Consider the following 57,671-nt stretch of genomic DNA (forward strand, 5'->3'; position numbering starts at 1 on the left):
GATCCCCCCCCTGGTTCTGGACGAGTGCGATCGCGCACGAGCGTGCCGCGCCGCCGGTCTCGTCGAGCCGGATCTCCAACTCGGGGCCGGTCGCCGGCGTCAGCGTCACCACCGCCTGCGCGTCGTCGAACGTCACGCCCTTGTAGATGAACGCGAAGATCAACAGCCGCTTGAAGCTGCTCTTGTGGTCGAGGTTGATGAACAGGTTCTCGCCGGCGGTGTTCGCGCCGGTGCGGTCGTCGCCGTCCAGGAACACGTACGGCGGCTTGTCCGGCGAACCGAACATGTTGCCGAGTGCCTGCACGATGCCCTTGGAGCCGTCGTTCAGCTCCCACAGGCAGCACAGGTCGAGGTCGGTCGGCCCCATCAACCGCTTGAGCATGCCCCGCCCGGGAGCGGCCTGCACCCAGTTGAGGTTCACCCGCATCCGACTGCCGGTGATGCCCTCCTTGCTGAGCGACACCATCGGCGAGGCCTTGGTCAGCGTCACCTTGCTCAACCGCACGGGTGGCCTGCTCGGCGCGCTCGCCGGCGGCGGGGCGGCCGGCGGCCGCGCCGGCTCGGGCTTGCGGACGTTCAGCCGAGGCGCCGGCGGCGGCGTCGTCGACACCGGCGGGGGCGGCGTGGGCGCCTGCACCCGAGGAGGCGCCGGCGCCGGCGGAGGCGGGGCTGTCACCGTGATGCCGAAGTCGGTGGCGAGCCCCTCCAGTCCCGTCGAGTAGCCCTGTCCGATCGCCCGGAACTTCCAGGCCCCACCACGGCGGTACAACTCGCCCGCGAGCATCGCGGTCTCCACCGTCGCGTCCGCGATGTCGAACCGGACCAGGTCCACCTCGGCCCCGGGGTCGCTCACCAACAGGTGCAGGTCACGGATACCCGCGAAGGTGCCGCTGTGCGCCGAAGCCGCGAGCACCACCCGATCCACGCTCGCCGGGATCGACCCCAGATCGATCTCCAGCGCGTCCCGCGACCACGTCCCCTCGTCCTTGCCGACGTGGCGAACCGCGCCGGAGGGATGGGTCGGCTGGTTGTAGAACACGAAGTCGGCGTCGCCCGAGACGCGACCCGACGCACCCAACAACAGCGCCGACGCGTCCAGGCCCGGCGTACTCGGTCCCGGCCGCCAGACGAAGACCGCGCGCACCTTCGCGGCGGCCACCGGCGTGTTCTGTCCCTTGCCCAACTGCTGCACCATGCGCACGATCGTCACACGAGTGGGCTGATCGGTTCATCCTTTGCGGCGAAAAAATCGGGTGCCCACCCGTACGGGTCAGTGAAACCGGGGTGAAACGTCCCCGCTCGTCCGCTACTCTTGCTCGCCTTGCCCGGGGTGTTGCGGACCGGGGCCGGCGTTCGACACGCATCAGGCCCGGCGCAACGAAACCAAGAGTGAGCATCCCCACGCCTCCGCCCGAGGTCACTTCGGTATGCCCGCAGTCGCGTGCCCCGTCGGCCTCGCCGACGCCGCACGCTGCCCGGGGAAAGGGATTTCACCATGACGTTCGCCTTCGCGCGCCCACTGCGGGCCGACCACCCGCCGGATCGGCGGGCCCGCCTGTACCGCTTCGGCGCGCTCGTCGGTGCGGGCTTCCGCCGCTGGTCCACCTATCGACAGGCCGCCCTCGCCGGCTTGTTCACCAACACCGTCTTCGGGGTGATGATCTACTCGCTGATGCGCGCCCTCACCGAGGACGGACGCCGACCCGGCGGCTATGACGCCGCCCAGCTCGCCACCTACGTCTGGGTCGGTCAGGGCATCCTCAGCGTCGTACACGCCTGGACCTGGAACGAACTCGCCGACCGCGTCCGCAGCGGCGACGTGACTGCCGACCTGCTGCGCCCGATCGACCCGTTCGAGGCATTTCTGGCTGCCGACCTCGGTCGGGCCGCCTACGCGGTGCTCGCCCGAATGCTGGTACCCGTCCTCGCCGGCGCGCTGATGTTCACCATGTACGTTCCACAACGCCCTTACACGATCCCGCTGTTCGTGCTCTCGCTGATCCTGGGCACGATACTGAGCTTCACGCTGCGCTATCTCGTCAACCTCGGCGCGTTCTGGCTCCTCGATGCGCGCGGCCTCGGCGCGGTGTGGCTGCTCGCCTCCGGCGTGTTCGCCGGGTCCTTCTTCCCGCTGCGCTTCCTGCCCGGCTGGGCCCAGGCGGTGTTGTGGTTCGGTACCCCGTTCCCCGGCCTGTTCCAGATCCCGCTCGACGTCGTGGTCGAACGCCCCGGACCCGCACCGCAGATCGGCAGCGTCGTACTTCAACTTCTCTGGGTTGCGATCCTGGTGCCCCTCGTCCTGCGTGTGCAGCGGGCGGCGACCGACAAGCTGGTGATCCAGGGTGGCTGAGCCGAGTGCGGGCCAGGCGTACGTGCGCCTGGTGCAGGCCCAGGTCCGCAGCCAGACCCAATACCGCACGTCGTTCTGCGTCGACCTCGCGTCGTGTGCGCTGAGCACACTCGTCGAGGCTGCGGTCGTCCTGGTGGTGTTCCGCGTCTCGCCAACGGTAGGCGGGTTCGGGCTGCGTGAGGTGCTGGTGATGTCCGCGCTCGCGGTGTTCGCCTTCGACCTCGCGGACCTGATCGTCGGCAACATCGAACGACTGTCGCTGTACGTGCGCAAGGGCATGCTCGACGCCATCCTGGTCCGGCCGTTGCGCGTGCTGCCGCAACTGCTCTCCACCGACTTCGCGTTGCGCCGGATCGGCCGGGTGGCGCAGTCGTCCGTGCTGCTCGCGGTCGTCCTCGTGTACGCGGCGCCTCATTGGACGCCGGCGCGCGTACTGATGCTCGTACTGACCCCGATCGCGGGCTGCGCGCTGTTCGCCGCGGTGTTCGTGTCGGGCGCCTGTGTCGCGTTCTGGTTCGTCGAATCCGGCGAGATCGCCAACGCGTTCACCTACGGCGGCAAGGAGTTCGCGCGCTACCCGGCGACGATTTACCCCGGGCTGCTGCGCCGGGTATTCGGTTACGGGGTCGGCCTCGCGCTGGTCGGGTATCACCCCACGCTGTTCCTGACGGGGCATGCGGATCCACTCGGTGGGCCGGACTGGCTCGCCTGGCTTTCCCCGGCCGTCGCGGCGTTCGCGTGGCTGATTGCGTTGCTGCTCTGGCGGACGGGGATTCGGCACTACAGGAGTACGGGATCGTGACCGCGACCGGGATCATGACTGCGATCGAGACCGACACCGAGACGATGATCGAAGTGCGTGACCTACGCAAGGAGTTCACCGTCCGGCGCAAGGTCGGTCGAATCCGCCGGGAATCCCGGACGGTGGCCGCCGTGGACGGTGTCGCGTTGAGCATCGCGCGAGGTGAGACGGTCGGCTACATCGGACCCAACGGGGCAGGCAAATCGACCACCCTGAAGATGATGACCGGCATCCTGACGCCGACCTCGGGACACGTGCGAGTCTGCGGCCTGGAACCGGTGCCCCGACGACGCCGGCTCGCCCGCCGGATCGGGGTGGTCTTCGGCCAGCGTTCGCAACTGTGGTGGGACCTGCCTTTGCGTGAATCCTTCCGGTTGCTGGGATTCGTCTACGCGGTGCCGCGCGCCGAGCACGAGGTCCGGCTCCGCCGCTGTCGGGCGATGCTCGAACTGGACGAGTTCATGGACACACCGGTGCGCCAACTCTCGCTTGGGCAGCGCATGCGCGGCGAGATCACGGCCGCCCTCCTGCACGGTCCGGACGTGTTGTTCCTGGACGAGCCGACAATCGGGCTCGATGTGGTCAGCAAGCAGTCGCTGCGCGCTTTCCTGGCCGAGATCGGCACACGCGGGGACGTTACGACCGTGCTCACGACGCACGACCTCGCCGACATCGAGCACCTGTGCCGGCGGCTGATCGTGATCGACCGCGGACAGGTCGTGCACGACGGGACGCTGGAGTCCCTGCACGCACGCTACGGCTCGCGCCGGCGCGTGGTCGTCGACCTGGACGAGGCGCGTGCGCTGGACGTGCGGACGCCCGGCATCACGATCGAGGCGATCGAGGCGGACGGCAGACGGGTCACCTTCGCGCTGGACGGCGTGCCGGCGGGCGAGTTGATCGCCAGAATCGCGCGCGACGGGGGATTGCGGGACGTGTCCGTGCGGGAGCCCACGATCGAGGAGGTGGTCGCGCGGCTGTATCGGGGGTGAGAGGGCGACTTCGTGGATGGCCGTGGCCTATGGGCCACGGCCTGTGGCCCGCGGCCCTGCGGTCGTGATTCGGTCGGGCTCCTGCGTCGAGTTGTGGACGACCTGTGGGGCGGGCGTTGTGCCGGGCTCCCGGTTTGAGGGATTGCCCCCTGCGGTCGGGTGGTGTCTCGGGAGAGAGTCTTCCCGAGGGGGACGGGAGATGACGCGTAGTCGGGACGAGGTCGTCGGTGCCGGTTGTCGCGGTGGGCGGCCGGACGCTTTCCATTGCCGGCCGACCCGGGACACCGCTGGTACTTCGCTCGCGAAGGCGTCGTCGCGGCCTTGGCCGGGGCCGCGGCGACGCTGCGGGCGGCGGAACCCGACGCGGCGATGGCCGGGTGGGTGGGCGACGCCGACCCGGACCAGATACGGATACTCGCCGCCGCGTCTGCCCGTCCTCCCGCCCTGGGCGAGGCGGATGATGGTCGCTATCGAGACCGATCGCAGTGCGTAACGTGCGGAGTCGTCCGCGCGCGAGCGCGAGTGGCTGCGGCGGGCTCGTCTGGAGGAGCCGGGGGTGCGTCGTGTATCGCTCGTGGAGGGGGGACTGGATCCGTGACCCCGACAAGCAGGTCCGTCAGATCGTGGCGCTGTACCGGTCCGCGACGGGCGTCACCGAGGTGGCTGCGACAAAGGAGTGATGCGGGAGTTCGGGCCCGGTGCGTCCCGCCGTTCCCGGTCCGCGAGGCCGCACCACGTCGTATGGCGTATAAGCCGATGACAAGGACGGCTCGGTGAGCAGATCGAGCTGGGACGCGGCTGCCGCGCCGCGTTCGCGATGCCCGACACACTGCCCCTGTACGCCGTCACCACGGTGCTGGCGATGGTCCTGGTGGGGCTGTACTTCGTCACCGGAGCCGATTCGCCTCGCTCGTGCTCGGTTCGCTTGGGCGAGGCCGAGGCGACGGAGCCTTCCATCGACACCACGGCGGGATCTGAGCGCGCCGATCTGATTGGATCTGTTCGGGCGATCTCGCCCCGATCGGTCGTGGTGGTGTCAGAGCGAATCCGGGCGTATCCTGGTCGGGAGGCCTCGGTGCTGTTGGAGGACGAGCGTCGCGAACTGTGCGAGTTCGGACGCCGGATCGTTGAGTGCGGCCTGGTGGTCGGCGCCTCCGGCAACCTGAGCGTGCGCCGGGGTCCGTTGGTCGCGATCACCCCCTCCGGTGCCCCATTGGAACGCATCACACCTGCCGAGTGCGCGGTCGTGGACCTGAAGGGCACGGTGGTGGAGGGCACGCGGACGCCATCCTCCGAGACGCCGATGCACCTCGCGTTGTACGAGAGCGACCCGCACGCCGGAGCCGTGGTGCACACGCACGCCGTGTTCGGTGCGGTGGTGGCGACGACTCTGCCGGTGTTGCCGGCGATCCACTACAACGTGCTGCTGCTCGGAGGCCACGATGTGCGGGTCGCCCCGTACGCGACCTATGGGACGCCGGAGTTGGCGGACTCGGTGCGGGCGGCGCTCGCGGGTGGTAGAAGCGGGGCACTGCTGGCCAACCATGGGGGCGTGACCCTGGGGCGGGATCTGATCGAGGCGTACGACCGCACCAAAATCCTGGAGTGGTTGTGCGAGGTCTACGTGCGCTCGCTCGCGGTGGGCACGCCCAGCGTGCTGACCGCCGCCGAGTTGGCGGCGGTCGAACGACGGATGACCGGGACGGGATGACCCGGGACGGGCCGGCCCGCAGCGCACCTCGGCCCGGCCGTCGGTCAGCGCTTGACGTCGATCACGATGCGGCTCGGGTTGGTCAGGACCGATGTGACCACTTGGTGCACGTTGCTCTTGTAGCCGATGCCCACCTTGAGCTTGCCCTCGAAGTCGCAGGTGACCGCGTACCCGGTGAGCGAGGGCATGTTGGTCACCACGGTGCGCGGGCCGGTGTAGGTGGCGTTGCCGTTGTCGTCGTGAGCCGCGCTCGCGATGTCCAACTCGACGTACTCGGCGCTGTTCGGGAAGCTGACCGGCTTCCCGCTCGCGCACTGTTGCAGACTGCTGGTGCCGGTGACGCCGTAGGCGGGCAGACCGGCGGAGAAGTCGAGGACCACACGGTCGTAGGTCACGTGTTGCCCGGTGCGGATGTTGGTGAGGTATGTGGTGCCGGCCGCCTGGGCGGTCCCGGACAACACGGTGGTGGCGGCGATGCCGACGACGGCGGCGACGCCGAGTGCGGAGCGGACGAGATGGCGACGGGGGGCGGATACAACAGCCATGACAGCCTCCGAATGAGCCGATATCTACAGCGACGAAACGTTTCGCGCTCTGGTTCCTGGATAAGCGATGTCGATCTTGAATGCACTCTTTCGAGGTAAATCAGCGCCCGTTCGCCCGCACTTCGCCTTTTCATGAGCAACCCTGGACACACGTCGGAACCGGGGCAACGGATTCGACGAACGGGGAAGTTCTCATGAACCGCATGCGACGCCGCTTTGCCTGCGCGCTGGCCTTGACCACGAGCCTGTTGACCGCTGCGGGGGCACCGAGCGCCTCCGCCACAGCGGCTGCGGCGACCTCGTGTGCGCCCGGGCAGGTGTGCTTCTGGACCGAGCCGGGCTTTGCGGGTGCGCCGGCGGCGACCTTCGAACTGAAGGGCGTCAACGTCGAGCAGTGCGTGTCACTGCCCGACGGGGTTGACGCACTGTCCTTCGCGAACCGCATGGATCGCTACGTGACGATGTATCAGAGCAGGGAGTGTGCCACCGAAGGGGACTTCAGCACGTATCCGGGCGAGGGGGTATTCGTGCCCGACGTCCCCTTCACGGTTCGGGCCTTCCAGATCTGGGAGAAGCCGTGACGGCGGGTATGGCGGGTGGTCGTCAACCCTGGGCTCAGGAACAGCCCGAGAAATCGAAGGACGCGACCATCCGATCGACCGTCGCGTCCGGACTCGGCGGTATCGCGAAGGTCTCGATGGAGGGCTTCGTGACCGGTAGCCACCACACCCGAGCGTGATACGTCGAGCCGTTGTCGCAACCGGCCGACCAACGGCAGTAATCGGCGGTCTTGGGTCCGACCGGGCGGGCCCCGCGTTCGACGATGGTCGAGGATGCGGTCATCGCGGTGCCGCGGGGTATTGCCCCGCGGCACCAGGCGTCGCCCTGCCAGACCCAGCCGGATCCGGATTCGAGATCCAGCGCCCGTCCCCACTCGTCGCCCGGGCGGATCGGGCAGGCGGATCGCGACGCCGTCCACCGCGCAGCCGTCGTTGGGACGACCCAGGAGCGTGGTGGGCGGCAGCACACACATCACGTGGGGGCCGTCCGTGCCCTGCTCGACCGTCCAGCCCGCCGGCGCGAGGAACTGAAGCCCTGGAGGCTGCGCCGGTCTCACCGGCCGCACTCGGAGGCATCGCTGGCGGGCGTGGCCCGGGGGTCGTGGGCAAGGCCGAGGCAGTGGGCGTGGCAGCTCCGGGCGTGGCGCCGTTCGGAGCGGTGGTGCCGCCCCGGCTGGCCTTGGAGGTCGGCGGATCCGTCCCGTGGGCGGCCGGTGGGTCCTCGTGGATCAGATTCGGCACCGGCACCGGCACCGCCGTACCGACGGCCGGCAGGCAAGCCACCACGGCCGCGGCGATCGGCCCGGCACGACCGCGGCTGCGTGGCCCGGGCGGGGGCAGTGCGGCGGGAGAGGGGATGTGCGCCGCTGGACGGGCCGAGGGTTGGCGGAGGGTCGGCGAGCGGCCTCGGCAACGGTGGGTGGCGGACGGCGCGTCGGCGCGGGCATGAGCCCGGGTGGGCGCCGACGGGGGCCTGATGCGCTGGGAGCATCGACACACGACCGCCTCCCCGGCCACGGCCGAATGGCGGGCGCCCGGTCGAGGCGTAGGCCAGCACGCCGCCGAGCGCGAACACGTCACCGGCCGGCGCCACTTCCGCGTCGAGGGCCTGCTCGGGGGCGAGGTAGCCGGGGAACCGACCGTGCTGCTTGTGCGGGCAGCTCGGTCTGCTCACCGATCGGTGAGATGCCGAAGTCGATCACGCGCGGACCGTCCTGGGCCGGCACACGTTGGAGGGTTTCAGGTCGCGGTGCACACCCCGGGCGTCATGCGGTGCGGCCAGAGCCTCGGCGAGGCCACCGGCCAACACGCGCACGGCCTCGGCGGGCAGCGGACCCTGCTCGGCGACCGCAGCGTGCAGCGACGGCCCGGGTTTGTAGGCGGTGGACAGCCACGGCTCGTCCGCGTCCGCGGCGTCCAGGACCGGCGCGTAGTACGGCCCGATCCGAGTCGGGTCACCGGCCTGAAGCTCGCGCATCGATCCCCTGAATCGATGAGTGTGCACGCTCCCCGGGCGCCGGACCGCCGTCAGCGCGGCATGCGCGTTACGAGGTTGAGCAGATCCTGCCAGCGCAGATCCGTGTGCGGGTCCCAGGCTCGCAAAACGGCCGCGGCGTGGATCAGATGGTCCCGAGCGCGGTCGGGCGCCGGTGCCTGAGCCTGCTCGCCTTCGCTCTCGGGCGCGTACTCGGGATCGGATTCGCACCCACGCGCCGGTCCGGGCTCGGCGTGCTCCCACGCGACCCGGAACAACGCCGCCACAGTGTCCGGTTCGAGGTGGCGGTCGTCCCGCAACGACGCCCCCATGCGCTGGAAGGCCGCCAGGAACGCGGCGGCCGTCGGCTCGTGGTCCGCCGCCAGGGCCTGGATCCGCTCTGCCGCAGCGCCGGGTGTCGGGCAGGTCGGGGTAGGCGGCCCCGCCACCCAGTACAGCTGCTTGTGCGGCATTCCGGATTCGATCACCAGTCGGCCGGCGATCGCGGCCATGCGATCGGCATAGCCCCCGGATCCGAAAACGCGCGCCGTTGTCGTCCTGGTGCCACAGTTCTCACTCGTTCATGCGACACGGTGTCCCTCGTTCGAGTGATCGCAGGGCGGGGCAATGCGACACTCCGCTCCAATACATCGCATGACGACGATGGCATCGACCGCCGCCGAACACAGTCGAACCTCCGCGCGATCGGCGCCGCGCCCCGACTTGGAGGTCGCGGTGGACGCGACCCTGGAACGGCTGATGCTCGCCGGGTCCGTGCGGTCGGCGTTCCTACCGCCGCACCGCACCGCGATCGAGGCCCGCGCGACCACCGAACCGGAGGCGTGGGTGCGCTGGTGGCGCCGGTTCGAACCGGCCAGGGAACGGCGCGACCTGTCGACCATACGCGGCATGATCCTGGGTCTGATGGCCGGCTACGGCCTCTCCCGGTTGATCGAGGGCATCCCCGAACGCAGCCTCACCCGGCGCGTGTGCGATGTCGTGATCGTGCTGAACCGGTTGAACGGCCAGGACGAACACGACCTCGTCCTCGACCTGGCGGGGCTCGTGTTGCGCCGACTGGAGACGGACGAAGCGCTCGCCGGCAACCCCAATCACTGGGCCTGGGACGCGGCGGAAGACCTGCGCGACCTGTCAGCCGGCCTCGAACAGCTTGCGTTCGGTGCCCGCTGATCCGGTCGTGACGTGTTTCGGCCCCCGACGCAACGGGATCTCCCGCAGCATCAACGCGAGCACGAAGCCGAGGATCGCGATCGGAACGGCCGCCAGGAACACCGCGTCGAGCGCGCCCGCGAATCCGGCCAACGTCGCCTCCCGCTGTTCCGCCGGCAATGCGTCGATCGCTTGCCGGGTGACCCCCATGCCGGTCTCGCCGGCATCGCTGCTCACGGTCCCGTCGGCCAGTTCGTGTGCGAACACCGCACCGAGCACGGCCGCGCCCAGGGCCGAACCGATCGAGCGCGCGAAGGAGTTCAGGCCGGTGGCCACGCCGATGTCCGACTGCTCGACCGAATTCTGCACCGCGAGTGTGGTCACCGGCCCGATCGTGCCGAGTCCGAATCCCAACACCATCAGCCCGATCAGCAGATGCCAGTACGGGCTGTTCGTGCCCAGCAGCGACAACACCACGAGCCCGGCTGCGGCGAGCACGGTGCCGATCAAGGGAAAGCGCTTGTACTTGCCGATCCGCGAGATCAGCCGGCCCGACAACGTCGAGCACACCATCATCGAGAGCATCATGGGCGCGAGCAGCAACCCCGACTCGGTCGGTCCATGACCGCGCACGATCTGCTGGTAGATCGGCAGGAACGTACTCATCCCGAGGGTCAGGCAACCGGTGACCATGGTCAGCGGGCACGCGACCCGCACGATCGTGTTGCGCGAGAGCAGCCGCAAGGGAATCAAGGGGTCGGCCGCACGCCGCTCGACCAATACGAAACCGGCGAGCGTGCCGACCGCCGTCACGGCCAGCACCAGGCTCGGTGCGGAGATCCAGGCGAACTGTGTCCCGCCCCAACTCGTGAACAGGATCAGGGCACTGGTTCCGCAGGTGAGCAGAGCGAGACCGGAGCCATCGAACGGACGCTTGGTGTAGGCCTTGCGCGGCAGTCTGAGCACCACGGACGTGACCATCAGCGCCACCGCACCCAGTGGGATGTTCACGTAGAACACCCATCGCCACGACAGAGCCTCTGTGAAGAAGCCGCCGATCAACGGCCCGCACACGGTCGAGAACGCGACCGTGGACGCGATGAAGCCCTGGTAGCGACCACGCTCGGCGGGCGGCACCAGGTCGCCGATGATGGCCTGCGCGTTGCTCATGAGCCCGCCGGCGCCGAGTCCCTGGACGGCCCGGAAGGCGATCAGCGCGCCCATCGACTGCGCGGTGCCGCACAACATCGAGCCGGCGAGGAACACCACGATGGCGAACTGGAACAGCCGCTTGCGGCCGTGGGCGTCGCCGAGCTTTCCGTACAGCGGGATCGAGACGGCCGTGGCGAGGGTGTACGCGGTGGTTACCCACGCCAGGTGTTCGAGCCCGCCGAGGTCGGCAACTATCGTCGGCATCGCCGTCGAGACGATGGTCGCGTCGAGCGATGCCAGCATGACGCCGAGCATCAACCCGCAGAAGACCAACAAGATCTGGCGGTGCGTCAGAGTAGGTGGGGCGGCGGAGCCCGCCCCCGAATCCTTCACATCGCTAAAAGCTAGGCTTGGTAATGAACCATGTCAATGATCCCCACCGGCCCGGCGTGCGATGTCCTCGGCGCGGCCGCCTACGCGGCACCGCTGCGCAGCTGCGCCACCACGCCGTCCACGCCCTCGCTGCGTAGCCGCTCGACCACGCGCACGCCATCCAGGCGGGTCTTCATGTCCTGCGGGGTCAGACCCCGCTCCAGGCACAGGGCCGCCAGCTTGTACTCGGTGGGCAGGATGCCGGCGGTCAGCCACGCCAGCACCTGAGCTGCCGTCATGTCCAACTGGGTCCAACTCGTCGCCATTGCATGCCGTTGTTCGGGCGTGGTCCGGGGGTCGATCTGCTTGATCACGCGACCGATGTCGAGAACGCGCGTAGCGTCTCGATTGGGTGCCGCCGTGGGGGTCGGCGCCGGGATGACCGCACGCGGCGCCGACTGCGCCTGACGGCGCTGCTGCTGCGGGGGCTGGTGTTGTCGATTGGACCGAGTCGGCGTCTCCGAGCTGCGCCGACGAGGCCGCCGACCGTCGAGAAGGTTGGCCAACATGGCCTGTTCGACGGCATCGAGATCTTCCACCACAGGTAGTCACCCTTCTGGAATCCGCGCCGTGCACAATCCGGTCATTCGCAGAGGAATGCCGCTGTTCGGCGCTCACAATCACACGCCGGGAGGGACGTGGACTGCGATGGTCTTGCCCATGTCGACCTTCGCTCACACACGCGACCGATCATCGAATCGTAGCGATATGACGAATCGTCAACCGTGCGCCCGTGTGCGCGCCGGTCAGTACGCTGAGGCGCGGCGCCGAAAGGGGTGACATGGGAACGGGATACGAGCGATCCTGCTGGTTCACCCTGCCCGCCCAACCGGCCTCGGTCGCTCAGGCCCGACGAGCTCTCGCGGACCATCTGACCTACTGGGGGCTGCCCTACGGGCACGACCTGGGGTACGCCCTCAAGCTGGTCGCCTCCGAGCTGATCACCAACTCCGTCGAACACGCGGCCGTACTGTCACCCGAGGTCTCGGTGACCTGTACGGTGCACGACGGCTGGCTGTGGTTGGGAGTACGCGACCGCCATCCCTATCGCCCGGTCGCCCTGTTGGAAACGGTCGACGACACCTCCGGCCGAGGCTTGCTGATCGTGCGCAACATCGTCACCGAACTCGGCGGCCAAATCCACATCGAGGCACACCCGGACGGCAAGACCCTGTGGGTGATCCTGCCGTGGCCGGTCGCCTGAGCTCCGCGCGCCGTCGTTGCCTTCCCTGCCCTCCCGACACTTCTCGCCTCGCGCCCCGTGACCTCCTCGGTTGAGGGTCGGCGATCTCCACGGCGCGCCGTTGGTCCTTCAGTGACTTCATTTGATCCTGACGGGGCCCAAGCCTCCGGAGCGCCACCGTAGGTCGGCATCAAGGACGAGCGCGCTGGCCACTGTCGTCATCACCCGATCGAGGGAAGATCAACGTCAACCGGTAGTAGCCGCCGCCGTTTTCTCCGCAGCGCGACATAGATACCCGCAGCCTGTACGAGGGCGGAACCAGCGTGCGACGGATCTCGCGGGTCGACGTCCAGGCAGCGACAAAGCCTCGCCGCACCGGCCGGGCAGCTGCGGGTGAGTGCGCGGACCGGAGCGAGGGGTCGCTCGGTTCGCCCGTCGATGCGTACGGCCCAGGGGCGTTCCCATCGTAACCGCAGGCGGACGTTGCGTGCTGACGATCAACGGAACGAGGGAATTACGGCGGCCATATTCGGCACCGGTACCCCGATCCATCGGAAATGGCGCAAACTCCTTGTGGGCGCGAGATGTACAACCTGTTCGACCTCGACCTCGACCTCGACCTCGACCTCGACCTCGACCTCGACCTCGACCACGCACATCGACGGCCGACGCAGGCCGGCGGACCCGCCACGGTCCGCTCGCCCCGACGGCGCATCCTCATCCGGGGAGCGCGAAACCGTACCGGAACCGCCTTGTCTGGTCTCTGGCATCGCACTTATGGAGGCATCCGTACCGTGGTGACGGGCTCTGCGGCCGCTAGGTGAGGACATCAGGGCAACGGGCCGGGCGGGCAGAGGGGTCGGTGACCGCCGACATCGCGGATCACGACAAGGGGTTGCCATCGCGCAAACCCCGCACACGGGAGCCCGATGCGGGACATGATTCTGATAACCGGCGGATTGCCGTACGGTGAACGTCCCTCGGAGCGGTGGCGAATGGGCCGCGTCCACGATTCGAACCGTCGCCCGACCCACGGCCGTGCAGACCAGGGGAGGTACGTACCGCACATGTCGACATCCGCGGAGGCGCTTCCGGAGCCGGCGCAACCGGGCATCCCTCGAAAGCCCACTCCGGGCCCGGCCGGGGACGAACCCTCGCCCGCGCGAGCCCATCCGACCCATCTCGAACCCGAACACCCGCGTCCCGGCGCGGTACTCGGCGCCGCACGACACATCGGCCCCGCCGACCACGTCTCGAGCGACCCACTGCTCGACCCCGCGCCCGCGCGTGCGGCCGACCACGCGGCCATCGAGAATCTACTGCGTTGCCGCATCCGCGAAAGCGGCACGGCGGTCCCGGTGAACGGGCCTTTACGGCTACCGTTGCCCGCGACCGCCAGCACCGTCGTCGCGCCGATCCTGTACCGCTCGGAAACCGGCATGCACCGCTTCGGGCCGATCCGACTGAGCAGCGGTGTCGCACTCGACGCAACGACGCTGGCTGTGCTGCTTGCGATCGAGGCGGCGCACGGGCGGGTCGGCTCAATCACCGCGATCGCCGACATGACCGATCGGGTGATCGACTCGACCCGGCGGATCGCACACCACCTCGCCGAGCGCCGCAAGGCGCCCGAGGACATTCCCGGGACGACGCCGTTCATGTGCACCGAGCAGTCGATCGTGCTCGGCCACCCGATGCATCCATCGCCGGCGTCCCGCCAGGGCATGTACGGACCCTCGTCGCCGCGCTACTCGCCGGAATTACGCGGTTCGTTCCCGCTGCACTGGTTCGCCGTCGATCCCTCCGTCGCGGTCCACGACGGCGATCTGGGGCGTCCCGTACCGGTCGTGCTCGCCGGGCTCGCCGAAGGTGATGTGAGCCTGCCACCGGGCATGGTCGCGCTGCCGGCGCACCCGTGGCAGGCCCGCGACGTGTTGGGCAGGCCCGGCGTCGCCGCCCTCCTGGAGCGTGGCCTGCTCCGCGACCTCGGCCCCGGCGGGCCCGCGTGGTCGGCAACGTCCTCGCTGCGCACTGTGTACCGCACCGGCGCGCCCGTCATGCTCAAGACCTCGCTCGGCGTCGAGATCACCAACTCCCGTCGGGAGAACCACCGCAGCGAACTGCGCCGAGGTCTCGCCGTGCACCGGATGCTCGACGCCGGCCTCAAGCGCGTCATGCACTCAGCCCACCCCGGCTTCGACGTGCTGCGCGATCTTGGTTGGATCGCCGTCGACATCCCCGGTGGTCGCGGCGAGTCGGGGCTCGAACTCGTGGTGCGGGACAACCCATTCGGGCCGCGCGATCGCGTGCACTGCATCGCGGGGCTGGCTGCGCCGCGCCCCGACCTGCCGCGGGGGAGGTCACTGCTCGCCGACGTGCTGTACACGCTCGCCGCGCGCACCGCGACGCCGCTGCGGGAGACCGCCGAATCGTGGTTCCGCCGCTACCTGGACGTACTGGTCGCACCGATCCTGTGGCTGCACGGCGAGTACGGCCTTGGGCTGGAGGCACATCAACAAAACACCCTGGTCGTACTGGACACGGACGGCCGACCGATCGGCGGGCGCTACCGCGGCAATCAGGGCTACTATTTCTCGGCCGAACGCGGTGCGCGGTTGGCCCGTTGGCTCCCCGGCGCGGGTCGGGACCTGGGCACGTGGTGCTCCGACCACGTGATCGACGAACGGCTCGGCTACTACCTCGCGATCAACAACGTACTCGGCCTTGTCGGCGCGATGGGTGCGCAAGGGCTGGCCGACGAAAAGGCGTTGATCGCGATCTTCCGCGACCGGCTTGTCCGCACGCGCGCGGATCACCCCGCCGGGCGCCCGCTCATGGACCGCCTCCTCGACGGTGCCACACTGCGGTGCAAGGCCAATCTGCTTACCCGTGTCGCGGGTATCGACGAACTCGAAGTTCCGTTGGAGACCCAGTCCGTCTACGTCGATATCCCCAACCCGATCGCGGACGTGCGCGGCTGAGCGGTTCTCGTACCACCACAGAGGAGACGGCACGGTGCGCGCGAACGTCACGGTCCTGGCGCTGCACCGGTACGAAGGTGAACCTCTGGAGTACGAGGACGCGGTCTGGATCGGGGACGGGGCCGGGCGGGGGTTCCTGCCGCCGGCCGGACCCGCGTGCAGGCGCGTCCGAGTGGACCGGCCGGGCGCGCTACGGGTTGCTCTGGCGGACGGCGCCGCGGAGAGCCTGCTTGCCCGACGCTGGGCCGAACTCCTGGTGCGGGCATGCGGCGCGGCGCCCACTCCGCTGCTGTGCGCAGGGACGGGCTTCGCCGACGTGCTGGCTCGTGCGGCGGGCCGATGGCCCGAGCTGACCAAGCGCTACCTGGTCGAGCGGGATCGACGCGGCATGCCCGTACAGCCTTACGAGCTGCGTAAGTTGGAGCGTGGGGCACATGCTTCCGCGGTGCTCGCCGCGCATATCGCGCCGCATCCGTGGCTGTCCGGACGGGGCCAATGGGCGGCCGCAGTGCTCGGTGACGCCTATCTCTTCCAGGTCCGCGGCGACCGACTCTGGCGGGTGTTTCCCACCTCACGACGGTCCGATGTCGCGACCAGCAACGGCGCGGACCCCGCCGCGGTGGCACGGCGGGTGCGGTGCGCGCGCGGTACCTGGACCGACCGTGATCTGCTGTACGTCGCCAACGACACGGCCGGCGCGTGGTTTCTGCGCACCGCGCTGGCAGGTGGGCGGCCTTGGGAGGAACTGCGCGAGCCTGCGGCGGGAAGCCCCCGCGAACTCGCCCGGTGGGCAGCCGCGCGACGGCGGGCGGGCATACTCGACAAGGGGGACCTCACGCTCGTGTGTATCGACCCTATGATCGGCCCGGCACGGACGCCTGGCGACCGGGGCGGGGGCCAGACCCTCACGCGAAACCATCCGCATACGTCCTCATTGCCGGCGGTCGGCCATTGAGCGGTCCGCAAACACCGCGACTCGATGGCTGAAGCGATCGATCGATCGCCTTCACCTCTCGTGACTGCGGCTGTGACCGTGACCGGCGCGGACGGCCTGACCGCCGCAGCGCGCCATACCGGTCCGCGGGATTGCGGGATGCCGTCGCAGAACAGCCGCGCCGCCTGCGACTACATGCGGTGCGGACCTTGTGGGCCTGCACCGAAGCGTCAAGCCGCGGGGGTGCGGCCGGGGTTGCCGAGAGGGTGGGATCAGCCGCCGACGGTCCCACTCCTTCAGGTCTTGTCGACGGCGATCAGCAAGTGCCCTGGTCCTCCCACACGCCCCACTGACCGGTCGTGCCCGGTGCCTCGCCCCGCGTCCACCATTTGGCACGCCACGTGTGGTTAGTCCACACGACGGTGTCGCCGTTCGTATACGTCATCGACTCGGTCCACGGCTTGGCCGCCGCGCACTTGGTGTGTAGCGGGACGTTCATCTCCTTGATCCACTGGTTGCGCCGGAAGTCGCGGGCCTTGATCGTCACCCGGTCGTTCGTGACCTCGACCTGGAGCCCGCTGTTCTCCAACCCGCTCAGCGCGCTCTCGCCGCCCGAACCGTTGTCGGTCCACTGGGTCTGAACCGCACCCGTGTCGACGACGGTGAAGCCCTCGAGGTTGCCGGTCCCGGGCACGACCTTGCGCACGGCCCAGTCGGACAGGTTCAAATCCCAGTGCGTGTGCGAGGTGAACAGCACGGCGTCCTTGTGGGCGCCCAGGATGTTCATGATTCGGTCGGCTTGGAGGTAGTCAGACTTGTAGAGATTGTTGCGCGTGCCCGAGACCGTTTCCGGCAAGACGTGATGCGAGAACACGAACGTCGGCTTGCCCTGCGACTCCCAGTAGTTCACCCGCTGCTCGAGCCAGGTCAGTTGCTCCTCGCTGAACCACACCTCGTCCCACTTGGTGGGGTCGCTGTACTTCATGTACTTCTCGGTGCCGAGAGAACGTGTTCGCCGGGTGCGGACGTGTGTTCAGGACCTGCTTCACCTGGTCGTACTCGGACTTGTAGCCGCGCGGGGTGATGTCGCCGTTGACGACGAGCGCGCCGCTGTTCGGGTTGGTCACCTTCATCTGGTCGAGCGCGCGGCCGAAGTCCGTGAGGTCGCCTTGCACGTCACTGACGACATTGAAGGACACCTTGGCAGGCGCGGTGGCGGGGCCCGCGCTCACGGGGCCGGAGGAGTGAGGAGCGGCAGGGCGGCTCTCGGCGTAGGCGGCGCCTGCGCCTGCCGTGAGGGCGAGCGCGGCGCACACGGCTGCGACGCGCCGATGTTTGTGAAAGCTGGTCATGGCGATCCTGGGGACGGAGGGGGATTGCGGGGACCCACCCATCACACCGGTTGGCCCCGACCGCCCGGCGGCCCGCAATGATCATGAAGGTGTCGAACGGCTGAAGGTCCTCACGAATCCGGCAAAGCGAGTCCCAAGTCGTCCACAAGGGCCGAGTTGTCCACAGATGGCATCCACCCACACCGCACCGCGGGCCGTGCAGACCAGGATCCGGGGATGGAAGAGGCCGTACGAGTCTTGCGGGGGTTGGCATGGCAGCACGACGGGGTCGTAATGCGGGAACAGGCGCTGTCCGCCGGAGTGTCCGGGCGGATGTGGCGCAGGCTCGTGAACGATGGGAGGGTGCGCGAACTCGCGCGCGGCGTTGGGCTCGTCGATGCCGATCGATGTGCGCTCTCCTCGCGCGGGCTGTTGCGCGCCGGACTTGCGGCCTATGGAGAGCGAGCCGTGGCCGTATTGCACAGTGCGGCCCACGTGCACGGGATGCGTGGCGTGCCGCGCGTGGAATCCGTGCACATCGCGATGCCCGATACCGCGTCGCGTCGTGGGGGGCCCGGCATCGTGGCCCATCGGCGACGGTTGCGGGCGGACGAGATCGTGATGGTGGACGGCTTTCCGGTGACGACGCCGGTGCGCACACTCGCCGATCTGGTGCCCAGGCTCCCACCCGAGGACGGACTGGCGGTCCTCGATTCGGCGCTGCATCTGGGCCTGGTCGAGGCGGCACAGTTGGAGGCGGTCGAGCGGGCGGCGGCGGGCCGGCCCGGGGTGCGGCAGGTGCGGCCGTTACTGGAGATCGCGGACGCGCGGGCCGAAAGCCCGTTGGAGTCGCGGGTGCGGCTCGACTGCGTTCGGGGCGGGGCCGCGCCGGACGAGCTGCAGCACGAGGTCGCACTGCCCGGCGGCGACCGGGCCCGCGTGGATCTCGCGTGGCTGACCGGGTTACGGCCGATCTTCGCGGAGGCGGACGGAGCAGACGTGCACTCGCGGCCCGACGCGCTGTTTCGCGACCGGTCCCGGGCCAACGAGCTGGCCCTCGTGGGCGCGCTCGTCCTGCGCTTCACCTGGCACGACACGCTCCGCCGGGGGAGGATCGCGGGGCTCGTGCGGCGGGCGTTCCAGTCGTGAGTCCCGCGACCGTGCCGACGCACTCAAAGGCGGCCCGACTATCCGGTGACGCGGACGCTCTCCAGCGCCAACAGGCGTTGCTTGCGTGGCAATCCGCCTGCGTAGCCGGTCAATGCGCCGTCGGCGCCGATCACCCGGTGACACGGGATGATGATGCTGATCGGGTTGCGACCGTTGGCGAGTCCGACCGCACGGGACGCCGTCGGCTGCCCGAGGAACCTCGTGGCCAGCGCACCGTAGGACATCGTGTGTCCGAACGGGATGGTGGTCAGGGCGGACCAGACCTTGAGCTGGAAGGCCGTGCCCGCCGGCGCCAACGGCAGGTCGAACTCGCGCAGTTCGCCGGCGAAGTAAGCGCTCAACTGCGCCTTCGCCTGAGTGAACGCACCGGGATCGGATACCCAGTCCGCGCCCGGCGTGGCCGCCATGTAGAGGGCGGTGAGCGACTGCCCGTCACCGATCATGAGCAATTCGCCGACCGGGGAGTCCATCCTCGCGTACCGGCGGGGGCCGTCGAGGGGGGCGTTGAACGCCGTGGGGGGCACGTTCGGGTCGGGCGTTTCGACGGTCTCGAACAGGGCGTCCTGGTTCATGCGACTTCCTTCACCGAGACGATGGATGCTGAGGACAGGCTTGCCCACAGGTGGTGCAACGCGTATGAGCGCCAAGGGGACCACGACTGCGCGGCCGAGACGGGGAGTCCCCAGCGCGCGAGTGCGTGCTTGACGCCGAGATCGGTCGGTAGGAACACGTCCGGATCGCCGAGTGCCCGCAGTCGAATGTACGACGCCGTCCAGGGTCCGATACCCGGAAGGGCCAAAAGTCCCGCCTCCGCCGCCCGACGGTCCACGCCCGGGTCGAGGCGCACCGCCCCGGACGCGAGCGCCCCGGTGAGTGCGAAGATCGCCTTCTTGCGCGCCTTGGGCATCGGTAGATCCGCCGGATCCGCGTCCGCCAACGCGGCCGCAGTCGGGAACGCGTGGGTGAGTCCGCCCTGCGGCGCGGCAAGCGGCTTGCCGTACAGGGAGGTCAGCCGACCTGCGACGGTGCGGGCGCCCGCGACCGAGACCTGCTGGCCGAGCACGGCTCGAACGGCGAGTTCGTCGGGGTCCACATGGCCCGGTGAACGCAGGCCGGGTGTGACGCGGACCAGTGCGCCCAGCCCGCCGTCGCCGAGCTCGGCGCCCCCGAGCGCCTCGTCCACGGCGAGCGGATCCGCGTCCAGGTCGAGCAAGCGCCGGCAGCGCTGGACGGCGGCGCCCAAGTCGCGCAGGTCGGTGAGGACAAGGCGGCACCACACCCACGAAGGGCCGGGCGAGAGCTCGACCACACCGGTGCCGTGTGGGAGCGACAGCACCCGACGGTAGGCGCCGTCCACGTACTCCTCCACGCCCGGCACCGCCCGCAGCCCCAGAAAGTCCAGCGCGTGCCCGAGTGCGATCGGCTCCCGGTAGGGCAGCCGCAGACGGATCTCGCCCGGTTCGACGGCCCGGGCGCCGGCCCGCCCACGCACCTCCGTGGGGGTGCGGCCGAACACCTCGCGGACGGTGTCGTTGAACTGCCGCACGCTTGCGAATCCAGCTGCGAACGCGACCTGCGCGATCTGCAGATCGGAGGTCTCCAGTAGGACCCTGGCCGTCTGCGCCCGCCGGGCGCGGGCGAGCGCCAGAGGGCCCGCGCCGACCTCGGCCATCAGCAGGCGGTTCAACTGGCGATCGCTGTACCCGAGCCGACCCGCGAGACCGCCGACGCCTTCGCGATCCACGACCCCGTCCGCGATCAGGCGCATGGCCCGCCCGACCACGTCGGCGCGGGCGTCCCACTCCGGCGAGCCCGGCGAGGTGTCCGGGCGGCAGCGTTTGCACGCCCGGAACCCCGCCGCCTGCGCGGCCGCCGCAGACGGGTAGAACCGCGCGTTCTCCCGCTTCGGCTTGACCGCCGGGCAACTCGGCCGGCAGTAGATGTCGGTGCTCGTGACCGCCATGTAGAACCAGCCATCGAACCGACCGTCCCGGCTGCTGCACGCTCGGTAGCACTGCTCGTCGTCCATCACGTCGACAAGTGTCACCCGTTCCCGTGGGAGTGGCCGGCGGAAATCGGACAGCACCGTGGCGCCGTCGTGGGGTCGTGAGCCGTGTCTACAACCCCCGAATCAGCCCGTTGCGGAAGAGGTCGACGAAGATGGCATGGTCGGCGCGGGCCCGTGCTCCGTACGTGTGCGCGAAGTCCACGAGTGAGGCCGTGAAGCCCTCCTCATCCCGCTCGATCGCCTCCAGGATCGCGTCCTCGGTCGAGAACGGAACCAGCGTGTGACCGCTTTCCTCGTCCGCGGCCGCGTGCATCGTCGCGGTGGCGCGGCCCAGGTATTCCACGACCTCCGCGATCGTGTCCACCTCGTTCAGGTCCGACCAGTCCAGGTCGTTCGCGTAGGGCGACACCTCGGCGACCAGCTGCCCGACCCCGTTGATGTCGGTGTAGCCGAGCCACGGGTCCGCGTGCGCCTGCAAGGCGCGCTGCGAGATGACGGTGCGATGACCTTCGTGTTCGAAGTAGGACCGCACCTGGGGATCGGTGACGTGGTGGCTCACCGACGGTGTTTGGCCCTGCTTCATGTACAGGATCACGTCGTTCTCCAGCGCCTCCGTGTTCCCCTCGATCAGCAGGTTGTACGAGGGCAGACCGGCGCTGCCGATGCCGACCCCGCGCCGACCCACGATGTCCTTGATGTCGTAGGTGTCCGGCCGCTGTCGGCTGGCGGGAGGCAACGTGTCGAGGTAACGCCGGAAGGCCTCCAGCACCGTTGCCTTGACGTCGTCCGACAACTCGAACGCGCCGCCGGACAGGGCGAAACGCCGTTCGTGGTCGACCACGACCGTCTGCGAGCGGAGCAATTCGATACGGGTCTGCAACCGGGCCTGCCGCAGCACCTCGAGCAGCGGCCCCTTGGTCGTCGCCAGTGTCAGTGCGGCATCCTGCGGCGTGGTCTTGTCGGTCAGCAGCCGGAGTTGGTCCAGGTAGGCCGCACCGTAACCGGTGACCAGGGCTGCGATCGTGTCGTCGCTGAGGGCTTTGCCGTGCCCGATCAGCGCGAGGCTCGCCGCGAAGCGCTTGACGTCCCACGTCCAGGGACCGACGTATGCCTCGTCGAAGTCGTTGACGTTGAACACGAGCTTGCCGTCCGCGTTCATGTATGTACCGAAGTTCTCCGCGTGCAGGTCGCCGTGGATCCATACCCGCGAGGTGCGCTCGTCCAGGAAGAGATCCTCACGGCCGTCGAGGTCGGCGTAGAACAGGCAGGCCGTGCCTCGGTAGAACGCGAACGCCGAGGATGCCATCTTGCGGAACTTCACCCGGAACGCGGCAGGGTCGCCGTCGATCAGTGCACCGAAGGCCCGTTCGAAGACTTCCAGGATGTGCCGGGCACGATCCTCGGGGTCCGCCGGGCCGTACTGCGTGTAGCCGCCCTCGAACCCCACGCCGCCCAGACCGATCCCTATGCCCTCGGCCATTGCGACCGCCTCCCTCGAAGTCTCCGCGGGGCCGGCAGGGCCCCGCCTCAGGATCCCAGACGGGGGAGCTGGGACGGCATCGAGCCCCCGGAGCGTGAGGGGGGAGTCAGAGGCGCCCGGGGGCTCGACATCCGGCGCCTGCCCGGCCGACGGCCAGTCATGCCCGGCAGGCACCGACGATGCTCAGGACCCTGACCTGCTTTCGGGAATCGACCTGGTGGGAACGCCCGATGGGGGGATGAATCCGGTTCCGTTCTCCGACCACGCCCCTCCCGGAATCGCCGTGGAGGGCGCGGTTGTCGGCGGCGGGATTTCGTTCTTCTGCTGGTGAAACGGGGACTGGTACTTGATGGCGGGCGGGGTGTTCGCCGCCATTTTGTTGGCGTCCGCTGACACCCACACCTGCCAGACCGGGGCGAGCGCGATCGAGCGCAGCCAGTCCATCGACAGGAGCGGCGTATCGCGGCCGATGTCCCCCTTTTCTTCGCGGGAGGCAATCTCGTCGACCGTGATGACGACACCGTCGTGACGCACGATCCGAACGGACCACTCCTTGGGTCCTCTTCCCGAAGGGCCGGCCTTGCCGTCGGCACGGTTCTCCGGCGTGTCCGGCGCCGCGGGGTAGACCCAGTCCCGCCGCTCCACCATCCGACTGCCGTCCGGAGTCCTGTAGTCCAGGCACTCGGCGTTGGTGCTGCCTTGCGAGTGCAGACACCCCACGTCGTCAGCCCTTTCGGCGGTCTGCTGCACCGACACCGAGATCAGACTGGGTCCGGTGGAGTCCTCCAGGACCAACGACACCGTGGCGCCGGCGCTGTACACGTTTGCGGTCGTCATATCGGTGTTGTCAGCCCCGGTGATCTGAGTGCGTGCCACGCCCGCCGGCAACAGCGGCAGAAGCGAATGCAGCAGCAGCGGCGGCAGCACGGGCGTCATCCCCGACGGAACGGACAGCGTCGGCCGAGACTTGGGCAGCCCCGGGGTGGCGGGTGACACGGGCGCCTCCGCCGTCGGACTCGCCGGCCCCGCCACCTGTCCGGGGCCGCCGTCGGTTCGGTCCGAGACGACGAGCAGGGCTGTTCCCGCCACGGCCAGCACCGCCGCAGTCGACACGCCCACCTGGACGCGTCGTACCAGCTTCATTCGTCTACCTCGGGCGACACCGCCCAAGACCAATCCCGCCGGGGGGACCAACCCCGACGCCGACGCCCGCATCGCGGCCGCCAGTTCCTTTTCGTCAGACCCCATAGACCTACTGTCTCCTCGCCATCCGTGCCATCCGTGTGAACGCAGGTCGTACTGCTCACCAGCCGTACGGCCGTACCGGCGGTGTACTCAGTGACTCCTCATGCGGCGGAGAGCCAGCCGGACTCGCTTCCGAGCACGCCCCGCAACTTCTCCAGCGCCCGCATCGACCTGCTCCGCACGGCCCCCTCGGACACGCCCATCTGTCGCGCCGTTTGCTCGACGCTCAGGTCCTCCCAGTACCGCAGGACCAGCACCGCCCGGTCCTTGGGCGGCAGTTCAGCCAGACTCTTCAGGAGCGTCAACCGCAGCGCCTGGTCCTCCTCGGGCCCGGAGCCCTCCGGCAAATCGGCGTAGGGCTGCTCGGTGCTGCTCAGCCTGCGTCGGTGGGACAGATAGGTGCGCGTCAGCACGGTGCGCGCGTACGCCTCCGGGCTGTCCGCCCGACTGACCCGCTTCCAGGCCCGGTACAACTTGCCCAGCGTCGTCTGCACGAGGTCCTCGGCGAGATGCCAATCGCCACACAGGAGCCACGCCGTCCGGAACAGCCGACCGCTGCACGCGTTGGCGAACTCCAGGAAATCGGCCGGCTCAGCGTCGAAGCCCGCCATAGACCCTCCTCGTCCCTACGCGCCCTCGCGCGTACCCATCCCATAGACGCGGCAGACCCCCCGACACGTCACAACTTCCGGCCGAGAATACGTATGTGCAGCTCATGGTCCATTCGAGGGGTTCACCAAGGGATCCGCGCGCCGGCCCGTAGCCTGGGCCGGGATCGATCACCATCGATCCCGCAGCCCCCACCACCCGGAACCCGGCACGGGGGATACGAAACAAGCCAGGGGAGTCGACGTGACGTCGGTTGACAACGATGTGGACCGTTTCAGCGCGAAGACCCGCGACTGGGTGGACGAGGCAATCCGCAAGGTGAGCGCCGACGCCAACCGTTCCGCCGACACACACCTGCTCGCCTACCCGCTGCCCACGGAGTGGGGTATCGACCTCTACCTCAAGGACGAGTCGACCCATCCCACCGGCTCGCTCAAACACCGCCTGGCACGCTCGCTCTTCCTGTACGCCCTGTGCAACGGGTGGATCGAGGAGGGCACCACCGTGATCGAGGCGTCCTCGGGTTCGACGGCCGTCTCGGAGGCGTACTTCGCCAACCAGATCGGCTTGCCCTTCGTCGCGGTCATGCCCGCCATCACCAGCCCCGAGAAGATCGAGCTGATCGAGTTCCACGGCGGTCGATGTCACCTGGTTCAGGACGCCGCCACGGTGTACGAGGTCTCGCGTGACCTCGCGACGGAGACCGGCGGGCACTTCATGGACCAGTTCACCTACGCCGAGCGTGCCACCGACTGGCGGGGCAACAACAACATCGCCGAGTCGGTGTTCGAGCAGATGTCGCAGGAGCGGCATCCCATCCCCGAGTGGATTGTTGTCGGAGCCGGTACCGGTGGTACGAGCGCGACCATGGGCCGCTACGTCCGTTACCGCCGACACCACTCCAAGATCTGCGTCGTGGACCCCGAGAACTCCGCTTTCTTCGACGGATGGCGCACGCACGATCCGGCGTACGCCGAGGCGTGTTCGTCGCGGATCGAGGGCATCGGCCGACCTCGGGTCGAGGCCAGCTTCATGCCGAACATCGTCGACCGGATGATCAAGGTCTCCGATGCCGCGTCGGTCGCCGCGATGCGTGACCTGCACCGGCGCACCGGACACAAGGCCGGCGGCTCGACCGGCACCAACCTGTGGGGTGCCCTGCGCCTGGTGGCCGAGATGCGCGCCGCAGGTCGGACCGGCTCGGTGGTGACGCTGCTGTGCGATGGCGGCGAGCGCTACGCGCATTCGTATTACTCGGACGAGTGGCTCGCGCGACAGAGCCTGGATCTCGGCGCGTACGAAGACACGTTGCGACACTTCCATGCGACGAGCGAATGGCGCTGATCGAGCGGCCTTAGGCTGGGTGCCGCAGGTCAACGAGGAGGAGCACAGGATGAGTGGGGCGGGAAACGTCGTCTTCGACAAGCGTGAGCAGTTGGAGAAGATCCAGAGCGGGCTGCTACCGGGCGAGCAGATCATCGCGGTCTACGACGCCAAGGGCGTCGGTACCGGGTTCATCGGTCTGACCGACCGGCGCGCGATCATCCAGGACAACAGTTTCGTCGGCAAGAAGATCGCGATCACCTCCTTGCCCTATTCGAAGATCAGCAGCGTGAGCATGGTCTCCAACAAGAGCTTCACCGGCTCGTACCTGAGTTCCAGCGAAATAGCGATCCACGTCGGCACGCAGACTTACAGCGTGGAGTTCCGCAGCGACGACAAGGGCCGTCACGTCCACGACGTGATCCTGCACTACATCATCATGCGCTGAGCGGGCGGATCGAAGCGTTCGGGCATCGATTCGGTGCTCCCGTGCTCCCATCCTCACCGAGTGGCCGGGGCGAGTCCGCGCAGCGGCAGTCCCGCCGCGCGGTAGATCGCGTCCATGACGCGCAGCGTCGGCACCGCGTCGACCGCGGGCGTCAGCGTTGGCTCGCCGAGGCGGATCGCGTCCGCGAACGCCTGCAACTGCAGGCGGTACGTCGGCGTCCTCGCCGCCTCGCCCAGGTGTTCGCGCCGCTTGAGCTTGCCCGTGTGCACGGTGAACCGATGTGGCAGGTGCGGCATCAAATAATTCAGCACGCGCATCTCGCCCCGGGTGCCCACGACGTGTGCGTGCATGTCCAGCACCCGTCGAGACAACATCGACGCGTGCACGGTGCCCGCCGCACCGCCCGGTAGCCGCAGACGGGCGGACATCGCGCGATCCACCCGCCGGTCCTTGCGAATCGTCAGCGCGTGCGCGTCCAGCACCTCGATTGGGCTGGTTTCCTCGTCGCCCGCGAGCAGCCGCATCAGGTGTACGGCGTAGCAGCCACCATCCATCAGCGACCCGCCCGCGAGGTCGTAGCGGTAGCGGATGTCGCCGAGCAGCGGCAACGGGAAGCACATCGACGTGGTGATGCGGCGGATCTCGCCCAACTCGCCGTCGTCCAGGATCTCGCGCATGCGGCCCGCGAGTGGGTGATACCGGTAGTGGAACGCTTCCATCGCGATCAGGCCGGCGCGCGCCGCGGCGTTCGCGATCTCCTGCGCCTGGGCCTGGTTGGCCGCCATCGGCTTCTCGCACAACACGTGCTTGCCGGCTTCCAGCGCCCGGATCGTCCAGTGCGCGTGCAGCCCGTTGGGTAGCGGGATGTACACCGCGTCCAACTCCGGATCCTCGATCAGGGCGGCGTAGTCCGCGTGCACGCGCGGGATGCCCTGGCGCCGAGCGAAGGCGTCCGCACGGGCCGCGTCGCGGGCGGCGATCGCGGCGACCTGTACCTCGGGAATCAGCCGTGCGGGCTTGACCAGGGCGGCCGGCGCGATGCGAGCCGCGCCCAATACGCCGATCCGGATCCGCTTCATGGCGTCATCCCCCTCGTCGCCATCCCACCCGACGCGCTCGTATTCCGAGCGCCTGCTCCGGGCCACTTGCCGGACCCACTCGCTGGGTTGTGCCGGACTCGCTGCCCCGCATGTTAGGGGCGCACGCGTGTGTGTGGGGGAGATCGCTCGGAGGAATCCGCGGGCGACGGGTCGGCCCGTGTGTGGCGGGTACCCGCACGGACGAGTCGGGGCCTAGACTAGACTTGTCTTGACATCAAGATATCTGCGGGGCGCAGACCCCGGCATCCCTGGTTAGGGTCACCTTGCTTGGCGTACGTCGAGTGGGTGTCGGCAGGATGCGGGAGAAACGCACAAGATCAAGGGAGACCGTCGTGTCCGCGAACAGCTTCGACGCTCGCTCCACCCTGAACGTGGGTGACGAGTCGTACGAAATCTTCCGGCTGGACAAGGTGGAGGGCAGCAAGCGCCTCCCCTACAGCCTGAAGGTCCTGCTGGAGAACCTGCTCCGCACGGAGGACGGCGCGAACATCACCGCCGATCACATCCGTGCCCTGGGCGGCTGGGACGCGAAGGCCGAGCCGAGCGAAGAGATCCAGTTCACGCCGGCGCGCGTGATCATGCAGGACTTCACCGGCGTGCCGTGTGTCGTGGACCTCGCCACGATGCGCGAGGCCGTGAAGGCCCTCGGTGGCGACGCCTCCCGGATCAACCCGCTCGCGCCCGCCGAGATGGTCATCGACCACTCGGTCATCGCCGACGTGTTCAACCGTCCGGACGCGTTCGAGATCAACACGGACATCGAGTACGGCCGCAACAAGGAGCGCTACCAGTTCCTGCGCTGGGGCCAGACCGCGTTCGACGAGTTCAAGGTCGTACCGCCCGGCACCGGCATCGTGCACCAGGTCAACATCGAGCACCTGGCCCGCACCATCATGGTGCGCAACGGGCAGGCGTACCCCGACACCTGTGTCGGCACCGACTCGCACACCACGATGGTCAACGGCCTGGGCGTGCTCGGCTGGGGCGTCGGCGGTATCGAGGCCGAGGCCGCGATGCTCGGCCAGCCGGTCAGCATGCTGATCCCGCGCGTGGTCGGCTTCAAGCTCTCCGGTAAGGCGCAGCCGGGCGTCACCGCCACCGACGTCGTGCTGACCATCACCGACATGCTGCGCAAGCACGGCGTGGTGGGCAAGTTCGTCGAGTTCTACGGCGAGGGCGTCGGTGCGGTGCCGCTGGCCAACCGCGCCACCATTGGCAACATGTCGCCGGAGTTCGGCTCGACCTGCGCGATCTTCCCGATCGACGCCGAGACGATCACCTACCTGCGACTGACCGGCCGGGACGAGAAGCAGCTCGCGCTGGTCGAGGCGTACGCGAAGGCTCAGGGCCTGTGGCACGACCCGAGCCACGAGCCGGAGTACTCGGAGTACATCGAGCTCGACGTCTCCACCGTGGTGCCCTCGATCTCCGGCCCCAAGCGCCCGCAGGACCGGGTCGTGCTGGCCGAGGCCAAGTCCCGCTTCCGCGACGCGCTGGCGGACTACGTCACCAACGGCGACGAGTCCGGCAAGGAGTCCTTCCCGGCCTCGGACGCGCCGACCGGCTCGAACGGTCGCGTGCACAACCCGACGAAGGTGGTCGGCGAGGACGGCGTCGAGTACGAGATCGACCACGGCGCGGTCGTGATCGCCTCGATCACCTCGTGCACCAACACCTCGAACCCCTCGGTCATGCTCGGCGCCGCGCTGCTCGCGAAGAAGGCCGTCGAGAAGGGCCTCAACCGCAAGCCGTGGGTCAAGACCACGCTCGCGCCCGGGTCCAAGGTCGTCATGGACTACTACGAGAAGGCGGGCCTGATCCCGTACCTGGAGAAGGTCGGCTTCTCGCTGGTCGGCTACGGGTGCGTGACCTGCATCGGCAACTCCGGTCCGCTGCCGGAGGAGGTCTCCAAGGCGGTCAACGACGCCGACCTCGCGGTCGTTTCGGTGCTCTCGGGCAACCGCAACTTCGAGGGTCGGATCAACCCCGACGTCAAGATGAACTACCTGGCCTCGCCGCCGCTGGTGATCGCGTACGCGCTCGCGGGGTCGATGGACATCGACATCACTACCGAGCCGCTGGGTCTGGACCCCGAGGGCAAGCCGGTCTACCTCGCGGACATCTGGCCGAGTGACGAGGAGATCGCCGAAGTGGTGGCCTCCTCGATCGACCAGGACATGTTCATCGGCCGCTACGCCGACGTCTTCGCGGGCGACTCGCGCTGGCAGTCGCTGGAGATCCCCACGGGCGCCACGTTCGAGTGGGACCCGCAGTCGACCTACGTGCGCAAGCCTCCGTACTTCGAGGGCATGCAGATGCAGCCTGCGCAGGTCGTGGACATCGCGGGCGCGCGCGTGCTGGCCAAGCTCGGGGACTCGGTCACCACCGACCACATCTCGCCGGCAGGTTCGATCAAGGGCGACAGCCCCGCGGGCAAGTACCTGGCCGAGAACGGTGTCGAGCGCAAGGACTTCAACTCGTACGGCTCGCGCCGAGGCAACCACGAGGTGATGATCCGCGGCACGTTCGCGAACATCCGCCTGCGCAACCAGATCGCGCCGGGCACCGAGGGCGGCTTCACGCGTGACTTCACGCAGGCCGACGCCCCGGTGTCGACGATCTACGACGCGTCGGTGAACTACCAGGCCGCCGGCATCCCGCTGGTGGTGCTGGCGGGCAAGGAGTACGGCTCGGGCTCGTCGCGCGACTGGGCCGCCAAGGGCACCTCGCTGCTGGGCGTGCGCGCGGTGATCGCCGAGTCGTACGAGCGCATCCACCGCTCGAACCTGATCGGTATGGGCGTCATCCCGCTGCAGTTCCCCGCCGGCCAGAGCGCTGCCACTCTCGGCCTCACCGGCGAGGAGACCTTCGCGTTCGAGGGCATCACCGCGCTGAACGAGGGCCGCACCCCCAAGACCGTCAAGGTCACCACGGACACCGGCGTCGAGTTCGACGCGGTCGTGCGCATCGACACCCCCGGCGAGGCGGACTACTACCGCAACGGCGGCATCATGCAGTACGTGCTGCGTTCGCTGGTGAACAAGGGCTGAGCGCCGCACCGCGACGGTAGGTCGCACGGCATCGACGCATCGGGTCAGGCCCCTTCGGGGCCCGGCCCGGTGTTTTTTGGTGCGTCGTCACGGGCTCGATCAGTGACATCGACGTCCGTGGGCGGTGTGCCTGCGCTCGCGAGCGCAACTCCCGCGCCTGCGGGCGCCGGCGCCGGGTGTGGGCAGCCGGGGGAGGGGGATAGGCATTGGCGCGGCCGGTCGGTTTCCCGACCGGCCGCGGAGTCAGTTTTACGCTCGGCCCATGTGGGCGACAGGGTTAGCGCGCCGGTTCACTCAAAAGGGGGAATGCGCGGATGGCGCCGACCACCTCGCCGGCGCCGTACACGGGTGCCTGGGCGAACGGGGCGAGGCGCTGTTCGTCCGCGCCCATGCGCCGCAGCAGCGCCGCCATGGCGACGATGTGGGCCCGTGTCGCCCCGTCTGCGATCTTGACCGCGGCGCCCCGCCCGTCCGGCAGGCCCACCGCGTACACCGCCTCCGCACCATCCTTGGCGAGCAGGCCCGGGATCGCCCGCATCAGCCCCGTCACGTCGCGACCGGTGCCCGCGACCCACTCCGGGTGCCGGCGCATCGCGTCCGCGATCCGTCGCTCGCCAGTGCCCTCGGCGGCCCCCGCGAAGCGGCCGTAGGACCGGGCCAGGCCGGCGAGCGAGATGGCGAACAGCGGCGCCCCGCACCCGTCCACGCCGACCGCCGCGACCGGCTCGCCGGCGATGTCCTCGACCACCTGGCGGACGGCCCGTTGCAACGGGTGCTCCGGTGCCAGGTAATCCTCGGTCGACCAGCCGTTGTACACGCAGGTGAGCAGCATCGCGGCGTGCTTGCCTGAGCAGTTCATCGCGATCCGCTCGGGGCCCTTGCCGGCCGCCAGCCACGCGTCGCGCTGCGCCGGGCCCAGGGGCAGGTCCGGTACGCAGCGCAGCGCGCCCTCCGGCAACCCCGCGCGGGCCAGGATCCGTCGGGCCCCCTCCAGGTGGAATGTCTCGCCGGAGTGGCTGGCACAGGCGAGCGCGAGCAACTCGCCGTCCAGGTCCAGCCCGTTGCGCACCATCGCCAGTCCCTGGAACGGCTTGTTGGCCGAGCGCGGGAACATCGGCGCGTCCACCGCCCCGTGTCCTTCGGTCACCGAGCCGTCGGTGCCGGTGAGGACGGCCGTGCCGTGGTGGATCGATTCCAGGAAGCCGTTCCGCCACACGCCGACCAGCGGTATGTGGGCGAATGCGGCCTCGTCGCCGGCGCGGTCGGCCTGGATCACGGGTCCTCCTGGGGTGGTGCGGGAGTCGAACGGGGTGGAGCGAAAGGGTGGAGCGGGGGTGGGGGCGGGCACGGGTGCGGCGACGCGAGAGTCGAACGCGAGTGCGGGTCGTCCCCCTCCATGATCCACGTGTGCATTCTTGGTCGGCCACCGCGCATAATCGAACATATGTACGGCAATGGCGATCGCGACACCCCGGCTTGGGAGCAGCCGGGCCGCTTCACGCACGCCACGGCCGGGAACGAGGCCGAATCCAAGCCCCGAGGCAGGGACGGAATCGCGCCGACGGGATGGCCGAGAGGCGTTCGGCCACCCGGTGTGGCGGGCTGGGAGGACACGGCCGTCGCCTGGCTGTTCGACCTGTGCCCACCGGGCTATCGAAGTCATGACGTACTGCGCAAATACCCGTTGATCCTGGCCCGGATGGCCCGCCAGCACGTGGCTGCCGCGCTCGCCGCAGCCCGACACGGCTACGGCACGGCGCGCGTCGAGCTTGCCGAGCGGGTGCCCGTGCAGGCGGTGGAGGCGGCGCTGCGCATGTACGAGTACGAGGGCTCGCGCGCCGCGGCCACCGAGCGTGCGGTCCGGCTGGTCGAGGAGGCACTCGCGGGCGAACGCTGGGAGCCCCGACTGTGACGTGTGCGACGTCGTGGGCAGCGCTCGCAGCCGCGCACGATCGGCCGTGACCTGTTGCGACCGGCCGCGATCACCGGATGGGCCGGCCGGCGCTGGGGAGCAGGGGGCGAAAGGGGTGTTTGTAACGTTCCATGCGTTCGCCGGCCGTGCGGTGGTGAATAGAGGCCCGATCGTGACGCCTGCGTTCAGGTTTGACCCTTCTACCCACACGGAGGGGGCAATAGAGTTCAGGACTTGCACACACGAAGTGCGTCAGATGCACCGGGGCGAGGGGATCGCAGATGTCCGACGGCATGACGGGGGCCCACTTTCCCAAGGCCCAGCCGCCGGGGTCGCACTCGTCCGGGTCCCAGTCCTCGCTGCACCGGGCCAACCTCGATCGGGTCCTGCACGCGGTCCGCATGGCGGGTGCGCTCACCCAGGCCGAGATCGCCAGGAGCACCGGGCTGTCCGCCGCGACGGTGTCGAACATCGTACGGGAGTTGAAGGCCCTCGACATGGTCGAGGTCACCCCCACGTCCTCCGGCGGCAGACGAGCCCGCAACGTCTCGCTCAGCCGCGCCTCGGGCGTGGTCGTCGGCATCGACTTCGGCCACCGCCACCTGCGCGTGGCGATCGGTGACTTCGCACACCGGGTGCTCGCCGAGGAGCACGTTCCGATCGACGTCGACTCCTCCGCCGACGAGGGCTTCGCGCTCGCGGATCGCCTGTTGGGCGTGCTGCTGGAGCGCGCCGGCGCGGTCCGGAGCGAGGTCACCGGGGTCGGGCTCGGCGTGCCCGGCCCGATCGACATCGACACCGGCGCGCTCGGCTCGACGACGATCCTGCCGGGCTGGGTGGGCTGCCACCCGCGCGAGGCGATGCAGGCCCGGTTGGGCCTGCCGGTCCTGGTGGACAACGACGCCAACCTCGGCGCGCTGGGCGAACTCGTATGGGGCGCGGGCGTGGGTTGCACGGAGATGGCCTACCTCAAGGTGTCCGGCGGCGTCGGGGCGGGACTGGTGATCGGCGGCCGGTTGTACCGGGGTCCGGGCGGCACCGCGGGCGAGATCGGTCACATAACCCTGGACGAGTCCGGGCCGGTGTGCCGGTGCGGTAACCGGGGATGCCTGGAGACCTTCACCAACGCCTCCTATCTGCTCGACCTGCTGCGCGGCAGCCACGGCACCGACCTGACCATCCAGCGGATGATCGAGCTCGCCAAAGCCGGCGACGCGGGCTGCCGGCGGGTGGTCGCGGACGCCGGCAGGCACGTGGGTGTGGGTGTGGCGAGCCTGACGAACCTGCTCAATCCACAACGGATCATCCTCGGCGGCGACCTCGCGGGCGCAGGCGACCTGCTGATCGCGCCGATCGTCGAGTCGGTCGGGCGGTACGCCATCCCCAGCGCGTCGCGCCGGCTGAGCGTGGTCACCGGCTCGCTCGGCGAGCGGGCCGAGGTGCTCGGCGCGATGGCGATGGTGATGAGCGAGATGACTCCCTTCGCCGTCGAACGCGTGCCCGACGTGCAGGTCGCGGGCGCCTCGGCGTGAGCTGCCGCGCACGGATGGCCCATCGGTGTACCCGGATGCGAACCATCGGCCGGCATCGCCGCGTCTAGACTCGATGGACGCCTCTCCTGCACGCAGACCCTGGGGGCGGTGACGGATCTGACGAAGGAGGAACGGGTGGCCCTGCTGGACAGCATTCGAGGACCCCGTGATCTCAAGGCCCTCTCGCCCGAGCAGCTCGCGCAGCTCGCGGACGAGATCCGCACCTTCCTGGTGGAGTCCGTGTCCAAGACCGGTGGTCACCTGGGTCCCAACCTCGGTGTGGTCGAGCTGACCATCGCGATGCACCGGGTGTTCGAATCGCCGCGCGACAAGATCCTCTTCGACACCGGGCACCAGAGCTACGTGCACAAGATCGTGACCGGCCGCAAGAACGGCTTCGGGCAGCTGCGTCAGGCCGACGGCCTGTCCGGCTATCCCAGCCGTGCCGAGTCCGAGCACGACGTGATCGAGAATTCGCACGCCTCCACGGTGCTGTCCTGGGCGGACGGCCTGGCCAAGGCGTACCAGGTGCGCGGTCAAAGCGATCGGCACGTGGTCGCGGTGATCGGCGACGGCGCGCTGACCGGCGGCATGGCGTGGGAGGCACTGAACAACATCGCGGCGGCCAAAGACCGCCCGGTGATCATCGTGGTCAACGACAACGAGCGCTCGTACGGCCCGACCCAGGGCGGCCTCGCCGACCACCTCGCCACGCTGCGCACCACGCGTGGCTACGAGCGTTTTCTGGAGTGGGGCAAGGGCGTGCTGGGCCGCACCCCGGTGGTCGGCGGACCGGTCTACGACATGCTGCACGGCGCCAAGAAGGGCCTCAAGGACGCGGTCGCGCCGCAGGGTCTGTTCGAAGACCTGGGCCTGAAGTACGTGGGCCCGATCGACGGGCACGACGTCGAGGCGGTGGAGAACGCGCTGCGCCGGGCTCGCGGCTTCGGCGGGCCGGTGATCGTGCACGCGATCACCCAGAAGGGCAGGGGCTACGCGCACGCGGTCAACGACGCGGCGGACCAGTTCCACGCGGTGGGCGTGATCAACCCCGAGACCGGCCTGCCGGTGAAGAAGTCGGGCGCGTCGTGGACATCGGTGTTCGCCGACGAGATGGTCGCCATCGCGGACGAGCGGGAGGACGTCGTCGGCATCACCGCGGCGATGCTGATCCCGGTCGGGTTGCACAAGTTCGCCGCCAAGCACCCGGACCGGGTGTTCGACGTCGGGATCGCCGAGCAGCACGCGGTGACCTCGGCGGCGGGCCTGGCGACCGGCGGGCTGCACCCGGTGGTCGCGGTGTACGCGACCTTCCTCAACCGCGCCTTCGACCAGGTGCTGATGGACGTCGCGCTGCACAAGTGCGGCGTGACCTTCGTGCTCGACCGGGCCGGTGTGACCGGGCCGGACGGGGCCAGCCACAACGGCATGTGGGACATGTCGATCCTCCAGGTCGTGCCGGGTCTGCGGCTCGCCGCGCCGCGCGACGCGACGCAGGTGCGCGCCCAGTTGCGCGAGGCGATGGAGGTCGACGACGCGCCGACCGTGGTGCGGTTCGGCAAGGGCGCGGTGGGCCCGGACGTCGTGGCGATCGGCCGGATCGACGGGATGGACGTACTGCGCCGCACCGGCCCCGAGCGCAACGGTGGCGGTGAGCGCGGCGATGTACTGATCGTGACCGTGGGCCAGATGGCCGAGATCGGGGTCGAGGTCGCCGATCGGCTCGCCGACCAGGGCATCGCGGCGACCGTGGTCGACCCGCGCTGGATCAAGCCGGTCCCGGCCGGGCTCGCGCCGTTGGCGGCCCGGCACCGGCTCGTGGTCACGATCGAGGACAATGGCCGGGCCGGTGGCGTCGGCTCGGCGATCGCGCAGTCGCTGCGGGACGCGCGGGTGGACGTACCGCTGCGCGACTTCGGCATTCCGCAGGAGTTCCTCGACCACGCGGAGCGCTCGGACATCCTGGTTCGGATCGGCCTGAACGCCCAGGACATTTCGCGCCAGGTGGTCGAGGAGATCGCGTCCAAGACCGTGGACGCGGACGCGGAGCAGCACGAGACGACGGCCTGACCGAAGCTCTCGCACGTCGCGGCGATCCCGGGGTCGGGAGCGAGAAGCCAAGGGCTTCCGCTCCCGCCCCGGGGTCGTTTTGCTTTTCCCGGCTTCCCGGCTTCCCGGCTTCCCGGCTTCCCGGCTTCCCGGCTTCCCGGCTTCCCGGCTTCCCGGCGGTTTCGGGGTTCTCGGGCTTCGGCCTTGCGGGCGCGCGGCTTCGACTTCTCGGGGTCGAGTTCGAAGATCACCCTGACGCGCCGAGGTTCGGTCACCCGAAAACAGGAGTGAAAGCCTCGATCATGGCAACGGTCTCCGCCACCAGGAGGTGTTGCCATGGCCAACGCTTTGTTTCGCACCAAGAACATCGAGCAGTCCATCCAGGACACCGATGTCACCGAAGGGCACGGCCTGCGCCGGGAGTTGTCCGCGCTCGATCTGATGGTCTTCGGCGTCGGCGTGGTGGTGGGCACAGGTATCTTCGTGCTGACCGGTACGGCGGCGAAGGACTACGCGGGCCCCGCCGTCGCGCTGTCGTTCGTGCTGGCCGGGTTCGTCTGCGGGCTCGCCGCGCTGTGCTACGCCGAGTTCGCGTCCACGGTTCCGGTGGCGGGCTCCGCCTACACGTTCTCGTACACCACGCTCGGCGAACTGCCCGCGTGGATCATCGGCTGGGACCTGATTCTCGAACTCGCGCTCGGCGTCGGGGTGGTCTCGATCGGCTGGTCGGGATACCTGACCTCGCTGCTCTCGCAGGCGAACATCGAGCTGCCGCAGGCGATCACGGCCGCGCCGGGCGACGGCGGGAAGGTCAACCTGCCTGCGCTGCTGCTCGTGCTCGGGGTCGCGACGATCCTGGTGTTCGGGGTCAAGCTCTCGGCGCGGTTCAACCTCGTCATGGTCACCGTCAAGATCGCGATCGTGTTGTTGGTGATCTTCGCCGGTCTGTTCTTCGTCAACACCGGCAACTACGACCCCTTCGTGCCCGATTCGCAGCCGCCGGGGGCCGGGCACAGTGGGCTCAAAGCCCCGCTCGTGCAGACTTTGTTCGGGTTCGAAGCGCAGGTCTACGGTGCGATGGGGATCTTCTCCGGCGCGGCGCTCGTGTTCTTCGCCTACATCGGATTCGATGTGGTCGCTACCGCCGCCGAGGAGACCCGCAAGCCACAGCGCGACATGCCGATCGGGATCCTCGGCTCGCTGGTGATCTGCACGATCCTGTACGTCGCGGTGTCGCTGGTCGTGGTCGGTATGCAGCGCTACGACATGCTCTCGTCGTCCGCGCCGTTGGCGGAGGCGTTCCGGTCGGTCGGCAAGGGCTGGATCGCGACCATCATCAGCATCGGCGCGGTGGCCGGTCTGACCACCGTGTGCATGATCTTGATGATGGGGCAGAGTCGGGTCTTCTTCGCGATGAGTCGGGACGGGCTGCTGCCGCCGGTGTTCGCGAAGGTGCATCCCAAGTACGGCACGCCGCACGTGAGCACGATGTTGATCGCGGTGCTGGTCGCGGCGATCGCCGGATTCACCCCGATCCACGAGATCGACGTCATGGTCAACATCGGCACGCTGTTCGCGTTCCTGGTGGTCGCGGCGAGCGTGCTCATCCTGCGCCGAACCCGGCCCGAGTTGCCGCGCGCGTTCCGGGTGCCACTCGTGCCGTGGCTGCCGATCCTGTCCATGCTGGCCACGCTGTGGCTGATGATCAACCTCAGCAGTGAGACGTGGCTGCGGTTCCTGGCGTGGATGCTAGCCGGGTTCGCCGTCTACTTCTTCTACGGGAAGCAGCACAGCCGACTGCGGTGATGGTGACGGTTGGTTGCTTTTCGGTGACGTGCGGGCCCGGGTCGACTCGACCCGGCCCCGCACGTCACGCACGACGGCCGGGGATCAGCCCCAGAGCTCGTCCGTGTACTTGTCGGTGCCGACCACGGTGGGAATCCACGGGGCGCAGTAGGTGACCCGGCCGATGCCCGAGGCGTCGATCCGCTCGGCCCACTCCTTGAACGCGTCCCAGCTCTCGCGCGGGTCGCCGTCGAGGAAGTACAACTGCATGCTGCGGGAGGCGGCGTTCGGGTCGCGCGGGACGAACGCGGGAGCGTCGTCCTTGAGCGGGACCGCGGTCCACGCGGCCACCGAGGCGATTGGCGAGCCCTTGAGGAAGTCGGGCAACTGCGCGGAGAACCACGCCTCCAGGTCCTCCTGCGTGGTGCCCTCGGCGCGCTGCACGGCGAGCGAGACCAGGCCCTGGTAGTTACGATCGAGGGCGAGTTCCAGCGGGACCGGGTCTTCGTCGCGGTACCAGCGACTGTCGTGCAGGTACATGCCGGTGTGCGCGTGGATGCGATGTTGGAAGCCGCGGTCGTTGCCGTAGAGCCAGTTGACCTGGTCGACCGCCCACGCGTTCCACTCGTCGAACTGGCTGTCGTTGATCCAGTAGATCGCGACGTAGGAGCCCGCCTCGATGTTCGGGACCACGTCGCTGTCGGCCGGGAAGCGCAGCGCCTTGAGGTCGGCGGTGGCCACCCAGCGGCTGCCCGCGAGCATGCCGGGGCCGATCATGCAACCGGCGTAGTAGTGGTCGCGCTCGTACCAGCGGTTGTAGCTCACCTCGTGGCCGCGCTCGGGGTCCACGGCGGTGAACAGCATGCTGCCCACCCGGATCGGGTATTCCTTGAAGCTCATGGCTGCCTTTCGGGTCGTGCGGTGACACGTGTCGGGCGGGACGGACCCGGTCGGGGACGCCGACCGGGTGGCGAGGTCAGGCCTGCCGGCGGAATCGTGTGGTGCGATGTTCCGGCTCGGTGTCGAGCTTGGGGATGATGTGCTTGCCGAACAGTTCGATGGTCTTGAGTGTGTTCTCGCGGTTGTCGCAGCCCAGGCCGAGGACGAGTTGGTCCACGCCGACCGCCTCGTAGGCCTTGACCGCGTCCAGCACACTGTCCGGCGCGCCGCAGATCAGCGCGCCGGCGTCGGCGGCGAACTCGACCAGTTCGGGGGTCAGGTCGGACATCAGCTCGGGCCAGTACGGGATGCCCTCGGGGTGCGGGAACGTGTCGTGATAGCGGAAGACGTTGCTGGTGAGGTACATCGGCCGGGCCGCGACCGCGTTGGCGACCGCCTGTTCCCTGGTCTCCGCGACGAAGCCGGTGCTCACCGCGAGCACGTTGTCGTTGACGAAGTCGGCGATCGGTTCGGCGTTGCCGATCTCGCGCTTGTATCCGGCCACCAGTTTCTCGGCGCTCGCCGGGTCGCCGATGGAGAAGCCGAGTACGCCCAGGCCCATGCGGGCGGCCATCGCGTAGGAGGGCGGGCTGCCGGCGGCGTACCACATGGCGGGGTGCGACTTGCCGTACGGCTTGGGCAGGATCTTGCGTGGCGGGAGTTGCCAGTAGGTGCCGTCGTAGCCCTCGTAGGTGTCCTGGAGGAACATCTTCGGGAACTCGCGGATCACGTCCTCCCAGATTGCCTTGGTCTCGGACATGTCCTCGATGCCGGGCAGGAAGCCGAGGATCTCGTGGCTGCCGGCGCCCCGGCCGGTACCGAACTCGAAGCGGCCCTTGGTGAGGTGGTCGAGCATCGCCACCCGCTCGGCGACCTTGGCCGGGTGGTTGACCTGGGGGAGCGGGTTGAAGATGCCGGAGCCGATGTGGATCCGCTCGGTGGCGTGGGCGAGGTAGCCGCACATGACGTCGTTGGCGGACAGGTGCGAGTACTCGTCGAGGAAGTGGTGTTCGCTCAGCCAGACGTACTTGAAGCCGGCCCGGTCGGCGGCGATCGCGAAGTCCATGTCGTTCATCAGGGCTTCGTGTTCGGCGTTGGGGTTTCCCTCACGCCGGAACGAGGGGTTGTAGCCCTGAAGAAAGATGCCGAATTCCATTGCACTCCCAGTTCCGCGGTCTGGTCGGGGCGGGGTGGTCGGTCGGTGGGTTCGGGTGCGTTCGGTGGCCGTTCGGCAGCCTCGGGGCGTGGTCGGCGGAGCCGGCGAGTGCGGGCGCCGGCGCGCTCGGTCAGGGGGTGAAGGTGCCGTCCGGGCGGCGGACCCAGCCGGAGGCGGCCATGGTGCCGCCGTCGACGTGCAGGGTGGTGCCGGTGACGAAGCGGGCCAGGTCGCCGGCGAGGAAGACGATCGGGGCGGCGCAGTCGTCCGGGGTGCCGAGGCCGAGGGGGACCTTGGCGGCGTAGTCGTAGGCGCCCTCGTCGGTCTCGAACGTCTCCGCGAGGCCCGCGTCGCCGGGGGTGGGGATCGCGTCGGGGGCGACGCAGTTGACCCGGATGCGGCGATCCGAGAGTTCGAGGGCGAGCGACTTGGTGAGCTGTTCGACCGCGGCCTTCATCGCGGCGTATACCGCGAAGCCGGGTGCGGCGCGGAAGGCCTCGATGCTGGTCACGTTGACGATCGAGCCGCCCTCGCGCATGAGCGGGGCGCCGTGCCGGATCACGTGCGTGACGGAGGTGAAGTTCTCGTCGACCAGTGCGGTCTGGCCCTTGGGGCGGACCTCCATGAACGGTGACCAGAAGCCGCCGCCGGCGTTGTTGACGAGGATGTCCAAGCCGCCGAGCGTGCCGTGCGCCTCGGTGAGGAAGCGCTCGACGCCTTCGCCGTCGCGCACGTCGAGTTCGACCGCGAGAGCCCGGCGGCCGGTCGCCTTGATCGCCTTTGCGGTCTCCTGGAGGCCGATCGGCTCGCGGTCGCAGATGGCGACATCCGCGCCGAACCGGGCCAGTGCGACGGCCGTCGCCGCGCCGATTCCCCGGGCGGCGCCGGTGACCACGGCGATGCGGTCGGTGAGCAGGGCGGCGGAAGGGTCGAGCAGCACGGGGGCACCTCACTGTGGATCGCGTACGTTGTCGCCTCGGCGCGGGGCCGCCGTCGCGGGCCGTGCTCTGCGCTGGGGTCACCATGCCACCTGACGACCCGTCACCTGAAGGGAGACGGCTGTCTTTTTCCGAGTCGGTGAGCGGGTGTTCACGCAGGTCCGCAGATGATCTGACGCTTAGTCAGCAAAAGTGGCGGACATCACCGCTCGATGCGGCATACGCAACCGCGCCTGGGGACGGTGCGGGGGCGGGGGCGTTGTTCTACGCGGGGAGTGGGCGTGCGGGCGTACGGTTCCTGCGGGTGCGGGTCGGCGTAGATGGGCGTCGGCGATGGGGCTTGGGTGCGGGCGCGAGTGCCGGCGGGCGTTGGTGGGCTTGGAGTGTGCTCGCGCCTGCGAGTGGTTGAGGGAGCGGGCGTGGCCTGCTTGTGGGGCAGGTGGCGGTAAGTCGTCTTGCGGCCGCCGGGTGGGTGCCGGCGGTCGACCTTGCTGGTACCGGTGCACGTGGTTGTGCGTGATCGCGAGCGCAGGTGCCTTGCCGGCGGTTGCGGGCCCGGGCGCTGATGCCGACGCCTGCGGGTGCGGGCGCGAGTGCCGCAGTCGTCGGAGGGTGCAGGAGTCGGCGGTCGCGGGTGCAGGTGTCGGTGTAGGCGAGTTCGGTTGCGGGCGCGGGTGGAGGTGTTGGCACGTGCGGACGGCGGTGTGAGTTGCTGCCGGTGCGTGCGTGCGTGGGCGAGTGGTTGTGTGTTCGGGGCTTTCGACAGCGCTTCGGGTGATGCCGTTGTCGGTTCGCATGGATTGTCCGAAATCCATGCGAAGCGGATGCGGCGCTCACTACGCTCTGCGGCGTGGCGCTATCTCCCGATTCCTGCGGCATCGTGGCCGACTTCGGCACGTGGCTTGCGCGAGCGGGCCGGTCGGCCCCGGACGCCGAGCGGATGATCGACGTCGTGGGCACGGTGCTCGATTTGCGGGTCGCCTGCCTGCGGCTCGACGACCACACCCGTTGGCGCGCCGGCGATTTGAACGTGCTGCTGGAGACGCTGGTGCCCGCACACGTCGCGCTGCCCCGCGAGGACACGGTGGGTCTGGTGGTGCCCGCGCTGCGGTTGTTCCTGGAGTTCCTGCGCGAGTGTGGACCCCTGCATCCGGACAGCGATCGACTCGACCCGCTGCTCGCGGTGCTGGATCGGCACGAGGGCGAGCTTCCGGCCCGGATGGCGGATTCGACCTGCTGGGGGTCGGCGAAGAAACTGTTCGTGGCGGGCTTCGCGACGGGCCCCGGACGGGGCAGGGCGCTGCCGGCGGTTCGGCTGCCGGACGAGCGCGAGTTGGCTCGGGCCGCGTCGATGGCGCCGTCGTTCGCCGCTGCGCTCACCCTCGCCCGCTGGGTCGGGCGCGGGCGGCCGGTGACCGCGACCGGTGTCCTGTGCCGGGCGTCGGCGGCCGCGGCCGTGTCACTGCTGGGCATTGACGCACCGGTTGCGGGCGTTCGCAGCGCGCGCGACGTGGAGCCGCTGCACCATGTCTGGTCGATCGCGTGTGCAGCGGGCCTGATCGAGGTCGGTCGCACCGTCGCGACTGCCGGCGCGCTCGCCCGGGCGCTGGCGGTCGGCCGACCGTGTGATGTGCTGCGCGTGTGGTCGAGCCTGTGGGAGGGCGTCGCGGTCGGCGACGCCACCGGGCGACCGGCGGTGCGTCGTGCCGGGCATGTGCTGCGCGGGGGCGACGTGATTCGCGAGTTGCTGCGCGAGTTGTACGACCATGCGGGTCGGTGGGTGCCGATGGGCGGGCTGTTCGAGCTGCTCTCGTACACGCCCGACGGCCGGCCGAGGTCGCCCTCGGTGGCCGACCCGGCGCTGTTCACCGGCCTGACCCTGGCCCACCAGATGGATGATCTGCGCGCGTTCGGCGTCCTGGAGATCCGTGAGCTGGTGGGCGGTGGCGCGCCGTTCATGGCGGTGCGGCTGACCCCGTTGGGGCTGTACGGGCTGCGCGCCCGCTTCCTCGAACTCGGCGTGCCCGCACCGCTCACCGGCCCGGGCGGCGGCCCGAGCGAGCCCGCGTTGCCGCCGCTGTACGTGCCGCCCACCTCCGAGTGCGCGCTGGCCGCTCGGATGTCGCCGCTCTTGGCGCAGGCGGCTGCGCTCGCGGAGTACGTGGAGGAGCACGGGCCGCTGCCGGTCACCCGGGAGGAGGTACTGACGGACGACATCGCGCGCCGGGTCATGGTCGACCTCGGCATCCCCGAGCAGCCCCGTCGTCCCGTCGCCGGCCCGCCCCGTACCGCGCGGGGCGAGCATGCCCTGCACCGGCGCTGGACGCTTGCGCTGGGCACCGGCCTGCTGGTTCTGCTCGACGGCACGGTGTACGTCGCGGACGGCCTGCGAGTGTGGCGCGAGGGCGGTGACCGCGAGCTGATCGCGCTCGCCGCGCGCGCCATGGTGGTGGTGGCCGAGGACAACGTGACCTTCGGCGAGGCCCACGAGCAACGATGGGACGTCCCCGAGGGGCTCGCCGCGTCGCTGTTCACCGGCCTGGTCCAACTCGGCGGCCCGCTCCCGGTGTCGCTGTTCGTGGGTCTGGCGGTGCGTCGCGACCTCGACCATGTGGTTCGGACGCTGCCCACCGAGCCGCCCGCCGACGAGGAGGCGTTCGCCCTCGGCCGGATCTTGGACGCGCCCGACCTGGTCCGGGAGATGGGCCGACTGTGCGCTGCGAGTGCGCCTGCGCTCGACCCGCGGTTGCCTGTGCCCGCGACCGACCCGCCTGTGCCCGCGACCGACCCGCGGTTGCCTGCGCCTGAGGCCGACTCGCGTCCGCCTGCGACCGACCCGCCCGCGCCCGCAGCCGACCCGCACCCCGCGGCCGATTCGCACGCGCCCGACCCCCACACGTCTGCACCTACGCCTGCGACCGACCCGCACCCGCCTGCGCCCGACCGTCGCCCGTCTGCGCCTGCGCCTGCGCCTGCGACCGACCCGCACCCGCGCGTGTCCGACGTACGCCCGCCCGCGCCCGCGCTCCCGCCTGCGCCCGCAGCCGACCCGCACCCGCCCGCGACCGTGCCCACCGATCGGGCGCCCGCCGAGTTGCTCAATCGGGTTCGGGCCGGGGTGATCCTGCTCGCCGACCGGCTGGCCGCGCTCGGCATTGTTCGGCGCACCGCCGAGGGCATCACGCTGACCGGCCTCGGTGGCACGCTCGTGCACCGGATGTTTCGTGAACAGGGGCTGCCGGTCGCCACCGTCGACGACTACACCGCCGCGTCGGGTGCCCGGCTGCTTGGCGCGATGGGGGCGTGGCCGCGACCGGTAGCGACGCGTACGTTCGCGAGCTGGATCGCATGTCGGCCCGTCGACGTCGCGCTGTCCGAACTGTGTGCGGTCGCCGGAGCGGCCGGGCCCACCGAGCGGCTCATGCTTTTCGCCCACGTGGGTGACGCCGACCTACCCGAGGCCGCCGTTGAACGCGCCCTCGCCCAGGCCGGCGCCGACCCCACCCTCGCCCCGCACGTGTGGAACTGGCGCCTGACCCACGACCATGACGTGCCCCCCGCAACGCTGCGCACGCTGGCCTGGTTGACCGCGGACAACGCCGCCGCGGCGCTGCTCGGCCGGCACGAGGCCGCCGTATTGGGCCTGCTCACCGAGGTCACGGGCAGCCAGGGCCCGGGCGCCGACGTGGTCTTCGGCGAACTCGCGACGATGGGGCACCCCTGCGCCGAGGACGTCCTGCGCTTCGCCGAAACCACCCACCCCGACCCCGAGGTGGCCAAGGCCGCCCGCCGCGCCCTGCACCGACTGTGCTGACCGGCCGACGCCGACGCGTCCGCATTCGTCAGCCCACCACCCCCGCGTCTTGCAGGAACAGGCTCGGTTTCCCCGTCCACGACACGTGCAGCGCTTCCCGAGCGCGTGTACAGGCCACGAAAAGCAGACACCGCTCAGCCAACATGTCTGCTTCGTGCTGGAGACGATCCACTTCGACCGCCGTCACGTGGCGCATGTACGGCACACTTGCCGCCGTTACATCCGCGACCGCCATGCAGCGGAACTCCAGCCCCTTCATCGCATGCATGGTGCCGATGCGAACCCCCTCCGTGACTGCCGTCGGGTGATTCTTGAGGAACACAGCGGGCACACCCTCCAAGGACAGCGCATCCGCGACCTTGCGGCCGTATCCGCCGAATCGCGCCGCGACACCGATCTCCTCGCAGCGCACACCCGCCGCCAGCCAACCGCGTACTCGCTGCACCAACGCAGCCAACTCGGCCTCGGGGCCGTCCAGCGCCACCAGATCCGGCGTCGGCCCGTGCAGTGAACTGCGGCTGTCCTCCAGCGACTCCGGACGCTCGCCGTCCAGGTTTTGGATCGGCTGCCCGGTCAGAATCGATGTGCACCAGCCGAGAATCTCAGCCGTGGTTCGATAGTTGACGCGCAAACGACTCGATCGCCCCACGACCTTGATCCCGAGGCTGCCCAAGGACACCTTGCTGTCATAGATCCGCTGATTCGGGTCGCCCGCGATGAACATGTCGTCCGGACCCTCGGCGACCATCGCGCGCAGTGCTCGCCACTGCGCGGGATGCAGGTCCTGTGCCTCGTCGACGATCACATGGCGATACGGCTTGTTCACCCGAGACCTCATCGACAGTGCGGCCTCGTCGCAGACCTGGAGCCACGTCCATCGGCCCTCGGCGCGCAGCGCTCCCACGAACTCCTCGATCGCGCGCCAGATCTTGGCGCGCTGCAAGGGTCCCAGCGGTGTACCCCGGCCGGCCCGGGACGCCTTCAGGTAGGCCTCCAGACTCCCGATGTCCTGGGCGACCACCACGTTTCGATACTCCTGCATCATGAACGGAACCGTCCACGGAAGCCCCGACGTGTCGAGAACCGCCGTCCAACGCTCCTTCTCGTCGTGCACCATCGACAGTGGCTTCCCGCCGAGTTCCGCCCGCAGCAGGCGATTGGCCGCCGCGTCCACGGTGGTCACGTCCACCCGATCGAGCAGTTCGGGCGGGAGCAGCATCGCCAGGTTCTCGTGCAGACTCCGCGCCAGAGTGGTGGTGTACGTCGTCAACAGGATGCGTTCCTCGGGTCCCAAGCGTTGGGCGAGGTGGTGCACACGATGCAGGGCGACCACCGTCTTGCCCGTCCCCGGGCCGCCGCTTACCTGAGCCGGTCCGGCGTAGGACAGGCGATACGCGGTCCGATGTTGTGACGGATGCAGGAAGACGCGCCAGGCGTCGAATGGTCGCGCGAGGATGTCGAGCAACTCGTCCGGACCGTCCACGAGGGCGACCCGGCCTTGCGCTCGGGCCATCGCGGAGACCAGGTCGTCGGGATCGGGGAGAGCGTCCGGTGCAGCTGCAGCCGGGCGACGTGTGCTCACCACGTCTCGCCACACGTCCTCGGCGGAGTAGTCCTCCGCCAGATAGAAGAGCACCTCGTACTGGTCCTGCGGCAACAGCGCCTCGAAGGCGTGCAACTGCCCACGCTCGGTGAGCAGACGGGCGATGCGCAATACGTTCGCGTCCAGGCCCAAGCGGACGAAGTCGGCGTCCGAGGTTCGATCGAAGAGCCGGGCGCCCGCACCGGCCGCCATCTGCTCCAACGCGGGCGTGGCCTGCTGCTGGGCCACCACGTCCTGGATCTCCAGTGCATGTGTGGCCCGGTTGACGCCGGCCTGTTGCTTGATCGCCCATGCGATGGCGTCGTCGTGCGGCAGGACACGCAACAGTAGAAATGTCTCACCCCGGTCGGGAGCCAACACCACACCGCGCCGGAATCCACCCACCCGAATGGTCCGAATCCGGGCGTCCCGAGCCCGATCCAGCTTTTCGAGGTGCAACCCTTTGTCGGCCAGCAACTCGGCCAGAGTCAGGCTCTGGAACTTGGCGATGGCCTCGCGTACGCCTCGCTGTGCGGACTTTTCCAAGCGGGCGTATTCGGCCAGGAAGTCTTTCCCGAGCGCGAGTTGCGGCACATGCCCTCCCGAGCCGATCACCGTGCTGTGTCTCTGTGCTATCCCGTACGGTAACGGAGCGCAGCTCATCACCTACAGCAAACGCTGCGCCGAGCAAGGGCGAGGAGCAGGTCGGTGGACATCTTCGAGGTGCGCCAACAGGTCGTGTCCGACTATGAGGCGTTCACGTTGGCGTCCGTGCCCGTCCGCCAGGAACGCATCGCCGCGCATGTCCGAGACGAGGTGGAGCGCGCGGCTCAATGGCCGGAACCGTACCTCTCGCTCAACCCCAACTTCGCGTCCGGTAGCAGCATCGACGACCTTGTGCGCGCCGGCGTCCTACACGAGGAGTGCGAACGGATCTTCCGTGACAAGGCCGACCGCGAGGATCCGGGCACACGCTCGTTGCGGCTGTACCGCCACCAACGGGACGCTGTCGAGACAGCGGCCACCGGACTGAGCTACGTACTCACCACCGGCACCGGTTCCGGCAAGAGCCTGAGTTACATCCTGCCCATCGTGGACCGCACGCTACGGATCAAGACCGCGGCCGAAGGCGGTCGCGCCCCCGGAATCAAGGCGATCATCGTCTACCCGATGAACGCTCTGGCCAACAGTCAGCGCCACGAGCTGGAACGGTTCCTCGGACACGGCTATCCGCGTGGCGGCGAACCGGTCACCTTCGCGCGCTACACCGGTCAGGAGAAGGACAGCGACCGCGAACGCATCCTCGCCGAGCCGCCCGACATCCTGCTCACCAACTACGTGATGCTGGAATACCTACTCACTCGCCCCCGCGAGCGCGACAAGCTCGTGCGCGCCGCCGCCGGGCTGAAGTTCCTCGTACTCGACGAATTGCATACCTACCGCGGCCGTCAGGGCGCCGATGTCGCCATGTTGGTCCGTCGAGTGCGTGACGCATGTCGGGCGCCCGATCTGCAATGTGTGGGCACCTCGGCAACGATGGCCTCGGGCGGGACTCGTGCCCGGCAACGCGCCGCGGTAGCCGAGGTCGCAACCCACCTGTTCGGCACCGCGGTCACCGCCGAGCGGGTGATCGGTGAGACGCTGGTGCGCGCGACGTCGTGCGCACCCGACCCCGTGGCACTGGCCGCCTCCGTGGACGAGCCCCCGGTGTCCGGAACCTACGCGATATTGGCGACCGACCCGCTCGCGGCCTGGATCGAAACCGAGTTCGGGCTGATCGAGGTCGATGAGGACCCCTCGGGTCCGCCGGTGCTTGTGCGCCGACCGCCCACCACCGTCAAAACGGCGGCGCAGCGCCTCGCGGAGCTGACCGACCGGGACTCGGCTGTCTGTGCTGCGGCGATCCGCACCGTCCTCAAGGCCGGTTCCCGGGTCCAGGACCCCACCACAGGTCGACCGCTGTTCGCGTTTCGACTGCACCAGTTCCTCTCCAAGGGCGACACGGTCTACGTCAGCCTGGAACACGAGGACACCCGACACATCACCAGCCAGTACCAGAAGGTCGTACCGGGAGCGCCGGAGAAGATCCTGCTGCCGCTGGCATTTTGTCGCGAATGCGGCCAGGAGTACCTCGTCGTCGCCCGCACCGACGCGGCCGGCCACAAGCGCTACGTGCCGCGCCGGGACGCCGACGCCAGCGGTGGGGAGAACGTCGACGGCTACCTCTACGTCAGCGCCGACCACCCGTGGCCCATCGACGGCGACGCGGCTGTCCGCGAGGGGCGGCTGCCCGACTCGTGGCTGGATGGCACGGCGGCGGACGGTCCGCAGGTCGTCGAGAGCAAGCGTCGACATCTTCCGTTCGAGGTCTGGGTGACGCCCGACGGCGCCGAACGCATCACCGCGGGCGAGGCGTTGGCAGGTGACGGTCTGCGGGCGGCTTTCGTTCCGTCGCCTTTTCGATTCTGCCTGCGCTGCCGGGTGGGCTACGAACAGGTACGCGGCCAGGATTTCGCCAAACTGGCCACGCTCGACGCGGAGGGCCGCAGTTCGGCCGTCTCGGTGATCAGCGCGAGTGTCGTTCGCGGTCTGCGCTCCGTGGAGGAACTGGAGTCGAAGGCACACAAGTTGCTGACCTTCGTCGACAACCGTCAGGACGCGAGCCTCCAGGCAGGACACTTCAACGACTTCGTCCAGGTCACCCAACTGCGCGGGGCGCTGTACGAGGCGGTGGAGCGGGCCGGCGCGCAGGGTCTCCGGCACGAGGAGGTGGCGCAGAAGGTCACCGACGCACTCGACCTGCAACTCGTCGAGTTCGCCGCGAACCCGGAAGTGAAGTACAGCAATCGGGAGAATACCCTCCGGGCGTTGCGCGACGTGGTGGCGCTGCGCGTCTTCCAGGATCTGGAGCGCGGCTGGCGGGTGACCATGCCCAATCTCGAACAGACCGGCCTGTTGGTGATCGACTATCTCGACCTGCACGAGATCGCCGGGGATCCCGACTGCTGGGAAAGCACCTATCAGCCGCTCAAGGAGGCCCCACCGGGTCTGCGTGAGGAACTCGGCCGCATCGTCCTGGACGAGATGCGCCGCGGCTTGGCGATCGACGTCGAGCAGCTCACGGTCGAAGGATTCGAACGCCTGAAGAATCGCAGCGACCAGGCACTCGCCGGGACTTGGTCGATTGCCCCCAACCAGCTTCCTCCGGCCACCGGCACGGTGTACGCCCGTCCGGGACGCCCCGGTGGCGCCCGCACCGACATCCATCTCACCGGTCGCACGGCGCTGGGCCGCTATCTGCGCCGCTCCGGAATGTTCGCGCACCATCCCGATCCGATCGGTGTGGGTGACGCCCAGCGCATCATCAGCGACCTGTTGCGCGTGTTGGAGACCTACGGTCTGCTGACGATTTCGGTACCCGCGCGCGAGAGCGGCGCGCCGGGCTACCGCCTGAAGGCGTCGACGCTGATCTGGCGCGCGGGAGCCGGTACGTCGGGGGCGCCGGATCCGCTGCGCAAGACCGTGGACGCCGAGGTCGGTACTCGCGTCAACACCTTCTTCCGCGACCTGTATCAAAAGCTCGCCGTCGACCTGCGGGGGTTGTTCGCGGCCGAGCACACCGCGCAGGTCGCCTCCGATGTCCGTCAGGAACGCGAGCAGATGTTCCGGGCCGGGGAACTGCCGGTGTTGTACTGCTCGCCGACGATGGAACTCGGTGTGGACATCTCGACCCTCAACGCCGTCGCGATGCGCAACGTGCCACCCACACCCGCTAATTACGCCCAGCGCAGTGGGCGGGCCGGCCGCAGTGGCCAACCCGCGCTGGTGACGACCTACTGCGCGACCGGCAACGCCCATGACCAGTACTACTTCCGCCGCTCGCAGCAGATGGTCTCGGGGATCGTCGCCCCGCCCCGGCTCGACCTGGCCAACGAGGAGTTGCTGCGCTCGCACGTACACGCGGTCTGGCTCGCCGAGACGGGCCTCTCACTCGGCTCCGCGCTTCCGGAGCTGGTGGCCGCGGACGGCGAGCGGCCCACGTTGGAACTGCTACCGGACGTGCGGACGGCTATCCAGGACCCGGGGGCGCTACGTCGTGCGGCCGTTCGGGGGCGGGAGGTCCTCGCGGAGCTGGCCCCTCGGCTGGAGCAGGCCCCGTGGTGGCATGCGGGGTGGGTCGAGGAGGTCGCGGCCGGGTCCGCGGAGGCGTTCGACCGAGCGTGTGATCGCTGGCGGGGCCTGTATCGAGCGGCCGTCGCCGAGCGTGAGCAGCAGCACACCCGGTGGATGAACAGTTCGGGCAACGCCAAGGCCAGGCGGACCGCAGAGGCGCGCCGGCGTGAGTCGGAGAACCAGATCAAGCTGCTGCGCAACGAGGACACCGGAGACGGCGGACGCTCGTTCAGCGACTTCTACTCCTACCGCTACTTCGCCTCCGAGGGCTTCCTGCCCGGCTACTCCTTCCCGCGCCTGCCGCTGGCCGCCTACATCCCGGGCCGACGTGGCGCGGGCGCACCGGGTCGCCGAGGCGGGGGAGACGGCGACTATGTGCAGCGGTCGCGGTTCCTGGCGATTCGCGAGTTCGGCCCCGGTGCGCTCATCTATCACGAGGGCGCGCGCTACCAGGTCACCCACATGCAGCTGCCGGTGGATGCTCCGGGGGCGATCGCGACCGGCAATGCTCGCCTGTGCACGTCCTGCGGCTATCTGCACGGCGACGACCCGGGCATCGATGTGTGCGACAACTGCGATGCGCTGCTGCCGGCCGCGAAGATCGACCTGATGCACCTCCAGACGGTCTTCACCCGCCGCCGCGAGCGGATCACGTGCGACGAGGAGGAACGCCGCCGGGCCGGTTTCATACTGGGCACGACATATCGCTTCAGCACGCACGGTTCGCGGACCGGGCGGCTCGATGCGAAGGTGACCGGCCGTACGGGCCTGGATCTGGCGGAGCTGACCTACGGCGACACGGCCACCGTGCGCATCATCAACTTCGGCCGGGCCAAGCGTAAGCCCGACGATCGGCGCGAGGGCTTTTGGCTGGACACCGTGCACGGGCGGTGGTTGTCCGAGAAGGAGGGCGACGAGAACGCCCCCGAGGATGCCGACATGGGAGCCGCCGAGGACGTCAAGACCAAGCTTCGAGTCATCCCGTACGTCGAGGACCGGCGCAACATCCTCGTGCTGCGCCTGTCCGCGGCCGTCGACCGGGAGACCGCGAGGTCCGTGCAGTACGCGATCGAGCGCGGGATCGAGGCGGTCTTCCAGCTGGAGGACGCCGAGCTCACCAGCGAAGCCCTGCCCGACGGCGAGGATCGCGGCCGGGTGCTGTTCACCGAGAGCGCGGAGGGCGGCGCCGGCGTGCTGCGCCGCCTGCACGACGAGCCGCAGGCGTTGGCCAGGGTCGCGGAGGAGGCGCTGCGCATCGCCCACTTCGACCCGGATACCGGAGCGGACACCGACCGGGCCCCCGGAGCTCAGGAGCGCTGCGAGCTGGCCTGCTACGACTGTCTGCTGTCGTACGGCAATCAGCGTGAGCACGAGCTGATCAACCGGCACAAGGCCCGCGACCTGCTGCTGGCGATGCGGGATGCGAGCGTGCGCGGGGCGGGGGGCGCGGGCACACCCGAAGACGGCCTCGCCGCGTTGCTGGCCCGGTGCGACAGCGAGCTCGAACAGGCCTTCGTCGTGTGGTTGAACGAACACGACCACCTGTTGCCGGATGAGGCGCAGGTGCTGATCGACAAGGCCGGCGCCCGTCCCGACTTCGTCTATCACCGCAAGAGCGGATCGGTGGCCGTGTTCGTGGACGGCGGGGCGCACGACGCCGCTCGGGTGGCACAGCGGGACGAGCGGGCCGAGGAGGCCCTGTGGGACGCGGGCTGGACTGTCGTCCGGGTCCGCTATAACGACGACTGGGCTGCGGTTGTCCGGGAGTACCCGACGGTGTTCGGTCCGGGGCGCGGGCACGTTAAGTGACTGCTTGCCCGGCGTCCGTGATCGCTGCGCGGATGCGGCAAGATTCAGGGTCGGGGATTTTCGCGATGGCTCGATCGGCATGATGAGAGGCAGTGGCTCGTGAGCGGATACGCACCGGGAACCCTGGTCGCGGCGCGCGGTCGGGACTGGGTCGTGCTGCCGGGAAGCAGCGCGGAGTTCCTGAAGCTGCGTCCGCTCGGTGGTGACGACGAAACCGTTGCCGGTATCTTCCCGGAGTACGAGACCGTCACCGCGGCGACGTTCCCGCCGCCCACGTCCGCCGATCTGGGCAGTGCGGTCAGCGCGGGGCTGCTGCGCACCGCCCTGCGGGTCGGGTTTCGGGCGAGTGCCGGTCCGCTGCGGTCGTTGGCCGGGATTTCCGTCGAGCCCCGGCACTACCAGCTCGTACCGTTGCTGCTCGCCATGCGGCAGGAAACGGTACGCCTCCTGATCGCCGACGACGTGGGTATCGGCAAGACCATCGAGACGGGCCTGATCGCGGCCGAGATGCTGGCCCAGGGGGAGACCGAGGGCCTGGCCGTGCTGTGCAGCCCCGCGCTGGCCGAACAGTGGCAGGCCGAGTTGCGGGACAAGTTCGGTATCGAGGCCGAGTTGGTGTTGCCGTCGACGGTGAACCGGCTCGCCCGCGACGTGCCCTTTGGGGAGTCGCTGTTCACGCGGTACAAGAACGTGGTGATCTCGACCGACTACATCAAGTCGGAGACGCGCCGCGAGCACTTCGTCAAGCACGCTCCCGACCTGATCATCGTCGACGAGGCACACACGTGCGTCGGCGATGGCGGCGGAATGGGCGACAAGGCGCAGAAGCAGCTGCGCTACGAGTTGCTGCGCAAGCTCGCGGCCCGCGAGGACCGGCACCTGATCCTGGTCACCGCGACTCCGCACAGCGGCAAGGAGCACTCGTTCCGGAATCTGATCGGGCTCCTGGACCCGACCCTGGCGGACGTCGACCTCGAATCGAGCAAGGGCCGGGACCGACTGGCCCGGCACATGGTGCAGCGGCGCCGGCCGGACATCCGCAAGTTCCTCGACGAGGAGACGCCGTTTCCCAAGGAACGGGAGACCCAGGAGGTGGCGTACCGGCTCACGCCCGAGTACGCCGCGTTTCGCGACAGCGTTTTGGAGTACGCCCGCGAATCGGTGCTGACCGACGAGGGCGAGCTGCGCAAACGGGTGCGCTGGTGGTCCGCGCTGGCTCTGCTGCGTGCGGTGGCCTCGTCGCCGCGCGCGGCGGCCGAGACGTTGGAGCGCCGCGCGAGCGTGGCGGGCGCGGAGGATTTGGCGGAGGCCGAGACGCTGGGTCGACAGTCGGTGCTCGATCTGAGTGACGACGAGGCGTTGGAGGGCATCGACGTCACCCCCGGCGGTGACGCGGACGTGCCGCAGTCCGAGCGCGCCCGCCTGCGCGCGTTGGCCGCCCAGGCCAAGGCGCTGGAGGGCAAGCCGGACGCCAAGCTCGCGCTTGTGCTCAAGCGGGTCAAGGCACTGCTGATGGAGGGGTACGACCCGATCGTCTTCTGCCGGTTCATCGACACCGCCGAGTACGTCGCCGAATATCTCTACAAGGGACTGGGCGGGAAGGCCGAGGTCAAGGCGGTCACCGGCGTACTCCCGCCGGTGGAGCGGATCAAGCGCATCGAGGAACTCACCGACAAGGAAGGCCGCCGTGTGCTGGTGGCCACCGACTGCCTGTCGGAGGGTGTCAACCTCCAGGAGCATTTCCAGGCTGTCGTGCACTACGACCTCGCCTGGAATCCGACGCGGCACGAACAGCGCGAGGGCCGCGTCGACCGCTTCGGCCAGCGCTACGACATCGTGCGCGCGATCACCGTCTACGGCCAGGACAACGGCATAGACGGCATCGTGCTCGACGTGTTGATCCGCAAGTATCAGGCGATTCGCAAGACCACCGGTGTGTTGGTCGCGGTACCGCAGAAGGGGGAAGGGATCGTCCGGGCGCTCCTGGACGGCCTCTTGCTCAAAAGCGACGACAAGGCCCAGCTCGAACTCGCGCTTGACCTCACGGCGCAGGTCGACGAGCTGCATCGCGAGTGGCACAAGGCGTCGGAACGCGAGAGCAAGCAGCTCACCAAGTTCGCCCACTCGGGCGTGCAACTCGACGAGGTACGCGAGGAGTTGAACGAGATCCGCGCGGCGCTGGGCAGCCATGCCGACGTCGAGGGTTTCGTGCGCGATGTACTCACCGCGTTGGGCGCGGGCGTCACGCCGACGTCGGATGGCCTGGAGACCGCGACGGGGCAGTTGCCACTGGGCCTACGGCACGCGCTCGGGGCCGGTGGTGCGGGTGACAAGCCCAAGGACGTGACATTTCGTCGTGTACCGCCGGGCAAGCGGAGCGAGGGGGTGCTGATCCGTACCGATCCGAAGGTATCGGCGATCGCCGAGCACGTCCTCGACACCGCGTTGGAGCCGTCGCTGCCCGGCCGGGACCGGCCCGCCAGTCGGTGCGGTGTAGTGCGGACGTGGGGTGTGGAGACGCGGACGACGCTGTTGTTGGTGCGCTATCGATTCCACGTCACCTTGCCGGCGCGCCGAGGTGGCAAGCCGCCGTCGATGGTCGCCGAAGACGCGCGGTTGATGGCGTTCCGAGGCAGTCCGAGCGCGCCGGAGTGGCTGAGTGAAGAGGACGCCGCGCGGCTGTTGGACGTGTCGGTCGACGGCAACGTGGATCCGCCGAAGGTGCACATCGAGCGCGTTTTGGCTGCGCTCCCTGCCATCCAGCCCACACTGGACGAGCGCGGCGACGCGCTGGCGCTCCGGCTCAAGGAGTCGCACCAGCGGGTACGTACGGCCGTCGGCGCTATCCGCCGCGGCCTGGACGTCGTCCACCAGCCGCATGCCGACGTGCTCGGGCTGTACATCTACCTGCCCATGACCCAGACCGGAGGCGTGCAGTGAAGCGCGGTGTCATCGCGGACAGCATCTCGGCGGTACGCGTCGAGAACAGCCTGCTGCCGATCGACCTGCTCTCACGCATCGTCGACGGCGAGGGTGTGCCGGGGCTGAAGCCGGCCGACTATGTCTTGGTCGGCAACGAGACGGTACGGGACGCGGCCGGCCGGGCATGGGCCTATCTGCGGCCGAGGTGGGTGGCGTTCCGGGCGGAGTTGGCCAAGCAGCCGGAGAACGCACCTGACATCGCGATCACGCGCCAGCATTGGCTGCTGCTGCTCTTCCGCGAGCTGGGGTTCGGCAACCTGGCGCCTGCGACGAAGGGTGCGTTCGCGACCGAGGACGGCGGACACGAGTTCCCGGTGTCGCATCACTGGGAGCACATCCCGATTCACCTGCTCGGGTGGGGGCTGGATCTCGACAAGCGGCACCCGGGCGTGAGTGGGGCGACGCTGAAGCCGCAGTCGATGATGCAGGACTGCCTCAACCGGACCGACTCGACGCTGTGGGGCGTGCTGTCGAATGGGCGGGTGTTGCGGCTGCTGCGGGACTCGGCGTCGTTGACCGGGTCGGCGTACGTCGAGTTCGACGTCGAGTCGATCTTCGAGGGTGAGCTCTACGCGGACTTCGTGCTGCTGTACCTGACGGTGCATCAGTCGCGGTTCGCGAAGTTGTCCCAGGACGAGAACACGGGTCCGGCCGACTGCTGGCTGGAGAAGTGGCGCCTGCACGCGATCGACACGGGCACGCGCGCGCTGAATCAGTTGCGCGATGGTGTGCGGGACGCGATTGCGACGCTGGGCAGCGGGTTCCTTCAGGAGACGGCCAACGCGGGGCTGCGGGAGCGCATCGCTCGGGGGTCGGCCAGTGACGGGTTGACGCTGGCGGACTATCACCGGTCGCTACTGCGGACGGTGTATCGGCTGCTGTTCCTGTTCGTGGCCGAGGACCGGGACATGCTGCTCGACCCGGACGCCGACCTCGTCGCCAAGGAGCGCTATCGGTCGTACTACTCGACGGCGCGACTGCGTCGGGTCTCGCGCAAGCGGGTGGGTGACTCGAAGGGCGACCTGTGGCGGGCGTTGATGCTGGTGGTCGAGAAGCTCGCCCTGGAGGAGGGCGCCGAACCTCTCGCGCTCCCGGGCTTGGGTGGGATCTTCGAGCCGAGTCCGATGGACGTCCTGAACGAGTTGACGCTGCCGAACCATGCGCTGTTGAAGGCGTTTCGGGAGCTGGCGTGGCTCCGGGACAAGGGTGGACGGCCGCGAGCGGTCGACTACGAGCACCTGGGTGCGGAGGAGCTGGGCAGCGTCTACGAGTCGCTGCTTGAGGAAGTCCCGCGCTACGACCCGGCGTCGCACGCGTTTTGGCTGGAGCGGCTGTCCGGCAACGAGCGCAAGACCACGGGGTCGTATTACACGCCGACATCGCTGATCGAGTGCCTGCTGGATTCGACGCTGGATCCGCTGATCACCCAGGCACTGAACCAGTTGGACCCGGAAGCAGCGCTCCTGAAACTGACGGTGTGTGACCCGTCCTGTGGATCGGGGCACTTCCTGGTCGCTGCAGCAAGGCGGTTGGCCAGGGCGTTGGCGTATGTGCGGACCGGGGACCCGGAGCCGCTGCCGAGCGATGTTCGGCACGCGATGCGGGATGTGGTGTCGCATTGCATCCATGGTGTCGACCTGAATCCGCTGTCGGCCGAGTTGGCGAAGGTGTCCCTGTGGCTTGAGTCGTTGGACCCGGGCCAGCCGCTGGCGTTCTTGGACGCGCAGATCAAGGTGGGCAACTCACTGCTGGGGTCTACGCCGAGGTTGTTGGCGGGTGGGATCCCGGATGAGGCGTTCAAGGCGCTGGACGGGGACAATCCCAAGGTCATCAAGTCCTTGAAGGCACGCAATATCAAGGAAAAGGCTGGACAGAGTTCGCTGTTCGAAACGCCAGGCGTACAGGTGGCCAACGGCGTATTCGCGGCGCGTCTGGCGGAGGTCGTACAGGCGCAACCGCGCAACCTGATCGACGTGCACACGCAGGCACAGAAGTATCGCGACTTCATGCGGCTGCCGGATCTGGTGAAGCGGCGCGAAGTCGCGGACGCTTGGTGCGCGTCGTTTGTGAACCACAAGCTGGACGCCATGACGGGCATCACGACGGCTACGTTCGAGCAACTCGACATGACGCCGGAATCGGTGCCGGCGACGACACGGGCGGAGATTGCGCGGCTCTCCGAGCAATACCGGTTCTTCCACTGGCACTTGGAGTTTCCGCACATCTTCCGGGTGAACGACATGGATGCCGAGGGGGTCGACTCCGAGACTGGGTGGGCCGGCGGCTTCTCGTGTGTCGTCGGCAATCCGCCGTGGGAGCGAGTCAAGCTTCAGGACAAGGAGTTCTTCGCCACCGAGGATGAGGCGATCGCCAACGCGCCGAACAAGGCGGCGCGGGATCGCATGATCAAGGCGTTGCTCGACACCGAGCCGGGGCGTCAGTTGCACGCCCGGTATGTGGATGCCAAGCGACGGGCCGAGGGCGAGAGTCGGATCCTGCGGGCTTCCGGGCGGTATCCCCTGACGGGCCGGGGCGACGTCAATACGTACGCGGTGTTCACCGAGACCGCCTCGATCGTGATCGAGCCGTCGGGCCGCTTCGGTTTGGTACTGCCGACCGGTATCGCGACGGACGCGACCACGGCCCCGTTCTTTTCGGACCTGGTGCGGCGGAGCGCGCTGGTGTCGTTCCTGGACTTCGAGAACGAGGCGTTCTTGCTGAGCCGGGACGTCCACCACAGCGTTCGCTTCTGCTTGCTGTCGGCGGGCGGGAAGAACGTGAAGGTCGGCGTGGCCTCGTTCGCGTTCGGGACGCGGCACATCGAGGACTTGGACGCTCGACGGTTTGCGATGCCGCCCGAGGAGATCCTGCTGGTCAACCCGAACACGGGAACGTTGCCAGTGTTTCGATCGCGTCGCGACGCCGAAATTACTCTTGGGATCTACCGGCG

At 69.1% G+C, this 57,671-nt stretch carries 40 protein-coding genes (2 of these 40 cut by a window edge); 21 read left to right on the forward strand and 19 right to left on the reverse strand.

Annotation, left to right across the window (positions count from 1 at the left end):
* Positions 1 to 1,195 carry the 5' portion of a TerD family protein gene (locus ABZS54_RS01540; protein ID WP_355529477.1) on the reverse strand. 101 nt of this gene lie to the left of the window's left edge, so the window shows 1,195 of its 1,296 coding nt (coding positions 1–1,195); it begins with the start codon at positions 1,193 to 1,195; its stop codon lies beyond the left edge, outside the window.
* Between the two features lie 300 nt (positions 1,196 to 1,495).
* Between ABZS54_RS01540 and ABZS54_RS01545 the strand changes: the two genes are divergently transcribed.
* The 4 genes from ABZS54_RS01545 to ABZS54_RS01560 all read left to right on the forward strand — a co-directional run bounded on the left by ABZS54_RS01545 (position 1,496) and on the right by ABZS54_RS01560 (position 5,855).
* On the forward strand, positions 1,496 to 2,350 hold the full coding sequence (locus ABZS54_RS01545) for an ABC-2 family transporter protein (RefSeq protein ID WP_355529480.1): 855 nt from the start codon (positions 1,496 to 1,498) through the stop codon (positions 2,348 to 2,350).
* Entirely contained in the window at positions 2,343 to 3,152 is an 810-nt protein-coding gene (locus ABZS54_RS01550) for an ABC-2 family transporter protein (RefSeq protein ID WP_355529483.1), read from the forward strand. Before ABZS54_RS01545 ends, ABZS54_RS01550 begins: the two co-directional genes overlap by 8 nt.
* The gene (locus ABZS54_RS01555; protein WP_355529486.1) at positions 3,149 to 4,144 is read left to right on the forward strand and encodes an ATP-binding cassette domain-containing protein; all 996 of its coding nucleotides are present in this window, start codon (positions 3,149 to 3,151) and stop codon (positions 4,142 to 4,144) included. The genes ABZS54_RS01550 and ABZS54_RS01555 overlap by 4 nt, the downstream gene beginning before the upstream one ends.
* Before the next feature lie 1,075 nt (positions 4,145 to 5,219).
* Positions 5,220 to 5,855 (forward strand): class II aldolase/adducin family protein, encoded by a 636-nt coding sequence (locus tag ABZS54_RS01560; protein WP_355529489.1) that lies wholly within the window; start codon positions 5,220 to 5,222, stop codon positions 5,853 to 5,855.
* A gap of 44 nt (positions 5,856 to 5,899) precedes the next feature.
* On the opposite strand, the gene ABZS54_RS01565 is transcribed toward ABZS54_RS01560, so the two are convergent.
* Positions 5,900 to 6,400 (reverse strand): hypothetical protein, encoded by a 501-nt coding sequence (locus ABZS54_RS01565; RefSeq protein WP_355529492.1) that lies wholly within the window; start codon positions 6,398 to 6,400, stop codon positions 5,900 to 5,902.
* 194 nt (positions 6,401 to 6,594) lie between these two features.
* Between ABZS54_RS01565 and ABZS54_RS01570 the strand changes: the two genes are divergently transcribed.
* Complete coding sequence (locus ABZS54_RS01570) at positions 6,595 to 6,981, forward strand: peptidase inhibitor family I36 protein (RefSeq protein WP_355529495.1); 387 nt, start codon at positions 6,595 to 6,597, stop codon at positions 6,979 to 6,981.
* Positions 6,982 to 8,158: 1,177 nt separating this feature from the next.
* On the opposite strand, the gene ABZS54_RS01575 is transcribed toward ABZS54_RS01570, so the two are convergent.
* Entirely contained in the window at positions 8,159 to 8,437 is a 279-nt protein-coding gene (locus tag ABZS54_RS01575; protein ID WP_355529498.1) for a hypothetical protein, read from the reverse strand.
* Positions 8,438 to 8,487: 50 nt separating this feature from the next.
* Positions 8,488 to 8,946 (reverse strand): hypothetical protein, encoded by a 459-nt coding sequence (locus ABZS54_RS01580; RefSeq protein WP_355529501.1) that lies wholly within the window; start codon positions 8,944 to 8,946, stop codon positions 8,488 to 8,490.
* A gap of 142 nt (positions 8,947 to 9,088) precedes the next feature.
* Between ABZS54_RS01580 and ABZS54_RS01585 the strand changes: the two genes are divergently transcribed.
* Positions 9,089 to 9,625 (forward strand): hypothetical protein, encoded by a 537-nt coding sequence (locus ABZS54_RS01585; protein ID WP_355529504.1) that lies wholly within the window; start codon positions 9,089 to 9,091, stop codon positions 9,623 to 9,625.
* Here the strand turns inward: ABZS54_RS01585 and ABZS54_RS01590 are convergent.
* Together ABZS54_RS01590 and ABZS54_RS01595 are read right to left on the reverse strand one after the other, a co-directional pair.
* Entirely contained in the window at positions 9,587 to 11,149 is a 1,563-nt protein-coding gene (locus ABZS54_RS01590) for an MDR family MFS transporter (protein WP_355529507.1), read from the reverse strand. The genes ABZS54_RS01585 and ABZS54_RS01590 overlap by 39 nt on opposite strands.
* Before the next feature lie 80 nt (positions 11,150 to 11,229).
* Complete coding sequence (locus tag ABZS54_RS01595; protein ID WP_355529510.1) at positions 11,230 to 11,502, reverse strand: hypothetical protein; 273 nt, start codon at positions 11,500 to 11,502, stop codon at positions 11,230 to 11,232.
* Between the two features lie 467 nt (positions 11,503 to 11,969).
* Here ABZS54_RS01595 and ABZS54_RS01600 point away from each other — a divergent pair, with 467 nt between their 5' ends.
* On the forward strand, positions 11,970 to 12,392 hold the full coding sequence (locus tag ABZS54_RS01600; protein ID WP_355529513.1) for an ATP-binding protein: 423 nt from the start codon (positions 11,970 to 11,972) through the stop codon (positions 12,390 to 12,392).
* Between the two features lie 476 nt (positions 12,393 to 12,868).
* Here ABZS54_RS01600 and ABZS54_RS01605 read toward each other — a convergent pair whose 3' ends face one another.
* The gene (locus tag ABZS54_RS01605) at positions 12,869 to 13,141 is read right to left on the reverse strand and encodes a hypothetical protein (RefSeq protein ID WP_355529516.1); all 273 of its coding nucleotides are present in this window, start codon (positions 13,139 to 13,141) and stop codon (positions 12,869 to 12,871) included.
* 297 nt (positions 13,142 to 13,438) lie between these two features.
* Here ABZS54_RS01605 and ABZS54_RS01610 point away from each other — a divergent pair, with 297 nt between their 5' ends.
* Both ABZS54_RS01610 and ABZS54_RS01615 read left to right on the forward strand, forming a co-directional pair.
* Positions 13,439 to 15,352 (forward strand): IucA/IucC family protein, encoded by a 1,914-nt coding sequence (locus tag ABZS54_RS01610; RefSeq protein WP_355529519.1) that lies wholly within the window; start codon positions 13,439 to 13,441, stop codon positions 15,350 to 15,352.
* Between the two features lie 34 nt (positions 15,353 to 15,386).
* Complete coding sequence (locus ABZS54_RS01615; protein ID WP_355529522.1) at positions 15,387 to 16,307, forward strand: hypothetical protein; 921 nt, start codon at positions 15,387 to 15,389, stop codon at positions 16,305 to 16,307.
* A 295-nt stretch (positions 16,308 to 16,602) separates the two neighbouring features.
* On the opposite strand, the gene ABZS54_RS01620 is transcribed toward ABZS54_RS01615, so the two are convergent.
* A complete protein-coding gene (locus tag ABZS54_RS01620; RefSeq protein ID WP_355529525.1) occupies positions 16,603 to 17,271 on the reverse strand; it encodes a DUF4073 domain-containing protein in 669 nt (222 codons plus the stop codon).
* 583 nt (positions 17,272 to 17,854) lie between these two features.
* On the opposite strand from ABZS54_RS01620, the gene ABZS54_RS01625 reads away from it, so the two are divergent.
* Positions 17,855 to 18,766 (forward strand): type IV toxin-antitoxin system AbiEi family antitoxin, encoded by a 912-nt coding sequence (locus ABZS54_RS01625; protein ID WP_355529528.1) that lies wholly within the window; start codon positions 17,855 to 17,857, stop codon positions 18,764 to 18,766.
* A 38-nt stretch (positions 18,767 to 18,804) separates the two neighbouring features.
* Here the strand turns inward: ABZS54_RS01625 and ABZS54_RS01630 are convergent, their stop codons facing one another.
* From ABZS54_RS01630 to ABZS54_RS01650, 5 genes are all read right to left on the reverse strand, one after another.
* Positions 18,805 to 19,359 carry a methylated-DNA--[protein]-cysteine S-methyltransferase gene (locus tag ABZS54_RS01630; protein WP_355529531.1) on the reverse strand — a complete coding sequence of 185 codons (555 nt, stop codon included), beginning with the start codon at positions 19,357 to 19,359 and terminating at the stop codon, positions 18,805 to 18,807.
* The gene (locus ABZS54_RS01635; RefSeq protein WP_355529640.1) at positions 19,356 to 20,816 is read right to left on the reverse strand and encodes an AlkA N-terminal domain-containing protein; all 1,461 of its coding nucleotides are present in this window, start codon (positions 20,814 to 20,816) and stop codon (positions 19,356 to 19,358) included. Before ABZS54_RS01635 ends, ABZS54_RS01630 begins: the two co-directional genes overlap by 4 nt.
* Positions 20,817 to 20,904: 88 nt before the next feature.
* Positions 20,905 to 22,275, reverse strand: a complete 1,371-nt coding sequence (locus tag ABZS54_RS01640; RefSeq protein ID WP_355529534.1) for a DUF2252 domain-containing protein — start codon at positions 22,273 to 22,275, stop codon at positions 20,905 to 20,907.
* A 183-nt stretch (positions 22,276 to 22,458) separates the two neighbouring features.
* Positions 22,459 to 23,394, reverse strand: coding sequence for a hypothetical protein (locus ABZS54_RS01645; RefSeq protein ID WP_355529537.1), 936 nt, complete (start codon positions 23,392 to 23,394; stop codon positions 22,459 to 22,461).
* 227 nt (positions 23,395 to 23,621) lie between these two features.
* Positions 23,622 to 24,131, reverse strand: coding sequence for a SigE family RNA polymerase sigma factor (locus ABZS54_RS01650; protein WP_020554093.1), 510 nt, complete (start codon positions 24,129 to 24,131; stop codon positions 23,622 to 23,624).
* A 241-nt stretch (positions 24,132 to 24,372) separates the two neighbouring features.
* Here ABZS54_RS01650 and ABZS54_RS01655 point away from each other — a divergent pair, with 241 nt between their 5' ends.
* Positions 24,373 to 25,473, forward strand: a complete 1,101-nt coding sequence (locus ABZS54_RS01655; protein ID WP_355529540.1) for a PLP-dependent cysteine synthase family protein — start codon at positions 24,373 to 24,375, stop codon at positions 25,471 to 25,473.
* A 49-nt stretch (positions 25,474 to 25,522) separates the two neighbouring features.
* Positions 25,523 to 25,900, forward strand: coding sequence for a PH domain-containing protein (locus tag ABZS54_RS01660; protein WP_355529543.1), 378 nt, complete (start codon positions 25,523 to 25,525; stop codon positions 25,898 to 25,900).
* A 53-nt stretch (positions 25,901 to 25,953) separates the two neighbouring features.
* Here ABZS54_RS01660 and ABZS54_RS01665 read toward each other — a convergent pair whose 3' ends face one another.
* The gene (locus ABZS54_RS01665; RefSeq protein WP_355529546.1) at positions 25,954 to 26,979 is read right to left on the reverse strand and encodes a Gfo/Idh/MocA family oxidoreductase; all 1,026 of its coding nucleotides are present in this window, start codon (positions 26,977 to 26,979) and stop codon (positions 25,954 to 25,956) included.
* Between the two features lie 353 nt (positions 26,980 to 27,332).
* On the opposite strand from ABZS54_RS01665, the gene acnA reads away from it, so the two are divergent.
* Positions 27,333 to 30,050: an aconitate hydratase AcnA gene (gene acnA, locus ABZS54_RS01670; protein ID WP_355529549.1), complete on the forward strand. Its 2,718-nt coding sequence runs from the start codon at positions 27,333 to 27,335 to the stop codon at positions 30,048 to 30,050.
* Between the two features lie 277 nt (positions 30,051 to 30,327).
* Here acnA and ABZS54_RS01675 read toward each other — a convergent pair whose 3' ends face one another.
* Positions 30,328 to 31,326 (reverse strand): asparaginase, encoded by a 999-nt coding sequence (locus tag ABZS54_RS01675; RefSeq protein ID WP_355529552.1) that lies wholly within the window; start codon positions 31,324 to 31,326, stop codon positions 30,328 to 30,330.
* 168 nt (positions 31,327 to 31,494) lie between these two features.
* Here ABZS54_RS01675 and ABZS54_RS01680 point away from each other — a divergent pair, with 168 nt between their 5' ends.
* From ABZS54_RS01680 to ABZS54_RS01695, 4 genes are all read left to right on the forward strand, one after another.
* A complete protein-coding gene (locus tag ABZS54_RS01680) occupies positions 31,495 to 31,962 on the forward strand; it encodes a hypothetical protein (RefSeq protein WP_355529555.1) in 468 nt (155 codons plus the stop codon).
* A gap of 293 nt (positions 31,963 to 32,255) precedes the next feature.
* Positions 32,256 to 33,494, forward strand: coding sequence for an ROK family transcriptional regulator (locus ABZS54_RS01685; protein ID WP_355529643.1), 1,239 nt, complete (start codon positions 32,256 to 32,258; stop codon positions 33,492 to 33,494).
* A 135-nt stretch (positions 33,495 to 33,629) separates the two neighbouring features.
* Positions 33,630 to 35,564: a 1-deoxy-D-xylulose-5-phosphate synthase gene (gene dxs / locus ABZS54_RS01690; RefSeq protein WP_355529646.1), complete on the forward strand. Its 1,935-nt coding sequence runs from the start codon at positions 33,630 to 33,632 to the stop codon at positions 35,562 to 35,564.
* 315 nt (positions 35,565 to 35,879) lie between these two features.
* Complete coding sequence (locus tag ABZS54_RS01695; RefSeq protein ID WP_355529558.1) at positions 35,880 to 37,349, forward strand: amino acid permease; 1,470 nt, start codon at positions 35,880 to 35,882, stop codon at positions 37,347 to 37,349.
* A gap of 84 nt (positions 37,350 to 37,433) precedes the next feature.
* Here the strand turns inward: ABZS54_RS01695 and ABZS54_RS01700 are convergent, their stop codons facing one another.
* The 3 genes from ABZS54_RS01700 to ABZS54_RS01710 all read right to left on the reverse strand — a co-directional run bounded on the left by ABZS54_RS01700 (position 37,434) and on the right by ABZS54_RS01710 (position 40,363).
* Positions 37,434 to 38,228, reverse strand: coding sequence for a hypothetical protein (locus tag ABZS54_RS01700; RefSeq protein ID WP_355529561.1), 795 nt, complete (start codon positions 38,226 to 38,228; stop codon positions 37,434 to 37,436).
* Between the two features lie 76 nt (positions 38,229 to 38,304).
* Positions 38,305 to 39,423, reverse strand: a complete 1,119-nt coding sequence (locus tag ABZS54_RS01705; RefSeq protein ID WP_355529564.1) for an LLM class flavin-dependent oxidoreductase — start codon at positions 39,421 to 39,423, stop codon at positions 38,305 to 38,307.
* 130 nt (positions 39,424 to 39,553) lie between these two features.
* A complete protein-coding gene (locus ABZS54_RS01710; protein ID WP_355529567.1) occupies positions 39,554 to 40,363 on the reverse strand; it encodes an SDR family oxidoreductase in 810 nt (269 codons plus the stop codon).
* Positions 40,364 to 41,211: 848 nt separating this feature from the next.
* Here ABZS54_RS01710 and ABZS54_RS01715 point away from each other — a divergent pair.
* Positions 41,212 to 44,175 carry a hypothetical protein gene (locus ABZS54_RS01715; RefSeq protein WP_355529570.1) on the forward strand — a complete coding sequence of 988 codons (2,964 nt, stop codon included), beginning with the start codon at positions 41,212 to 41,214 and terminating at the stop codon, positions 44,173 to 44,175.
* A gap of 28 nt (positions 44,176 to 44,203) precedes the next feature.
* Here ABZS54_RS01715 and ABZS54_RS01720 read toward each other — a convergent pair whose 3' ends face one another.
* Entirely contained in the window at positions 44,204 to 46,351 is a 2,148-nt protein-coding gene (locus ABZS54_RS01720; RefSeq protein WP_355529649.1) for a UvrD-helicase domain-containing protein, read from the reverse strand.
* Between the two features lie 114 nt (positions 46,352 to 46,465).
* On the opposite strand from ABZS54_RS01720, the gene ABZS54_RS01725 reads away from it, so the two are divergent.
* The 3 genes from ABZS54_RS01725 to ABZS54_RS01735 form a co-directional block, all read left to right on the forward strand.
* Complete coding sequence (locus tag ABZS54_RS01725; RefSeq protein WP_355529571.1) at positions 46,466 to 51,739, forward strand: DEAD/DEAH box helicase; 5,274 nt, start codon at positions 46,466 to 46,468, stop codon at positions 51,737 to 51,739.
* 99 nt (positions 51,740 to 51,838) lie between these two features.
* Entirely contained in the window at positions 51,839 to 54,679 is a 2,841-nt protein-coding gene (locus ABZS54_RS01730; protein WP_355529574.1) for a helicase-related protein, read from the forward strand.
* Positions 54,676 to 57,671 carry the 5' portion of an N-6 DNA methylase gene (locus tag ABZS54_RS01735; RefSeq protein WP_355529577.1) on the forward strand. 454 nt of this gene lie beyond the right edge of the window, so the window shows 2,996 of its 3,450 coding nt (coding positions 1–2,996); its start codon is at positions 54,676 to 54,678; its stop codon lies off the right edge, out of view. Before ABZS54_RS01730 ends, ABZS54_RS01735 begins: the two co-directional genes overlap by 4 nt.

Source organism: Embleya sp. NPDC005575 (assembly GCF_040605455.1).
Lineage (GTDB): Bacteria > Actinomycetota > Actinomycetes > Streptomycetales > Streptomycetaceae > Embleya.

Coding starts and splice junctions, on each gene's coding strand:
- ABZS54_RS01545 (WP_355529480.1), top strand. CDS start 1,496: ATGACGTTCGCCTTCGCGCGCCCACTGCGGGCCGACCACCCGCCGGAT.
- ABZS54_RS01565 (WP_355529492.1), bottom strand. CDS start 6,400: ATGGCTGTTGTATCCGCCCCCCGTCGCCATCTCGTCCGCTCCGCACTC.
- ABZS54_RS01570 (WP_355529495.1), top strand. CDS start 6,595: ATGAACCGCATGCGACGCCGCTTTGCCTGCGCGCTGGCCTTGACCACG.
- ABZS54_RS01575 (WP_355529498.1), bottom strand. CDS start 8,437: ATGCGCGAGCTTCAGGCCGGTGACCCGACTCGGATCGGGCCGTACTAC.
- ABZS54_RS01580 (WP_355529501.1), bottom strand. CDS start 8,946: ATGGCCGCGATCGCCGGCCGACTGGTGATCGAATCCGGAATGCCGCAC.
- ABZS54_RS01585 (WP_355529504.1), top strand. CDS start 9,089: ATGACGACGATGGCATCGACCGCCGCCGAACACAGTCGAACCTCCGCG.
- ABZS54_RS01600 (WP_355529513.1), top strand. CDS start 11,970: ATGGGAACGGGATACGAGCGATCCTGCTGGTTCACCCTGCCCGCCCAA.
- ABZS54_RS01605 (WP_355529516.1), bottom strand. CDS start 13,141: ATGCCAGAGACCAGACAAGGCGGTTCCGGTACGGTTTCGCGCTCCCCG.
- ABZS54_RS01610 (WP_355529519.1), top strand. CDS start 13,439: ATGTCGACATCCGCGGAGGCGCTTCCGGAGCCGGCGCAACCGGGCATC.
- ABZS54_RS01620 (WP_355529525.1), bottom strand. CDS start 17,271: ATGAAGTACAGCGACCCCACCAAGTGGGACGAGGTGTGGTTCAGCGAG.
- ABZS54_RS01625 (WP_355529528.1), top strand. CDS start 17,855: ATGGAAGAGGCCGTACGAGTCTTGCGGGGGTTGGCATGGCAGCACGAC.
- ABZS54_RS01630 (WP_355529531.1), bottom strand. CDS start 19,359: ATGAACCAGGACGCCCTGTTCGAGACCGTCGAAACGCCCGACCCGAAC.
- ABZS54_RS01635 (WP_355529640.1), bottom strand. CDS start 20,816: ATGGACGACGAGCAGTGCTACCGAGCGTGCAGCAGCCGGGACGGTCGG.
- ABZS54_RS01640 (WP_355529534.1), bottom strand. CDS start 22,275: ATGGCCGAGGGCATAGGGATCGGTCTGGGCGGCGTGGGGTTCGAGGGC.
- ABZS54_RS01650 (WP_020554093.1), bottom strand. CDS start 24,131: ATGGCGGGCTTCGACGCTGAGCCGGCCGATTTCCTGGAGTTCGCCAAC.
- ABZS54_RS01660 (WP_355529543.1), top strand. CDS start 25,523: ATGAGTGGGGCGGGAAACGTCGTCTTCGACAAGCGTGAGCAGTTGGAG.
- ABZS54_RS01665 (WP_355529546.1), bottom strand. CDS start 26,979: ATGAAGCGGATCCGGATCGGCGTATTGGGCGCGGCTCGCATCGCGCCG.
- ABZS54_RS01680 (WP_355529555.1), top strand. CDS start 31,495: ATGTACGGCAATGGCGATCGCGACACCCCGGCTTGGGAGCAGCCGGGC.
- ABZS54_RS01685 (WP_355529643.1), top strand. CDS start 32,256: ATGACGGGGGCCCACTTTCCCAAGGCCCAGCCGCCGGGGTCGCACTCG.
- ABZS54_RS01695 (WP_355529558.1), top strand. CDS start 35,880: ATGGCCAACGCTTTGTTTCGCACCAAGAACATCGAGCAGTCCATCCAG.
- ABZS54_RS01700 (WP_355529561.1), bottom strand. CDS start 38,228: ATGAGCTTCAAGGAATACCCGATCCGGGTGGGCAGCATGCTGTTCACC.
- ABZS54_RS01705 (WP_355529564.1), bottom strand. CDS start 39,423: ATGGAATTCGGCATCTTTCTTCAGGGCTACAACCCCTCGTTCCGGCGT.